The 55,041-nt window shown below is 62.9% G+C and carries 57 protein-coding genes and 1 pseudogene (1 of these 58 only partly in view); 23 read left to right on the top strand and 35 right to left on the bottom strand.

The window, feature by feature from the left end; genetic code table 11:
• A protein-coding gene (locus JXQ94_RS06125) for a trans-sulfuration enzyme family protein (protein ID WP_421922905.1) crosses the window boundary here: on the top strand, positions 1-527 show its 3' end. Its footprint begins 622 nt before the window's first position; the window shows 527 of its 1,149 coding nt (coding positions 623-1,149); its start codon lies off the left edge, out of view; the stop codon is at positions 525-527.
• Positions 528-680: 153 nt separating this feature from the next.
• Positions 681-1,169: a GNAT family N-acetyltransferase gene (locus JXQ94_RS06120; protein ID WP_421922904.1), complete on the top strand. Its 489-nt coding sequence runs from the start codon at positions 681-683 to the stop codon at positions 1,167-1,169.
• 79 nt (positions 1,170-1,248) lie between these two features.
• Here JXQ94_RS06120 and JXQ94_RS06115 read toward each other — a convergent pair whose 3' ends face one another.
• From JXQ94_RS06115 to JXQ94_RS06105, 3 genes are read right to left on the bottom strand one after another with little or no spacing between them, the layout of a single operon-like run.
• Complete coding sequence (locus tag JXQ94_RS06115) at positions 1,249-1,878, bottom strand: trimeric intracellular cation channel family protein (RefSeq protein ID WP_421922903.1); 630 nt, start codon at positions 1,876-1,878, stop codon at positions 1,249-1,251.
• The gene (locus tag JXQ94_RS06110) at positions 1,875-2,405 is read right to left on the bottom strand and encodes a hypothetical protein (RefSeq protein WP_421922902.1); all 531 of its coding nucleotides are present in this window, start codon (positions 2,403-2,405) and stop codon (positions 1,875-1,877) included. Before JXQ94_RS06110 ends, JXQ94_RS06115 begins: the two co-directional genes overlap by 4 nt.
• Positions 2,402-3,280 carry an NAD(P)-dependent oxidoreductase gene (locus tag JXQ94_RS06105; RefSeq protein WP_421922901.1) on the bottom strand — a complete coding sequence of 293 codons (879 nt, stop codon included), beginning with the start codon at positions 3,278-3,280 and terminating at the stop codon, positions 2,402-2,404. Before JXQ94_RS06105 ends, JXQ94_RS06110 begins: the two co-directional genes overlap by 4 nt.
• Positions 3,281-3,341: 61 nt before the next feature.
• Between JXQ94_RS06105 and JXQ94_RS06100 the strand changes: the two genes are divergently transcribed.
• A complete protein-coding gene (locus tag JXQ94_RS06100) occupies positions 3,342-5,666 on the top strand; it encodes a penicillin acylase family protein (RefSeq protein ID WP_421922900.1) in 2,325 nt (774 codons plus the stop codon).
• Here the strand turns inward: JXQ94_RS06100 and JXQ94_RS06095 are convergent.
• Positions 5,648-6,112, bottom strand: a complete 465-nt coding sequence (locus JXQ94_RS06095) for a flavin reductase family protein (RefSeq protein WP_421922899.1) — start codon at positions 6,110-6,112, stop codon at positions 5,648-5,650. The genes JXQ94_RS06100 and JXQ94_RS06095 overlap by 19 nt on opposite strands.
• Positions 6,113-6,211: 99 nt before the next feature.
• Between JXQ94_RS06095 and JXQ94_RS06090 the strand changes: the two genes are divergently transcribed.
• Positions 6,212-7,135, top strand: a complete 924-nt coding sequence (locus JXQ94_RS06090) for a flagellar motor protein MotB (protein ID WP_421922898.1) — start codon at positions 6,212-6,214, stop codon at positions 7,133-7,135.
• Here JXQ94_RS06090 and JXQ94_RS06085 read toward each other — a convergent pair.
• Together JXQ94_RS06085 and JXQ94_RS06080 are read right to left on the bottom strand one after the other, a co-directional pair.
• The gene (locus JXQ94_RS06085) at positions 7,132-7,617 is read right to left on the bottom strand and encodes an SRPBCC family protein (protein ID WP_421922897.1); all 486 of its coding nucleotides are present in this window, start codon (positions 7,615-7,617) and stop codon (positions 7,132-7,134) included. The two genes, JXQ94_RS06090 and JXQ94_RS06085, sit on opposite strands and share 4 nt — an antisense overlap.
• Complete coding sequence (locus JXQ94_RS06080) at positions 7,607-7,951, bottom strand: ArsR/SmtB family transcription factor (protein WP_421922896.1); 345 nt, start codon at positions 7,949-7,951, stop codon at positions 7,607-7,609. The genes JXQ94_RS06085 and JXQ94_RS06080 overlap by 11 nt, the downstream gene beginning before the upstream one ends.
• A gap of 221 nt (positions 7,952-8,172) precedes the next feature.
• On the opposite strand from JXQ94_RS06080, the gene JXQ94_RS06075 reads away from it, so the two are divergent.
• From JXQ94_RS06075 to JXQ94_RS06045, 7 genes are all read left to right on the top strand, one after another.
• Entirely contained in the window at positions 8,173-10,014 is a 1,842-nt protein-coding gene (locus JXQ94_RS06075) for an SLC13 family permease (protein ID WP_421922895.1), read from the top strand.
• A 43-nt stretch (positions 10,015-10,057) separates the two neighbouring features.
• Complete coding sequence (locus JXQ94_RS06070) at positions 10,058-10,822, top strand: arginyltransferase (protein ID WP_421922894.1); 765 nt, start codon at positions 10,058-10,060, stop codon at positions 10,820-10,822.
• Positions 10,823-10,855: 33 nt separating this feature from the next.
• On the top strand, positions 10,856-11,977 hold the full coding sequence (locus JXQ94_RS06065; RefSeq protein WP_421922893.1) for a TRAP transporter substrate-binding protein: 1,122 nt from the start codon (positions 10,856-10,858) through the stop codon (positions 11,975-11,977).
• A 2-nt stretch (positions 11,978-11,979) separates the two neighbouring features.
• Positions 11,980-12,759, top strand: coding sequence for a TRAP transporter small permease subunit (locus JXQ94_RS06060; protein ID WP_421922892.1), 780 nt, complete (start codon positions 11,980-11,982; stop codon positions 12,757-12,759).
• Positions 12,760-12,762: 3 nt separating this feature from the next.
• A complete protein-coding gene (locus tag JXQ94_RS06055) occupies positions 12,763-14,355 on the top strand; it encodes a TRAP transporter large permease (RefSeq protein ID WP_421922891.1) in 1,593 nt (530 codons plus the stop codon).
• 8 nt (positions 14,356-14,363) lie between these two features.
• Positions 14,364-15,560 (top strand): AI-2E family transporter, encoded by a 1,197-nt coding sequence (locus JXQ94_RS06050; RefSeq protein WP_421922890.1) that lies wholly within the window; start codon positions 14,364-14,366, stop codon positions 15,558-15,560.
• A gap of 109 nt (positions 15,561-15,669) precedes the next feature.
• A complete protein-coding gene (locus JXQ94_RS06045) occupies positions 15,670-16,692 on the top strand; it encodes a hypothetical protein (RefSeq protein ID WP_421922889.1) in 1,023 nt (340 codons plus the stop codon).
• Positions 16,693-16,697: 5 nt separating this feature from the next.
• Here the strand turns inward: JXQ94_RS06045 and JXQ94_RS06040 are convergent, their stop codons facing one another.
• Together JXQ94_RS06040 and JXQ94_RS06035 are read right to left on the bottom strand one after the other, a co-directional pair.
• Positions 16,698-17,516, bottom strand: a complete 819-nt coding sequence (locus JXQ94_RS06040) for a hypothetical protein (RefSeq protein WP_421922888.1) — start codon at positions 17,514-17,516, stop codon at positions 16,698-16,700.
• A 115-nt stretch (positions 17,517-17,631) separates the two neighbouring features.
• On the bottom strand, positions 17,632-18,366 hold the full coding sequence (locus tag JXQ94_RS06035) for a helix-turn-helix transcriptional regulator (RefSeq protein ID WP_421922887.1): 735 nt from the start codon (positions 18,364-18,366) through the stop codon (positions 17,632-17,634).
• An 86-nt stretch (positions 18,367-18,452) separates the two neighbouring features.
• Here JXQ94_RS06035 and JXQ94_RS06030 point away from each other — a divergent pair, with 86 nt between their 5' ends.
• On the top strand, positions 18,453-18,824 hold the full coding sequence (locus JXQ94_RS06030; protein WP_421922886.1) for a VOC family protein: 372 nt from the start codon (positions 18,453-18,455) through the stop codon (positions 18,822-18,824).
• On the opposite strand, the gene JXQ94_RS06025 is transcribed toward JXQ94_RS06030, so the two are convergent.
• From JXQ94_RS06025 to recO, 4 genes are all read right to left on the bottom strand, one after another.
• Positions 18,821-19,846, bottom strand: a complete 1,026-nt coding sequence (locus JXQ94_RS06025) for a M48 family metallopeptidase (RefSeq protein ID WP_421922885.1) — start codon at positions 19,844-19,846, stop codon at positions 18,821-18,823. The two genes, JXQ94_RS06030 and JXQ94_RS06025, sit on opposite strands and share 4 nt — an antisense overlap.
• A gap of 3 nt (positions 19,847-19,849) precedes the next feature.
• On the bottom strand, positions 19,850-20,401 hold the full coding sequence (locus tag JXQ94_RS06020) for a LemA family protein (protein WP_421922884.1): 552 nt from the start codon (positions 20,399-20,401) through the stop codon (positions 19,850-19,852).
• Positions 20,402-20,475: 74 nt separating this feature from the next.
• Entirely contained in the window at positions 20,476-22,752 is a 2,277-nt protein-coding gene (gene parC / locus JXQ94_RS06015) for a DNA topoisomerase IV subunit A (protein ID WP_421922883.1), read from the bottom strand.
• 101 nt (positions 22,753-22,853) lie between these two features.
• Positions 22,854-23,582, bottom strand: coding sequence for a DNA repair protein RecO (gene recO / locus JXQ94_RS06010; protein WP_421923167.1), 729 nt, complete (start codon positions 23,580-23,582; stop codon positions 22,854-22,856).
• A gap of 97 nt (positions 23,583-23,679) precedes the next feature.
• Between recO and JXQ94_RS06005 the strand changes: the two genes are divergently transcribed.
• Positions 23,680-24,189: a hypothetical protein gene (locus JXQ94_RS06005; protein ID WP_421922882.1), complete on the top strand. Its 510-nt coding sequence runs from the start codon at positions 23,680-23,682 to the stop codon at positions 24,187-24,189.
• Positions 24,190-24,388: 199 nt separating this feature from the next.
• On the opposite strand, the gene era is transcribed toward JXQ94_RS06005, so the two are convergent.
• From era to folK, 8 genes are read right to left on the bottom strand one after another with little or no spacing between them, the layout of a single operon-like run.
• Positions 24,389-25,333, bottom strand: coding sequence for a GTPase Era (gene era, locus JXQ94_RS06000; RefSeq protein ID WP_421922881.1), 945 nt, complete (start codon positions 25,331-25,333; stop codon positions 24,389-24,391).
• Positions 25,326-26,012, bottom strand: coding sequence for a ribonuclease III (rnc, locus tag JXQ94_RS05995; protein WP_421922880.1), 687 nt, complete (start codon positions 26,010-26,012; stop codon positions 25,326-25,328). Before rnc ends, era begins: the two co-directional genes overlap by 8 nt.
• The gene (gene acpS / locus JXQ94_RS05990) at positions 26,005-26,433 is read right to left on the bottom strand and encodes a holo-ACP synthase (RefSeq protein ID WP_421922879.1); all 429 of its coding nucleotides are present in this window, start codon (positions 26,431-26,433) and stop codon (positions 26,005-26,007) included. The genes rnc and acpS overlap by 8 nt, the downstream gene beginning before the upstream one ends.
• Entirely contained in the window at positions 26,430-27,167 is a 738-nt protein-coding gene (locus JXQ94_RS05985; RefSeq protein WP_421922878.1) for a pyridoxine 5'-phosphate synthase, read from the bottom strand. Before JXQ94_RS05985 ends, acpS begins: the two co-directional genes overlap by 4 nt.
• Complete coding sequence (gene pyrE / locus JXQ94_RS05980) at positions 27,164-27,748, bottom strand: orotate phosphoribosyltransferase (RefSeq protein ID WP_421922877.1); 585 nt, start codon at positions 27,746-27,748, stop codon at positions 27,164-27,166. The genes JXQ94_RS05985 and pyrE overlap by 4 nt, the downstream gene beginning before the upstream one ends.
• Positions 27,745-29,976 (bottom strand): RelA/SpoT family protein, encoded by a 2,232-nt coding sequence (locus JXQ94_RS05975; protein WP_421922876.1) that lies wholly within the window; start codon positions 29,974-29,976, stop codon positions 27,745-27,747. The genes pyrE and JXQ94_RS05975 overlap by 4 nt, the downstream gene beginning before the upstream one ends.
• Before the next feature lie 6 nt (positions 29,977-29,982).
• The gene (rpoZ, locus tag JXQ94_RS05970) at positions 29,983-30,354 is read right to left on the bottom strand and encodes a DNA-directed RNA polymerase subunit omega (protein WP_297734148.1); all 372 of its coding nucleotides are present in this window, start codon (positions 30,352-30,354) and stop codon (positions 29,983-29,985) included.
• A 48-nt stretch (positions 30,355-30,402) separates the two neighbouring features.
• Positions 30,403-30,963 (bottom strand): 2-amino-4-hydroxy-6-hydroxymethyldihydropteridine diphosphokinase, encoded by a 561-nt coding sequence (gene folK / locus JXQ94_RS05965; RefSeq protein ID WP_421922875.1) that lies wholly within the window; start codon positions 30,961-30,963, stop codon positions 30,403-30,405.
• A gap of 36 nt (positions 30,964-30,999) precedes the next feature.
• On the opposite strand from folK, the gene JXQ94_RS05960 reads away from it, so the two are divergent.
• Positions 31,000-31,539, top strand: a complete 540-nt coding sequence (locus JXQ94_RS05960) for an NYN domain-containing protein (protein WP_295693973.1) — start codon at positions 31,000-31,002, stop codon at positions 31,537-31,539.
• Positions 31,536-32,198, top strand: a complete 663-nt coding sequence (locus JXQ94_RS05955) for a uracil-DNA glycosylase (protein ID WP_421922874.1) — start codon at positions 31,536-31,538, stop codon at positions 32,196-32,198. Before JXQ94_RS05960 ends, JXQ94_RS05955 begins: the two co-directional genes overlap by 4 nt.
• 61 nt (positions 32,199-32,259) lie before the next feature.
• On the opposite strand, the gene JXQ94_RS05950 is transcribed toward JXQ94_RS05955, so the two are convergent.
• On the bottom strand, positions 32,260-32,472 hold the full coding sequence (locus JXQ94_RS05950) for a glutathione S-transferase (RefSeq protein WP_421922873.1): 213 nt from the start codon (positions 32,470-32,472) through the stop codon (positions 32,260-32,262).
• Between the two features lie 74 nt (positions 32,473-32,546).
• Here JXQ94_RS05950 and JXQ94_RS05945 point away from each other — a divergent pair, with 74 nt between their 5' ends.
• Complete coding sequence (locus JXQ94_RS05945) at positions 32,547-33,554, top strand: GlxA family transcriptional regulator (RefSeq protein WP_421922872.1); 1,008 nt, start codon at positions 32,547-32,549, stop codon at positions 33,552-33,554.
• Between the two features lie 4 nt (positions 33,555-33,558).
• Here the strand turns inward: JXQ94_RS05945 and smpB are convergent, their stop codons facing one another.
• Both smpB and dapA read right to left on the bottom strand, forming a co-directional pair.
• Complete coding sequence (gene smpB / locus JXQ94_RS05940; RefSeq protein ID WP_421922871.1) at positions 33,559-34,029, bottom strand: SsrA-binding protein SmpB; 471 nt, start codon at positions 34,027-34,029, stop codon at positions 33,559-33,561.
• Positions 34,030-34,040: 11 nt separating this feature from the next.
• Positions 34,041-34,922 carry a 4-hydroxy-tetrahydrodipicolinate synthase gene (gene dapA, locus JXQ94_RS05935; protein ID WP_421922870.1) on the bottom strand — a complete coding sequence of 294 codons (882 nt, stop codon included), beginning with the start codon at positions 34,920-34,922 and terminating at the stop codon, positions 34,041-34,043.
• A 145-nt stretch (positions 34,923-35,067) separates the two neighbouring features.
• On the opposite strand from dapA, the gene JXQ94_RS05930 reads away from it, so the two are divergent.
• The gene (locus JXQ94_RS05930) at positions 35,068-37,128 is read left to right on the top strand and encodes a lytic transglycosylase domain-containing protein (protein ID WP_421922869.1); all 2,061 of its coding nucleotides are present in this window, start codon (positions 35,068-35,070) and stop codon (positions 37,126-37,128) included.
• Between the two features lie 58 nt (positions 37,129-37,186).
• Here JXQ94_RS05930 and JXQ94_RS05925 read toward each other — a convergent pair whose 3' ends face one another.
• On the bottom strand, positions 37,187-37,633 hold the full coding sequence (locus tag JXQ94_RS05925; protein WP_421922868.1) for a helix-turn-helix domain-containing protein: 447 nt from the start codon (positions 37,631-37,633) through the stop codon (positions 37,187-37,189).
• 153 nt (positions 37,634-37,786) lie between these two features.
• On the bottom strand, positions 37,787-38,782 hold the full coding sequence (locus JXQ94_RS05920; RefSeq protein ID WP_421922867.1) for a threonine ammonia-lyase: 996 nt from the start codon (positions 38,780-38,782) through the stop codon (positions 37,787-37,789).
• 158 nt (positions 38,783-38,940) lie between these two features.
• Between JXQ94_RS05920 and JXQ94_RS05915 the strand changes: the two genes are divergently transcribed.
• The 3 genes from JXQ94_RS05915 (at position 38,941) to JXQ94_RS05905 (ending at position 43,038) form a co-directional block, all read left to right on the top strand.
• Positions 38,941-40,584 (top strand): long-chain-fatty-acid--CoA ligase, encoded by a 1,644-nt coding sequence (locus JXQ94_RS05915; protein ID WP_421922866.1) that lies wholly within the window; start codon positions 38,941-38,943, stop codon positions 40,582-40,584.
• A 184-nt stretch (positions 40,585-40,768) separates the two neighbouring features.
• A complete protein-coding gene (locus JXQ94_RS05910; protein ID WP_295694000.1) occupies positions 40,769-40,972 on the top strand; it encodes a superinfection immunity protein in 204 nt (67 codons plus the stop codon).
• A gap of 329 nt (positions 40,973-41,301) precedes the next feature.
• The gene (locus JXQ94_RS05905) at positions 41,302-43,038 is read left to right on the top strand and encodes an alpha/beta hydrolase family protein (protein ID WP_421922865.1); all 1,737 of its coding nucleotides are present in this window, start codon (positions 41,302-41,304) and stop codon (positions 43,036-43,038) included.
• 74 nt (positions 43,039-43,112) lie between these two features.
• Here JXQ94_RS05905 and JXQ94_RS05900 read toward each other — a convergent pair whose 3' ends face one another.
• Genes JXQ94_RS05900 through JXQ94_RS05885 form a run of 4 tightly spaced genes read right to left on the bottom strand, consistent with a single transcriptional unit; the run spans position 43,113 to position 46,838 of the window.
• Positions 43,113-43,781 (bottom strand): nitroreductase family protein, encoded by a 669-nt coding sequence (locus tag JXQ94_RS05900; RefSeq protein WP_421922864.1) that lies wholly within the window; start codon positions 43,779-43,781, stop codon positions 43,113-43,115.
• 39 nt (positions 43,782-43,820) lie between these two features.
• A complete protein-coding gene (gene tdh / locus JXQ94_RS05895; RefSeq protein ID WP_421922863.1) occupies positions 43,821-44,849 on the bottom strand; it encodes an L-threonine 3-dehydrogenase in 1,029 nt (342 codons plus the stop codon).
• Positions 44,846-45,685, bottom strand: a complete 840-nt coding sequence (locus tag JXQ94_RS05890) for a hypothetical protein (RefSeq protein ID WP_421922862.1) — start codon at positions 45,683-45,685, stop codon at positions 44,846-44,848. Before JXQ94_RS05890 ends, tdh begins: the two co-directional genes overlap by 4 nt.
• A 43-nt stretch (positions 45,686-45,728) precedes the next feature.
• Positions 45,729-46,838, bottom strand: coding sequence for an NAD(P)/FAD-dependent oxidoreductase (locus tag JXQ94_RS05885; RefSeq protein WP_421922861.1), 1,110 nt, complete (start codon positions 46,836-46,838; stop codon positions 45,729-45,731).
• 121 nt (positions 46,839-46,959) lie between these two features.
• Between JXQ94_RS05885 and JXQ94_RS05880 the strand changes: the two genes are divergently transcribed.
• Positions 46,960-48,141 carry a phage tail sheath family protein gene (locus JXQ94_RS05880; RefSeq protein WP_421922860.1) on the top strand — a complete coding sequence of 394 codons (1,182 nt, stop codon included), beginning with the start codon at positions 46,960-46,962 and terminating at the stop codon, positions 48,139-48,141.
• A gap of 73 nt (positions 48,142-48,214) precedes the next feature.
• Here the strand turns inward: JXQ94_RS05880 and JXQ94_RS05875 are convergent, their stop codons facing one another.
• From JXQ94_RS05875 to JXQ94_RS05860, 4 genes are all read right to left on the bottom strand, one after another.
• A complete protein-coding gene (locus JXQ94_RS05875) occupies positions 48,215-49,393 on the bottom strand; it encodes a hypothetical protein (RefSeq protein WP_421922859.1) in 1,179 nt (392 codons plus the stop codon).
• A gap of 191 nt (positions 49,394-49,584) precedes the next feature.
• Complete coding sequence (locus JXQ94_RS05870; RefSeq protein ID WP_421922858.1) at positions 49,585-49,971, bottom strand: membrane protease subunit; 387 nt, start codon at positions 49,969-49,971, stop codon at positions 49,585-49,587.
• 129 nt (positions 49,972-50,100) lie between these two features.
• The gene (locus JXQ94_RS05865) at positions 50,101-51,528 is read right to left on the bottom strand and encodes an amidohydrolase family protein (RefSeq protein WP_421922857.1); all 1,428 of its coding nucleotides are present in this window, start codon (positions 51,526-51,528) and stop codon (positions 50,101-50,103) included.
• A 98-nt stretch (positions 51,529-51,626) separates the two neighbouring features.
• Positions 51,627-52,829 (bottom strand): glycine C-acetyltransferase, encoded by a 1,203-nt coding sequence (locus JXQ94_RS05860; RefSeq protein WP_421922856.1) that lies wholly within the window; start codon positions 52,827-52,829, stop codon positions 51,627-51,629.
• Positions 52,830-53,318: 489 nt separating this feature from the next.
• On the opposite strand from JXQ94_RS05860, the gene JXQ94_RS05855 reads away from it, so the two are divergent.
• Entirely contained in the window at positions 53,319-53,966 is a 648-nt protein-coding gene (locus JXQ94_RS05855) for a hypothetical protein (protein ID WP_421922855.1), read from the top strand.
• 69 nt (positions 53,967-54,035) lie between these two features.
• Here the strand turns inward: JXQ94_RS05855 and JXQ94_RS05850 are convergent, their stop codons facing one another.
• Positions 54,036-54,281 (bottom strand): hypothetical protein, encoded by a 246-nt coding sequence (locus JXQ94_RS05850; protein ID WP_421922854.1) that lies wholly within the window; start codon positions 54,279-54,281, stop codon positions 54,036-54,038.
• Between the two features lie 163 nt (positions 54,282-54,444).
• On the opposite strand from JXQ94_RS05850, the gene JXQ94_RS05845 reads away from it, so the two are divergent.
• Positions 54,445-54,843 (top strand): hypothetical protein, encoded by a 399-nt coding sequence (locus JXQ94_RS05845; protein ID WP_421922853.1) that lies wholly within the window; start codon positions 54,445-54,447, stop codon positions 54,841-54,843.
• Here JXQ94_RS05845 and JXQ94_RS05840 read toward each other — a convergent pair.
• A pseudogene (locus JXQ94_RS05840) lies at positions 54,840-55,041 on the bottom strand (urocanate hydratase); the annotation flags it as partial. The gene JXQ94_RS05845 and the pseudogene JXQ94_RS05840 overlap by 4 nt on opposite strands.

Below are 55,041 nucleotides of genomic sequence, written 5' to 3'. Positions count from 1 at the left end.
TGGCCGGCGTTCTGGCGACGCGTGAGATCAATGAGCGCTGGGAGGAGATCGGCGAGATCCATTCCAGGACCGGCGCTGTCCCCGGCGCGTTCGAGACCTGGCTCCTGATGCGCGGCCTGCGCACCCTCTGGGTCCGCTTCGAGCGCCAGAGCGCCAGCGCGCTGGCCATCGCCGAGGCGCTGCAGGAAGAGTCCGGGCTAGACGCCGTGCTCTATCCGGGATTGCCGGAACATCCCGGTCATGCCGTCGCGGCACGTCAGATGACGAATGGTTTTGGCGGCATGCTCTCGCTGCATATTGCCGGCGGCCATGAAGCAGCGGCCCGATTTGCGGCCGCGACAAAACTCTTCACGCAAGCGACTTCGCTGGGCGGAGTGGAAAGCCTGGTCGAGCACCGCAAGCCGATCGAGGGGCCGGACAGTCCGGTGGCTGAGAATCTGGTGCGGCTGTCGGTGGGGCTGGAGGATCCGGCTGATCTGCTCGCTGACCTTCGCCAGGCGCTTGCGGCCGGTTCCAAAGCGGTCTAGCGACCTACGCTTCACCATCTGGAGCGTTTATGCGCCGCCTTTCTGATTCCTGATACGGCCAGCCCGTCCTTTGACCGGGCAGGCTGGCTTGATTGAAGACCGTTCGCGACCCGCGTTGCGAACGAACGGTATTTCTTTATCAGGAACAAGACATTGCAAGAACAATCCAACGTACGACTTCGGCCCGCCACCCGGGCCGATGCCGATCCGCTTGAAGCGCTTTCCGCGCGGACCATCCGGGTCAGATATCCCGACATCATTGGTGCCGATACCGTCGAGGCCTATATCGCCTCTGGCGCTATCGCGGCCTATTATCGCGACAATGTCGCGACCCTCACCATCGCTGAGTGTGAGGGAGTTCGGGTCGGGGCCTGCGCCACGAAACCGGGTCGGATCGATTTGATGATGGTCGACCTCGACTTTCATCGCGCGGGGATCGGGAAACGATTGCTCGATCACGGCGAGGCCAGACTGTTCGGCGAGAGCGACCAGATCGTGCTCGACTGTTTCCGGGACAATGATCAGGCGCGACGCTTCTATGCCAAGCATGGATGGCAAGAGGGTCGCCTGTTCACCGACCCGGAGAGCGGCATCGAGATGATCGAGCTTAACAAGGCCAGACCCGTCGACTTCACAGCCTGACCTGACAAACGGGGTGTCGCGCGGCGCGCAAATGCGCTGCGCGACATCCGTCCCCTCCGGATCGGCGGCACCTTGCCGGTCAATCGCCCAGCTTGATGGCCGGCAAAGACCATTTGAACTGGATCGCGCAGCCGCGCAGGACCAGCGCGAGAAGCGCGGAACCGAGCGTGACAAGGCTGGGATTGAGACCCAGCGTCATGCCGCCGACATAGGCGGCGGCACCGGCCAGGGCGGCGAGGGCATAAATGTCCTCACGCAGAACCAGCGGCACGTCATTGACGATAATGTCCCGCAGCAGACCGCCAAAGGCGGCACTCATCATTCCGGTCAGCAGCGCGATGGTCCAATGGGCCCCGGCCGCCAGACCGGCCTGGGCGCCCAGGACGCAAAAGACCGACAGCCCGATCGCGTCCGCCCAGATCAGGGCTGCACGCCGCGTCGCAAAGGCCTGCGCCCAGGGCGATGTGAAATAGCCCAGCAATGCGCCAGACACCGCAACGGCGAGATAGGTCGGCTCGGCGATCCAGTAGACCGGCAGGGAACCCAGAAGAATGTCGCGCAATGTTCCGCCGCCCATTCCGGTCACCGCGCCGATAATGGCTGCACCAAAGGGATCAAGCGCCTTGCGGGCCGCCAGCATGCCGCCGGAATAGGCGAAGAAGCCGATCCCTGCGTAGTCGAGAAGGATGAAGAGGAGTTCGATACTCACGCGGCGCTCGCGGCAGCTTTCCGGTGGTTACGCAAAGCCCGTCGGGCCTGTTCCAGTTTCAACAGGTCCGCCAGATCGCGCGCCCGCCAGGAGGCCGCCATCATGATTCCGCTGGCCACCATCCAGCCTCCGATAATGAAGATCAAAGTATCAAGCCGCTCGAATCCAAGCTGCTGCCAGATAGTCGGATCCAGCTCGGAAATACCGAATACGGCGGCAACAGGGATCGAAACGATCAGCAGGGCCGTCGATCGGAATATTCGCTCGGCCCGGTCAGCATTGAGCTGCGACCACGCCGCCATGAAATCGATTTGTGCGTCATCGAGCCCTCCGAGCAGGCCCAGACCGAGCTTCCAGTGCCGGGTCCGCATCAGGGTCGACATCTGGTCATTGGACAGTTGATAGACCATTCGCCGGGTGAAGCTTGCAAACACGATCAGACGCCAGACCGCGAACAATTTGGTCAGCCGTTTCCAAACGCCCATCACCACCGGATCGTTGGCGATATAGCCCTTCGGTTCGCTCATGCCTTGCTCCCGCCCCCCGGACGCTCAAGGCGGGCGATCAGCGAGGACGTATCCCAGCGATTGCCACCCATGGCCTGAACGTCGGCATAGAATTGGTCAACCTGGGCAGCGACCGGAAGGGTCGCGCCATTGCGGCGGGCCTCGTCCAGGGTGATGCGGAGGTCCTTGCGCATCCAGTCAATGGCGAAGCCATAGTCGAACTTGCCGGCGACCATGGTCTCCCAGCGATTCTCCATCTGCCAGGACTGGGCTGCGCCCTTCGAGATCGCGCCGATTACCAGAGCCGGATCAAGACCGGCACGCTGGGCAAAGTGCAGGCCTTCGGACAAGCCCTGGACAATACCGGCGATACAGATCTGGTTGACCATCTTGGCCAGCTGCCCGGACCCGGCCGGGCCGATCAGCGAGATCGCCTTGGCATAACTGTCCATCACCGGTTCTGCCGCGGCGAATGTGTCTGCCTCGCCGCCACACATGATGGTCAGCTGCCCGCTCTCGGCGCCGGCCTGCCCGCCGGATACGGGCGCGTCGACAAAGCCGATCCCGGCATCCCGTGCCTGGACGTCTAGCTCGCGCGCCAGTTCGGCGGAGGCGGTCGTGTGATCGATGAGGACTGCGCCCGGCTTCATGGCGGGTATGGCGTGCTCGGCCACACGACGTACATCCGGATCATCACCCAGGCACATGAGAACGAAATCCGCATCGCCGACAGCGGCCTCCACGGTCTCGGCGGACTTGCCGGGATGGCGCCCGGCCCAGTCGGCAGCCTTGCGGGCGGTGCGGTTCCAGACCGTCACCTCATGTCCCGCGCCGGCCAGATGGCCCGCCATCGGGAAACCCATCACACCGAGACCCAGAAATGTGCAGCGTGCCATTGCGCTCTCCCCAATCACCTGCCCCCTTGCTAGTCTCGACGCGAATGGGGAGCAAGTCATCATGATCAAACGTGTTCTGCGCTATCTCGGCTGGGCCGTGGGAGGACTGGTCTCGCTTGTGCTCGTCGCCGCCCTGATCATCGGCAATCGCCTGTACGCCTCCCTGCCGCAAACCAGCGGCGTGATCGAGATGGCCGGACTGGACGCCGAGGCCAGTATTGTGCGGGACGGCCACGGCGTGCCCCACATCTTCGCCGAAACGGATCATGACGGTTTCTACGCCATGGGGGTCGCCCATGCCCAGGACCGTCTCTGGCAGATGGAAATCACGCGGCGGGCCCTGCGCGGCCGGCTTGCCGAAATTCTCGGCGAGCCCGGTCTCGAGACAGATGTCTTCTTCCGGACAATGGGGCTGGGGAACGCCTCTGACACGGCGATTGCCAATCTGCCCGCCGACATACAGGCCGCGCTGGAGGCCTATACAGACGGCGTCAATGCTGTGATGAGCGCGCCGGGCTTCGTCCCGCCGCCGGAATTCCAGATCCTGATGTTCGAGCCCGAGCCCTGGCAGCCAGCCGACACGGTCGTGGTCTACAAGGCGATCGCGCTCGACCTGTTCGGCAATGCGTTCCAGGAACCGCGCATGGCCGCACTCATCGCCCAACTCGGCGAGCAGCGCACGGCTGAGTTCATCGGCCGCTATCCCGACGATGCTCCCCGATCCCTGACCATGGCCGATATCGGCATCGAGGCCACGAGCCTGCCCCCGGCCGACGAGCCAGCGCCGGTCATGGGGCCGGAGGACACCGGCCGTGACGGTTCGAACAACTGGGTCCTGGCGGGCTCACGCACCACAAGCGGACGGCCCATTCTCGGCAATGATCCGCATCTTGGGCTGGCCGCGCCGGCGATCTGGTATCTGGCCAGGCTGACAACACCGGATGGCTCCGTTGTCGGCGCCACCCTGCCCGGCACGCCTTTCGTGACGCTGGGGCGGACCGACGAAATCGCCTGGGGCTTCACTAATACCGGCCCGGATGTCGGCGATCTCCATGCGGTCACCGAGGCCGAGGTCACCGGTCAGCGCGAGGAGCATATCCGCGTGCGCTTCGGCGATGATGTCACCATCCTGCGTCGCGAGACCGCGACCGGGCCCGTCCTCGATCCGGCGCATTTCAGCTATCCTGTCCCCGAGGGCAGCGACTTCTTTGCTCTGCAATGGATGCTCGACGAGCCCGATGACGCCACGGCGGGCGTCGGCCTTCACATCATCGAAGCCGATGAATGGGATGATTTCGTGAATGCCATTCGTGGTTTCGTCGCCCCCCAGCAGAGCATGGTCTTTGCCGACCGGGACGGCGATATCGGCTTTTACGCCCCGGCGCGCATCCCGGTCCGCGACGAGGACGGCAATTGGGTCTCGACCATCCCCTTCGAGGACCTGCCGCATACTCTCAATCCGGACCGCGGCTTCGTCGCGACTGCCAATAACAAGATCGTTCCCGATGACTATCCGCACTATCTGACGTCGGAATGGTATGGCGTCTCGCGTATTCGCCGGATCTATGACGGGATCAACGCCCAGCCTGTCCATGATCTGGACAGCCTTCAGGCCCTGCAGGTCGATACGGTCAATGACACCGCCCTGAGGCTACTGCCCGTCCTGCTCGAGGCGGAACCGCAGACCGGCGCTGGACGGGCCGCGCTCGCCTTGCTGGCCGAATGGGATGCCGACATGGCCGTCGACCGGGCCGAACCGCTGATCTATTCCGCCTGGATGCGCGAGCTCAGTGCCGAGATTTACGCTGATGAACTCGGCGATCTGTTTTCCGGCTGGCATGGTGACCGCCGCATTTTCATGATGGACGTCCTGACCGGCGATCTGGGGCATTGGTGTGACGATACCACCGTCGACCAAACCGTCACCTGCCACGACCTCACCGGGCCGGCGCTGGACCAGGCCATGGCCGCCGCAATGGAGGCCTATGGGGATAACATTTACGCCTGGCGCTGGGGCGATGTGCACTATGCCCGCCACGCCCATCGACCCTTCTCGGATTTTCCCATCCTGGCGGACTGGTTCACCATCGAGACACCGGTTCCCGGCGATGGCTCAACGGTCAATGTAGCGCATTATTCCTACCGCACCCCCGGCTATGATGTCTTTCACGGCGCCTCCTATCGCGCGCTCTACGACATGGCCGAACCGGATAGCTCGCGCTTCATGATCACGACCGGACAGTCCGGCAATGTCATGTCACCGCATTACGACGATCTGGCGCCACTCTGGGGACGCGGGGAATATATCGAAATCCCGACCGGCTGGACCCTGGAGACCCGCCCGGAAGGCGTATCGGTTCTGACGCTTCAGCCCGGCTCGCAATAGCCCGACCGGTAGAAGACCAGGGCGGGGACATCGCGCGGCGTGTCGAGATCGATCACGCGGCCAAGAAGAATATCGTGGTCCCCGCCAGGATGTACCGCTTCGGCCCGGCAGGTGAAGCGCGCGACGGCGCCATCGATCAATGGCACGATCTCGCCTTGCCAGCCGGTGCGGCACTGCGCCAGATCGGCTTCCAGTGCACAGGCATGGGCAAGCTCCGCCTGGTCGGCGGCCAGCACATTCACGCCCCAATGAGTGGCATTTTCAAAAATGCCATAGCGCTCGCTCGAGCGTTCGATTGACCAGAGCACAAGCGGCGGGTCGAGCGAGACAGAGGCGAAGGAATTCACGGTCATGCCCAGCGCCTTCCCATCAAGGAAAGCGGTCACCACGGCGACGCCGGTGGGATAACGCCCGAGGGCGTCGCGAAATGATCGGCTATCGGCCAAGTGATATCCTTTGTACCCGGGAAGCGGTCCGCTTTCGAAACCGGACCTTAACGCTAACGGTCTACAAGACGCGAAGGTAAATAAACAAGGTGGGTGGACATGGCAGCCTCGGATCAGCCGATTGTCATCAAGAAAGTCATCAAGGGCGGCGGCGGCGGACACCATGGTGGCGCCTGGAAAGTGGCCTATGCCGACTTTGTCACCGCGATGATGGCCTTTTTCCTCCTCATGTGGCTCATCAATACCACCACACCCGAACAAAAGCGCGGCATTGCGGACTATTTCGCGCCGGCCAGCGTATCCCCGTCCAACTCCGGTTCCGGCGCTCCGCTTGCGGGTACATCCCCCGGCGATGACGGCGTTCAGGGATCAGGCGACAGCTCACAGCGCCAGCGCCTTGCGCCAACCGCGCCGCAGCTCAATGACCGGGACCGCCAGGAAACGCCGGAAGGGTCGCCGGAAGCTGTCGAGTCGGTCACCGAGATCACCGCTTCTGCCATGGCCGAGGCGCAACAGCGCCGCGATGCCGCCGAATTGCATTCAGCATCCATGTCCTTGCGTCAGGCCATGCAGGACATGCCGGAACTCGCCGAGCTCTCCAATCACGTCCTCATCGACGAGACGCCGGAAGGCCTGCGTATCCAGCTGGTCGACCAGGAAGGCCGTCCGATGTTCGATCCGGGTGCGGTTGTGCCCAATGAGCGTGCCGTGACCTTGCTGCGCGCCGTCGCCCGCATTGCCGAGCGCCTGCCGAACCGCCTGTCCATTGCCGGTCACACCGACAGCGCTCCGTCGGCGCCGGGGGCGGACTACACCAATTGGGAATTGTCCGCCGATCGTGCCAATGCTGCGCGGTCAGTCCTGCAGCGCGCCGGGATTTCCGACGACCGCGTTTATGAGGTGCGTGGCAAGGCCGGGTCCGAGCCGCTTTATCCGGACGACCCGTACATGCCGGGCAATCGCCGCATCTCGGTTGTGTTGCTGCGCGAAGCCCCGGTTATGCCGAACGGGCACGAACTCTAGGCGACAGAGAGCCTTCCAGCGAGTTTCTCGAAGGCTTGTGTCCAGCCGCCCTCGCCGGCACTGCCGGCCGGGACGCCAATATGGGTCATGACCATGACGGTGTTCCCGTCACGCTCGGCGAGATCGACAATCACCTCGGTAATGTCCGGCGTCCCCGCCGGCATGCCCATTGCGGCCGGCGACAGGATATTCCCATCCGGGTCGCACATGCTTTCCGTGTATCGAAGCCGGTGTGGCGCCGCCAATTCCTTGAAAACACCCGTGAACCACATCGTCATCGAGCGATCCGGTGCCTGCATCTGCATGCAGATCTTGCGGACGCCACCGACGCTCAGATCCATCTCGGCAGTCGGAACCGAGAAACCTTTCGGCCCATACCAGGCCCTGAAAAAGTCGGGATCAGTCCACATTCGCCATACCGTGTCGATCGGCGCCTCGAGCACACGCTCGATCCTCACCCAATTCTGATCATCATTCGTCATTGCTATTCCTTTCCTCCACCGCGCTGATCATGCCGGCCATTGTGTCAAATCGCGCCTGCCAGATCCGGCCGTATTGGGATGTCCAACTGGCAGCAGCCTCGAGCGGTTCGGCATTCAGCTGACAGGGTCGGAACTGCGCGCGCCGGCCACGCGTGATCAGGCCGGCCGCCTCAAGAACGCGCAGATGTTTTGAGATCGCGGGCAGGCTCATGGCAAACGGCTCCGCCAATTCGTTCACGGTCGCGTCCGCCTCGGCAAGCCGCTCGATCAATTGGCGGCGAACCGGATGAGCGAGGGCCGAGAAGACGCTGTCGAGATGCGCTGAGTCATTCATGCCGTCTTATTAAACCAATTGATTATTAAACCAAGTGGGAAAATACACTGCGTGCGCGCTCCGGCGGGGTATCCAACGTCCGGACCGTCCCCCGTCGGTGGCCAGGACCGTCGCCGGCACAACGTCTGCAGAAGCGTTCACGAAAGGCTTCGCAAGCGCCGGGAACGCATGCTAGCGTTTTGACATGGACATAGCGGGTCCATGGCTTCCAGAAATTCGCGATGATTGAATCAGCGTCACTCGATGTGTGGCAAATGTGGGCAATTCTCGGCGGTCTCGTGCTGGCGATTGTCTTCTACGTCTGGGACAGGGTTCCGATCGAGATCGTTTCGGCCTCGATCGTCGCCGTCCTCATGGCCTTTTTCCACATCTTCCCGCTCGCGACGGGAAATCCGAGTGCGGCCGATCTTCTGGCCGGCTTCGCCAATCCGGCCCTCTTCACGATCCTCTGCCTGCTGATTGTTGGTCAGGGCATATTCCAGACCGGCGCGATGGAAGGGCCAACCCAGCGCCTGCTGGATTCCTTTGACCAACACCCCAAGATCACCCTGCTCGGCATGTTCGCCTTTGTCTTCGTGATCTCGGCCTTCATCAATAATACGCCTGTCGTCGTGATGTTCGTGCCGATCCTTGTGGCGATCGCGAAACGGATGGAGAAAAGCCCGTCCAAACTCCTGATTCCGCTTAGCTATGTCTGCATCCTGGCCGGTATGACCACCCTGATCGGCTCCTCGACCAACCTTCTGGTGGCCGACACGCTCCTCAATGTGACCGGCGAGCAGCTGGCATTCTTCAGCCCGTCCATGCCCGGCCTCTTCCTGGCGGCTGTCGGCGTTGTCTACATCATCTTCGTCCTGCCCCACCTGCTGCCCGACCGCGCCTCCATGGAGAGCGAAATCGCTGGCGGTGCGGGCAAGCAATTCATCGCCCAGCTGGAAGTCACCGGAGATCATCCCCTGGTCGGCAAGAAGCCGGTTGCCGGCATGTTCGCTGACCTTCCCGACATGACGGTGCGCATGATCCAGCGGGGCGAGCACGCGCTCCTGCCGCCATTTGACCAGATCGAGCTCAAGTCCGGCGATTTGGTGATCGTCGCCGCTACGCGCCAGACCCTGACCAACCTGCTCGCCAAGCGGGCCGATTTCCTGCGCGGCATGCTGGAAGCCTCCGGGCCGGGCGACAATCCCAATCCTGGCGAAAACCTGGTTATGGCCGAAGCCGTCGTTGCGCCGGGTTCTCGGGTGATTGGCCGCACAATCCGGCAGATCGGCTTTCGCCACGCGACCGGCTGCATCGTCCTGGGCATTCAACGACGGTCCCGCATGATCCGCTCACGCATGGGTGAAATCCGCCTGGAAGCCGGCGACACGCTGCTTCTTTTCGGGGCCTCGTCCTCATTGCGTGGATTGCGGGCTGACCGCGACCTCCTGATCATGGAATGGGCGACCAAATCCATCGCTGATCCGCGCCGCGCCAATCTCGCCCGGGTGGTCTTTGGCGGCGTCGTGCTCACGGCCGCAACCGGCATCCTGCCCATTGTGCTGGCGTCCTTCCTCGGCGCCGTCGCGATGATACTCGCCGGGTGCCTCAATACCCGGCAGGCCGCGCGCGCCTTCGACATGCGGGTCTATTTGTTGATCGGCTCGGCGATCGCCCTCGGTACGGCGATGCAGGTCACCGGCGGCGCCGATCTCATGGCCACTGCGGTGGTGAGCGCCTTCGCCCCCTTTGGACCGGTGGTCCTGATGTCGGCGCTATTCCTGCTGATTGCTGTATTGACCAATGTCCTCTCGAACAGCGCCACGGCGATCCTGTTTACGCCGATTGCGGTCGGAGCGGCCCACCAGATGGGGGCCGACCCGACCCTCTTCGCCCTGACCGTCCTCTTCGCGGCAAACACGTGTTTTGCCACTCCAATCGGCTATCAGACCAACCTGCTTGTGATGGGGCCGGGACATTACCGCTTCGCGGACTATCTGCGGGCTGGCGCGCCGATGGTGGTTCTCTTCTGGATTGCCTTCACGGTCTATGTCAGCCTGCTCGACCTGTTCGGCATGGTCTGACCGGCCCGACCCGATCTCTCACCGCCAGCAAGAGGCGACAGGCGTGACACACCCGTTTGCGACCCGGCAAATACCGTTCTTCCTCACGGCCTCGGCGCCGTGCCCCTACCTTCCGGGGCGGTTTGAGCGCAAGGTCTTTACCCGTGTCGAGATCGGCGAGGGCCCGGCCCTAAATGACGCCCTGACCCACGCCGGCTTCCGGCGCTCCCAGGGCGTGCTCTACCGACCGGCTTGCGAGGCCTGCGATGCCTGCAAATCGGTCCGGGTTGATGCCGAGCGCTTTGAGTGGAAGCGGCGCTGGCGCAAAATCCTCAATCGCAATGACGAATTGCGTGTCTCAGTCGAGACCCAGACGGCGACAATGGAGCAGTTCGAGCTGCTCTCGCGCTATCTTGATAGCCGGCATGGCGATGGCGATATGGCCGGGATGTCCTTCGGCGAATACGTCATGATGGTCGAGGAAGGCGCCCAGCGGACACATGTCGCCGAATATCGCGACGCCGACGGCGTTCTGCGGGCCGCCGCGCTGACCGATGTACTCAAGGACGGCCTGTCGCTGATCTACAGCTATTTCGACCCGGATTGGGACCGTCGCAGCCTCGGGGCCTACATCATTCTCGACGCCATCCGCCAGGCTGAATTGGCTGGCCTGCCCTTCGTCTATCTGGGCTATTGGGTGCGCGAGAGCCCCAAAATGAGCTACAAGGCGCAATTCCAGCCGCTGCAAGTTTTAACGCCCTCGGGCTGGCAGCTGCATGCCGAACTCGCTAACCATGAGGACGAGGACGAGCACGACGGTTTCGACTGAGCGAGCGCGCAGCGAAACCCGGGGGAGACAAACATGGATCGACGCACATTCATCAGCGGCGGCGCCGTCGCTGCGGCCACGGTTGCAACCGCTTGCGGGGAAACCGGTCAGGAAACATCCACCGGGCCCGAGGCGCCCAACATCAATCGGGGTGTGACCCGCCTGCGCATGGTGACAACCTGGCCGGCCAATTTCCCCGGCCTTGGCACCGCCGCCAATAATGTCGCCGATTACATCAACCGCATGTCCGGCGGTTCGCTGGAAGTGCGTGTCTATGCGGCGGGTGAAATCGTCTCGGCATTCGAGGCCTTCGATGCGGTCTCCGAAGGCACGGCGGACATGTATCACGGCGCCGAATATTACTGGCAGGGCAAGTCGCCGGCCTTCAACTTCTTTACCGCCGTGCCAATGGGCATGACCGCCTATGAAATCATGGGCTGGGTCGAGGCTGGCGGCGGCCAGGCCTTGTGGGATGAATTGTCCGCACAATTCAACATCAAGCCTTTCCAGGCCGGCAATTCGGGCCATCAAATGGGAGGGTGGTTCAAGCGCGAAATCAATTCTCTGGAGGATTTTCGCGGTCTGCGCATGCGCATACCGGGGCTCGGCGGCAATGTGCTGCGCGAGCTGGGCGGCGCGGCGGTCACCCTGTCGGGCGGCGAAATCTATCCGGCGCTGCAATCCGGCGCGATTGACGGCACCGAATGGGTTGGTCCCTGGAATGATCTCGCTTTCGGATTCTATCGCGAAGCCCCCTTCTATTACGGCCCGGGTTTCCACGAGCCGGGCTCCTGCCTCGGCGTCGGCATCAACAAGACGGTCTGGGACGGCCTGGCCAGTGACCACCAGGCAATCATCGCCTCGGCCTGCCGCACTGCGAACAATATCTCGATCGCCGAATTCCAGTATCAAAACGGCCTCGCGCTTGATGTTCTGGTCAATGAACACGGTGTCGAGCTGCGCCAGTTCTCGGACGAGATCTGGACCCAGATCGGACAGATTTCAGAGCAGGTGGTGGCGGATACCGGCAATGCCGATGACATGACCCGCCGCGTCTATGAGAGCTATCTCGCCGCCCGCGACACGATGCGCAGCTGGGGCCGGATCTCCGAAATGCCCTATATGGTCCAGCGCGAACGCGTTCTGGGCGGCTGATCATGCGCGCGGGGGACAGGCTTCTACTGGTCCTGGTCGGGCTGTCACTTGTCCTGCTCGGCCTGGACATGGCGACCGGCGGCGGTGTGGGCAGCGTCGCCGGCACCCACCTGCCTGGCTTTGCCCAGGCCGTCGGCGGGTGGATTGGCCGTATCGGCGTGTGGCTCTCGCCTCTTCTCTTTCTCCCGCTGCTGAGCGGCATTCTCGGGCGCTTTGTCGGCCTTCCCACACCGGTCTGGTCCGTCCAGCGCCGCGCCGTCGCGGTCATCGACACGCTCACGCTGAGTATTGGTGGCGGCGCGCGCTGGTTCGCGCTCGGCCTTGTCCTTGCCACCGCGATCATCGTCATCCAGCGCTATGTCTTCGGCTATGCCTCGACCAAGCTGGCCGAGAGCGTGATCTACATGCATGCCGGACTCTTCCTCTTCGCTTCGGCCAGCACCCTGCTCCAGGGCGGCCATGTGCGGGTGGATGTCTTCTTCGCGAAGATGAGCGAGCGCGGCCGCGCCTGGGTCGACCTCCTGGGAACCTATCTCGCCCTCATCCCGATGAGCGCCCTCATCCTGTGGTCCTCGACAGGCTATCTCAATTCCACCTGGCGCATTCTGGAAAGCTCGCGCGAGAGCGACGGGCTGGCCTTCGTTTTTCTGCTGAAAACCGCCATTCCCGTTTTCGCGATCCTGATGATCCTGCAAGGCGCCTCCATGGCCGCCAGGGCCGCGATGACCCTGGCCAAACAACCATCGCCTGCCTTGCCTGAAGCGATTGACGGGGAGGTCTAGGCCATGAACCTCTTCATCGAACTTCTCCCTTTCCTGATGTTTTTCGCCGCCTTTGCAGCGCTTCTGCGCGGCTATCCGGTCGCCTTCACCCTTGCCGGTGTGGCCCTCGTCTTTGCGCTGATCGGGATGGCCATCGGCGAGTTCGACCCGATCCATTTTCGCGCCTTCCCGCAGCGCATCTACGGCAATCTGATGGAGATGGACCGCTCCATTCTGGTCGCGGTGCCGCTCTTCGTCTTCATGGGCGTGATGCTGGAGAAGTCCAAGATTGCCGAGGAGCTGCTCGAGGCCATGGGCGCGCTTTTCGGGACCATGCGCGGGGGGCTCGGCATCTCGGTGGTGATTGTCGGCGGTCTGCTCGCGGCCTCGACCGGGATTGTTGGCGCGACCGTGGTGACAATGGGTCTTCTCTCCCTGCCCACCATGCTCAAGCGTGGCTATGACCCGGCGCTCGCGACCGGCACCATTGCCGCCTCCGGCACGCTCGGGCAGATCATCCCGCCCTCTATCGTCCTGGTCCTGCTTGGCGACCAGATTTCCAACGCCTATCAGGAAGCGCAGCGCTCGCAGGGCATCTTCTCACCGGACATTGTCTCGGTCGGCGATCTCTTCGCTGGCGCGCTTGTCCCCGGCATCCTGCTCGTCGGTCTGTATATCGGCTACCAGATCGTCATGGCGATCTTCAAACCCGAGAGCGCACCGGCGGCGCCCGCGGGAAGCCAGGTCTCGATTGGCCAGTTGCTGCACGCCCTGGTCCCGCCACTGGCCCTGATTACCGGCGTTCTTGGCTCGATCCTGACCGGCCTGGCAACGCCGACTGAGGCCGCCGGCGTCGGCGCCGTTGGCGCGACCTTCATCGCCGGCGCCCGCAATGCGGGTTCCAAAACCAATCCGCGGCTCGGCCAGCTGGTGAGCTATCTTGGCCTGGCGGCGCTACTGGGGCTGATCGTCCTTGTCGTCATCGCCAATATCGGCGCCGAACGCCGTCTCTATGTGACGGATCTGGGCATGCTTGGTGGCGTGCTGACCGGTGCTCTGGTGGCCATCACTATTGTGGGAGCCGGCTGGAGCCTTGTCCGCCTCAAGCGCTCGGGCGTACTCGACGACGTGATGAGTTCCACAGGCATGATTTCGGCGATGGTCTTCGTGATCCTGATCGGCGCCTCGCTTTTCTCGCTGATCTTCCGCGAACTCGGCGGCGATGACACGGTCGCAGCCGCCCTGCAGGCTGTACCGGGCGGCGTGTTCGGGGCCGTCGCTGTGGTCATGCTGGTCATGTTCATTCTCGGCTTCTTCCTCGACTTCATCGAAATCACTTTTGTGGTGGTTCCGATCGTCGCACCGATCCTGCTCATGATGGGCGTCGACCCGGTCTGGCTGGGCGTGATGATGGCGATGAACCTGCAGACCAGCTTCCTCACCCCGCCCTTCGGCTTCGCGCTCTTCTATCTTCGCGGCGTCGCTCCAAAGACCGTGAAAACCACCGATATCTACCGGGGCGCCATACCCTTCGTCATCATCCAGATCCTGGCCATCATCGCCGTCGCGATCTTCCCCTGGCTGGCCACCGGTCTGCCGGAGTGGCTGTACGGATAGGAGGCGCCATGTCACCGCACCGCAAACTGGAGCTCCAGCGCGCCTTCATCGCCGCACTGGCGCTGATCATTTCCGGCATTTTCCTGTGGATGATCCGGGATTATCTGGCCGCCCTCTTCCTCGCAGGCGTGCTGACGCTTTTCCTCGCGCGACCGCATGACTGGTTATCGGGCAAGCTGGGGGACCGCCGCGGCCTCGCCGCCGGTCTGCTGGTCACCGGCGCCGTGCTCGCCTTCGTCATCCCGGCCACCATCCTGCTGGGCATCGTCGCGGAGCAGGCGATCGACGTCACCGGCATGGTCACACCCTGGGTGCAGGATCAGGTCAGCCAGATCCGGCAGGACGGGCTGGACGGACTTCCGGACTGGCTGCCCTTCCGGGAAGAGATGATCGAATACCAGGCCACGATCACCGCGCAGATCGGCAATCTGGCTGGCACGGTCGGTCGGGTCCTCGTCAATTCCATGCGCGCCGGCACGGGTGGCTTCCTGGTTGCGGCGCTGAACTTCTTCATCCTGGTCTATGCGCTGTTCTTTTTCCTGATGACCGGTCGCGATGCCGCCCGTTCCGCCGTGACCCTGCTGCCGATGACCGTGGACGCGCGCAACCTGTTGGCAGAACGCGCCATCTCAACCATTCGCGCCACGGTGAAGGGCTCCTTCCTGATCGCGCTCGTCCAGGGGGGGCTGACCGGTATCGGCCTGTTCGCAGCCGGCGTGCCGGGTTCGATTTTCTGGGCCGCCGTGGCCGCCCTGCTTTCCATCATCCCGATGATCGGACCGCCGCTGATCTGGGTACCTGCCGCAATCTGGCTGGCCGCCACCGGTCACCCGATCGCCGCCGGAGCGCTGACCGCCTGGGGGGCCATCGTGGTCTCGACATCGGACAATATCCTGCGGCCCATTCTGGTCGGCAAGGACGCCAAGATGTCCGATTTGATGGTGCTGATATCGACCCTGGGCGGGCTGACCCTGTTCGGCGCAGTCGGCATCATCATCGGCCCGGTCATCGCCGCCCTCTTCACCTCCGTCTGGTTCATTTTCCGCGACAGCTTTGCCGGGCTTCTGGAAGTCGATGAGACAGAGGAAATGAAAGACGAGGACGGCGCCGACGGTGAGACCGCCGCACCAAGGCCTGCGTCTGATGATGACGAGGCCGGCACGGGCACGGCCGGCTCGGACGATACCAACACCACCAAGCGCTGATCACCGCCAGACAGACCCGGCAAGGCATCACTCCGCGCCTCATTGACCAACCGGCTTGCATCCAATCCTTGTGCGTCGCGCATCGAAGACGGACAACAAGGAGGACGCCATGATTCAGCTAAACCCGGTGGTTCACAGCGCGCTCGCGGCAATCACGCTCGCGGCACTGCCCGCGCCCGCGCACGGACAGGTGCCGTCGATTCCCGGACCGGTCAGTTTCCATTATGACGATCTCAGCCGTTTCGAGACCCTGCTCGAGAACGTCGACAACGGCGCCGACCCGACGGAGGCCTTTTCCGTCTACATGGCGAACGCGTCGACGGGCTTCCGCGGCTGGATGGATCGGTACAATGTCTCGGCGGAAAATTTCGGCACGCTCTATGGAGAATATGGCCCCATCTTTCACGCCTTGCCCGATCTGACCGCGCCTCTCCTCGCGAAAGAAGACACGACCCGGGAAAACATTGAGCGCCTGCGCGCCCTCGCCGGATCGGACATCGCGATCCCGGTCTATTATTTCGTGTCCAGCCAGCACCGTTTCGCCGGAACGCCGGTTCGACTGGCCAACGACCCGGCCGGTGTCGGCGTCGGCGCGGCCCTCGGCGTCGCCGGCCAATACCGGCGGGAAGATGGACCGCCAGCGACTGACCGGATGGTCGATGCGCTGACCTATCTCGCCGTTCACGAAGCCAGTCATATCCTGCAACTCCACGCGCAGGGCGGACTGGAGAATTATCGCTCCATTTATGCACCCGGCGGCGGCACTATGCTCTCCATCGCCTTGCGCGAGGGGTGCGCGGAGTATCTGAGCTTCCTCACTTCGGGCGAGCGTTATGGCGATCGCCATCTCTATGTCGTCGAACATGAAGCCGAACTCTGGTCCGACTTTCTGGCGATTGCGGCGGAGCCCGCTTTCTCGGTGCCAGGCTGGTTCAGCGGGTCGGATTCCGAGCACCCGGACCGACCTTTCCAGATTGGCTACGCGGTCGGCTCGGAGATGTGCCGCGCCTATCACGAGGAAATGCCCTCGCCGGATGCTGGCGTCAGCGAACTCTTCTCGCTCTACGATGCCGACCAGGCTGAGGCCGCCGCTGCTGCCTATAGTCGCGCCGTCGCCACCCGCACTCGCTGACCGCTCTAGCTTTCACCGGGCCGGCCGAAGCCCGCTTCCACGTCACGCAGGAAGCGGCTGACATCGCGCATGCTCAGCGTACTGGCCAGTGCGTCGCATTCCAGTCGGGCGGTATTGGAATAATAATCCCGCATCTCGGTGATGGCGGTTTGATGAGCCGCGACATCACCGTCCGGCGCGTTCCGGATCAGGGTCTTGAAACGGGCGAACGCCTCCCGGTCACTGGCCGTGTGCATTTCCAGCGCGTCAAACAGGGCGTCGACATAGGCCAGATAGAGTTCCGGCCTGTTGGCCACAAGGTCCGGCGCATGGCCGTCAAAGAGATGGCCATAGGTTTCACCATAGGCGTTGCCGACCGGGTCGGTGTGGGCATAGCTGTCGCCCAGGGCATGAATCAGGAATCCGGTCTGCCAGCTGGCCTGGGCTTCCGACCGGTTTCGCTCTTCGATCATGGTCGCCAGGTCCAGCCTCCGCTGGGCCACATCGGCGCGATCGCCACCATGCAGGGAGTGCAGGACGGCATTGATCCTGTGACGATACCCCCAGGCGCCGAATGTCGCCCAGACGCTGACCTGTGGCGCCGCATAGCGCATCGCCAAATCGTCAGCCGCCTGGTTGAAGAAGGCGAGTCGCGCCGCGTCGTCGGATGAGTGCCCGGCCAGGCGTGCGACCGTATAGGTCGTGTCCTGGTGCCCGTCGCGCTGATATTTCGGCTGCACATGGGCCTCAAGGCAATTGGGATTGAGGCTGCGATAGCCTGGCGTGGAACAGGCCGCGAGCGCGGTCAACGAGACCAGTGCGGCCGTGCGAAGCAGGTTTTTCATGTCAGTCCCCCCGAAGCCGTCACGGCTCTTGCGCAAAACCCTAATGTGTTTGCGTGGTCAGCCAAAGCCCTCTTCGGCGGATATGGCATCCCGGCCCGGCCGGGCCGCAGCAGGGTTACAGCGCCAAGTCATCCGCCTGCAGCGATGGCGCAAAGAAGGCCTTCGGCAATAGTCGGAACGGCTTGTCGGCCCGACGGGCCGCCGACATGCGATCACATCGGAATATTCGCGGGGCATCGCGCAGCCGGTCGAAGGCGATGACGTACCAGACCGGATATTTGAGCAGGAGGTAGTGCGGCTCGATACGGCGTTCTGATCTGGCGCCATCCTCGCGCTGATAATGGATATCCAGCGTCTCTTGGTCGATGAAAGCCTGGTGCAAGGCCTGGACGAGCGGTTTTGCCGGCGATGCGATGCCCGCCTGGACGAAGGTGGATGCCGTGCCCCCGATCAGGATGCGTGATTTCAGCCTTTTTACCCGCGCGCGCTTCTCCGGCGAGAAGGAGGCGATCAGCTGACGTCTCACGGAGGCGAGATTGGCCAGGAAGAGCGGCGATCCCATCTTCTCGGCGACATCGATGCTGATGAGCAGGTCAACCGCGTCCCCATAGGCCAGATTGAGTCTCCCGACACCCCAATTCCGGTCCAGCCTTACCCCACCGCCGCGACCGCGATCGGCGTCAATTGGCAAGCCCTGCTCACGCATCACGAGCAAGTCACGCGAGACGGTTCTGGCGCTCACGCCGAGCTCGGATGCGAGGCCCCTGACCGTACATATCTCGTCCTGCTTGAGCTGGGCGGCCAGCAATTCCAGTCGGCGGATCCGGTCGATCGATTTGGTGCGAGCCATCAAACAAATACGCCATTATATGTCCCATTTGTCGATAGCCTGATCTTGCCCCCGGGAAAACGCCCGATCCGATCAGGAGAATACCCATGAAAATGAGCTATTTTGTTCTCGGCACGAACAATATCGAGGCCTCCACCCGGTTCTATGACGCCCTGTTCGCACAATCCGATGTCGCGCCAGCCATGCCGGCCGGGCGCATGACATACTGGATGGGCAAGGATTTCGCCTTTGCAATTGCGCGCCCCTTCAACGCGGAACCCGCCACACAGGGCAATGGCGCGATGTTGGGTCTCGACCTGGGGTCACAGGATGAGGTTCACCGCCTGCACAAGCTGGCGCTCGAACTGGGCGGATCTTGCGACGGCGAACCGGGCCAGCGTGGACCCTATTATTCCTGCTATGTCCGGGATCTGGACCGGAACAAGCTCTGCCTGTTCAGCCAGCAAACCGCGCCCTAGACTTCGGGCACGGCGCTCCCGCGCAGCCGGCGCTTGCCGCCGGCGTGCTCGACCAGCATGTCGATCCGCTTCTCGATCGGTGGATGGGTCGCGAAAACACCCATGAAGCCGGTCTTCGGGTTCTCGATGAACATTTCACGGATTTCTTCCGGCGAGTCCTCGACCTCGGCATTGCCGGAAATCTTCTCGAGGGCCGAGATCATGGCGTCAGGATTGCGGGTCAGCTCGACCGCACCGGCATCGGCCATGTATTCACGCCGGCGCGAAAGCGAGAAGCGAATCACGATGGCCAGCAGATAGGCGATGGCAATGATGGCCAGGCCGATCACAATGACCAGTCCGCCGCCGCGTCCGCCGGAACGCCGATCCCCGCCGGCTCGCAATCCAAGCCAGAAAATACGACGGAAAACGATCTCCGCAGCAAAGGAGATGATGCCGACAAAGATGATCGAGATGACCAGAAGACGGACATCACGATGCCGGATATGGGAGAGCTCGTGCGCCAGCACGGCTTCCAGCTCGGCCGTGTCCAGTCGCTGCATAAGACCACGCGTCACGGTGACGGTGGCCTGGCTCTCCGTCAGACCGGAGGCATAGGCATTGAGCGCTCCGCTCTCGATCACCGCCAGTTTAGGCATGGACAACCCACGAGAAATACACAGGTTTTCCAGAAGATTATAGAGTTCTGGCTCGTCCTTGCGGGTAACCGACCGGGCGCCGGTGGCCGCATTGATCATGGCCTGATGGCCAAACCAGGCGATGACGAACCAGACCGCCGCAATACCCAGCGACCAGGCGCCGATCATGGGCAGGCGTGCCAGCTCTCGGACCCAGGGCGCCGCATCGGCACCCGGTGGCTTGCCAAGTCCGTAGTCAGCCGACGTCGTGTCGAATCCGGTCATGAGGATGGTCAGCGCATAGCCAATGGCCACGAGCAATACCGGAAAGGCGGCCAGCAGGAAAACCGACCGCAGATTATTGTTCCAGATATGCGTGCGGAGCCCGGCCGTGCCCCAGACCATGACTTAGAACTGCACCTTCGGGGCACCGCGCTCGGCCTCGGCCACTTCGAAATACTCACGCATCTTGAAGCCCATCGAATTGGCAATCACCACGGCCGGGAATTGCTCGGTCGAGGTGTTGTATTCATTGACGGCGTTGTTGAAGAAGCGGCGGGCGGCGGCGATCTTGTTCTCCAGATCGGACAGCTCGGCCTGCAGCTGCATGAAGTTCTGGTTGGCCTTCAGGTCGGGATAGGCTTCCGACAGGGCAAAGAGCTGACGCAGGGCCCCGGAGAGCATGTTCTCGGCGCCGGCGAGATCCTTGACCGAGGTCGCATCGATCGCGGTCTGGCGCGCCTTGATGACGTTTTCCAGCGTCTCTTTCTCGTGGCTGGCATAGCCCTGGACCGTGCTGACCAGATTGGGCACGAGATCATGGCGCTGCTTCAGCTGGACATCGATATCGCCCCAGGCCTGGTTACAGGTCTGCCGCAGCGCGACCAGGCGGTTGTAGACCATGACCAGGAACACGCCGAGGGCGATGATCACGAGCAAGAGAATGATACCGGTATCCATGCCTGTCTCTCCTTGAGCGGCAAAACTGAAGATGTCACATCACCCTGACGGGCGATGCACGTTCAAATCACTACCTATTCCGCTTTCGCCTGTGAAGCGAGGAATTCCGAGCCCCGCGGCGAAAAGCGCAGGGAACGCGGGAAACCGCGCGGCGCCATCTTGCCGGCCTGGGCCCGCTTGGCAGTCCACAACAGCCAGTCATCGAGGTTGAAACGACGCCCGGCCCCGTCCAGCCAGGTCAGCCCGTCTTCGGCATTGAACACGGTGGCGTCCGCGAGTTTCGCCCCCTTGCCGCCCAGAAGCCTGACGCCCTTGCCACGGCTCATGACCGGGATTTCTTCCAGTTCGAAAACCAGAAGCTTCTTGTTCTCGCCGATCAGCGCGACGCGGTCGCCGGTGGCCGGGATGCACAGGAAGGCCTCATCGCCCTCGGCCAGGTTGAGGATCTGCTTGCCGCCCTTCTTCATGGCGACACAATCACTTTCCTTGATGCGGAACCCGGAATTGCCATCCGACGCCACCAGGAGTGTGCGCTCGGGGTCGAATTTGAACAGGCCGATCGGCGCCGCATCATCGGGCAGATCGACGTGCAGGCGAACCGGTTCACCATGGCCACGGCCGCCAGGCAGTTTGGACGCTTCCAGCGTATAGAATTTCCCGTCCGTGGCGAACATGAGGAGCTTGTCCGTGGTCTCGCACTTGACCGCGAAGGCGGACTTGTCGCCCTCCTTGAACTTGAGCTCGGTGACGTCGTTGATATGGCCCTTCAGCGCCCGCACCCAGCCGCGCTCCGACAGGACAGCCGTGATCGGTTCGCGAACAACAAAGGCCTCGATCGGCGCATCGCCGGAGATGTCGGGAGCCTTGTCGAACACCGTCCGGCGTTTGCCCAGCGGCGTTGTCTCGGCATAGATCGCGCCAAGACTGGTGACCTCGCCGCGGACCTTGTCCCATTGCAGGGCGGTGGAGCCGATCAGCGCCTGGAGGCTCTTGCGTTCAGCGCGCAAGCTCTTGTCTTCCTTGCGGATTTCAAGCTCTTCCAGCTTGCGCAAGGCGCGCAGGCGCATGTTGAGGATGGCTTCGGCCTGACGCTCGGTCAGCTCGAAATGCGCCATCAGCTTGGCCTTGGGCTCATCCTCGAAGCGGATGATGCGGATCACCTCGTCCAGATCGGCATAGACGATGAGATAGCCAGCCAGAACCTCAAGCCGGTCCTCGACCTTGGCCAGGCGCGTGGTCGCCCGCCGCACCGCGACTTCCCGGCGATGCTCAAGCCAGATCTGCAACACCTCGCGCAGGCTCATCACGCGCGGCACACCGCGGGGGTCGAGCACATTGAGGTTCAGCGACACGCGGGTTTCCAGATCGGTCAGCTTGAACAGGCTCTCCATCAGCATGGCCGGGTCGACCAGCTTGGATTTCGGTTCCAGCACCAGTCGGATATCCTCGGTACTCTCATCGAGCACGTCATCGAGCAGAGGCAGTTTCTTGGCATCCATCAGCTGGGCGATGCGTTCGACCAGCTTGGACTTCTGGACCAGATACGGGATCTCGGTGATCACGATGCGCCACATCCCGCGGGGCATGTCTTCCTTTTCCCACTTGGCCCGCACCCGGAACCCGCCACGCCCGGTCTCATAGGCCGAGCGGATCGCCTCTGGCGGCTCGACGATCGTGCCGCCGGTCGGCAGGTCCGGTCCCTTGATATGCTTCAGGAGGGCTTCGGTCTCGGTCTCCGGATTGTCGATCAGCGCCAGGGCGGCCGCGCAGATCTCGGCGACATTGTGCGGCGGGACCGAGGTTGCCATGCCGACGGCAATCCCGGTCGAGCCATTGGCCAGGAGATTGGGGAAAGCGCCAGGCAGGACCAGCGGCTCGCGCTCCGAGCCGTCATAGGTCTCCTCGAAATCGACCGTGCCCTGGTCGATATCCTGCAGCAGGAGTTCCGCGGCCTTGGTCAGACGGGCCTCGGTGTAACGCATGGCGGCGGCGCCATCACCGTCGATATTGCCGAAATTACCCTGCCCTTCGACCAACGGATAGCGCGAGGCGAAATCCTGGGCCAGACGGACCAGCGCCTCATAGACCGACTGGTCGCCATGCGGGTGGTATTTACCGATCACGTCACCAACGACACGGGCCGACTTCTTGAACGCCTGGTCCGGGTTCAGCTTCAGCTCGCGCATGGCGTAGAGCAGGCGCCGGTGGACCGGCTTCAGGCCGTCACGGGCATCGGGCAGCGCCCGCTGGGTGATCGTCGAGAGCGCATAGGCGAGATATCGCCGCGACAGCGCCTCGTTGAACGTCTCCTCGATGATATGCCCGCCGTCGGGATCAAAATGATCGCCCATGAAGCCCACCTGACTGATTCGCGTTTGGATCAGTATAGGCAGGGCTGACAGGGTAAGCAGGGGTGGGACGCAGGATTAGCTGTGGGGAATGGGGGCGAAACCTAAAGCCGCCCCACCCGTTCCAGCTCCGCCATCAAGCGCCGCCGCGCTTCCGGCAATTGCTTGTCGATCGGCCAGAGCACCCGGCGTTCCAGGAAATAGCCGGTCAACGCCAGACCGCGGGCGATATCGCCCTCTTCGATCTTGCCGGACCCCGCCATGAAGGGCGGGAGTTCGAGGAGTTTGGGGGCGTAGGGCGCGGCCTCCTCGCGGCAGACGGCGCGGCCGGTGCGCGGTGAGATATGGGTGAGGTCTTCGGTGACGCCGGTGACGGCGCAGGCCGACATGTCGAGGCCATAGCCGAGATCGGACAGAAGGCCAGCCTCCCAGCGTACATAAAGCGCCGGCCAGATGTCGGGAGTGTCGAAAGCGCCCAACAGGAGCTGGAAACCCTCATGCACGCGCGGATGGGCTTCACGTTCGGGCAGGCACATCACTGCAACGGCGCAGGCCGAATTGAGCCCGGCCAGGGCAGTGCGATCCTCCATCACCAGACCGGCGGTGAGGTCATCAGCCTCGATCTGGAACATGCCGAGATGTTCCGACAGGCGGGCGCGCCAACTGACCGTGATCTGGTTGCCCGGCTGCAGGATCGGCCGCATCGACCGCGACCGCCCCCCGCGCACCAGCCCGGCATGCCGACCCTGCTCACGGGTCAGCACCTCAGCAATCGCCGACGTCTCGCCATGCGGTCGCACGGCAAGGACTATGCCCTTGTCACGCCATTCCATGGGGTTGTTGTAGGTGAGTCTGGGAGCGCTGACACAGGATTGTTTCCACATCCATCGCATGCCAATACGGCTGGTAGGACCAACCTTAGGCTCGCCAATGACACTCAGCCTTTCACCCCTTGAGGCTTACGCCTTTGAGAAAGCCGGGCTCTTGTCGCCTGACGCCGCCAGGGGCCTCGCGCTCGGCTGGGTCGAACGTGGCTTGTCGTCAGACAGCCTGATCGAGCTAGCCGCTTCAACCGATCCGCACCCCACTTGGCGCGAAATTCAACCGGCCTTTTATCAAGCCATGCGTGAGCTTGACGTGCCTGAGTTCAGTGTCGACCAATGTTTGCGCCTTGTTCTGAAGCACCACCTCGAACAGTTCGTCGCGACGTCACCACCTTCATCATTCTGTCAGCATGCACTCGAAGAGTTTCTTGTCGAGCACTTCCACGACGGTCCTTGGCAGGACGAAGCGCAACACGTCGAGACACTCTACGTCATGCGCTACCAGCTCGAGGAAATCGAACATCTACCCGAGGCAGCAGGTCAACGCGACAATGAGAGAGCCCGATGCATTTCGGATGCGCAGGCCGCAGCGCGCAGCGTGTTGAGCCATCTCTAACGGCGACAGCACCGGCAAGCCTATGCCCTGATCATACCATTCAATGGGGTGGTTGTAGGTGCGTCTTGTCACCGGGGCACCGGGATTTACCCCTCACCCGGCCTGCGGCCACCCTCTCCCACGGGAGAGGGAACGCGCCTTCCTTCTCCCTTGGGAGAAGGTCCCTGCAAGGGGGGATGAGGGGGATCAGCGCTGCGCGTCAGACGTCGAAGTCCAGCCCGACATCCTTGTAGTGCGACCGCCGCGCCATCCATTTGGCGTCGACCTTCACATTGAGGAAGAGGTGGACCTTGCAGCCGAGCACCTCTTCCAGCTCCTTGCGGGAGGCTTCGCCGATCGATTTCACGGCACTGCCGCCCTTGCCCAGCACGATGGGTTTCTGGGTTTCGCGTTCGACGATGATCGATTGCTCGATGCGCAGCGAGCCGTCGCGCAGCTTTTTCCAGACCTCGGTCTCGACCATCGAGGCGTAAGGCAATTCCTCGTGCAGACGCAGATAGACTTTCTCGCGCGTGATCTCGGCGGCGAGGATGCGGGCCGGCAGGTCGGCGACCTGGTCGGCGGGGTAGTGCCAGACACCTTCCGGCATCAGACCGGCGATGAACTCTCGAAGCTGTGGCACGCCGGACCCGGTCTTGGCCGAAATCATGAAGACCTCGGAATAGACGCCGGTTTCGTAGAGCTCCTGCGACATGGCCAGCAGCTGGTCGCGCGGCATGAGGTCGACCTTGTTGAGGACCAGGATAGCCTTCTGCTCGGTCTTCTTCAGGCCTTCGGTGACGCGGTCATCATCCTCGACCATGCGGCTGTCGCCGCTCTTGGCGCCGCCATGGATCATCCGGGCACGGGCACCGGCGTCGACGACATGCATGATGGTGTCGGCCTCACCGGCGCCGGACCAGGCCGCCGCAACCATCGACTTGTCGAGCCGTGTCTTGGGCGCGAACACGCCGGGCGTGTCGACCAGAACGATCTGGGTGTCACCAGCCAGCGCCACGCCGCGCACGGCAAAGCGGGTCGTCTGCACCTTGTGGGTGACGATGGTGACCTTCTCGCCGACCAGGGCGTTGACGAGGGTGGATTTGCCAGCGTTCGGCGAACCGATGACCGCGGCAAAGCCGCAGCGTTTGGGAGTGTCAGACATGCTGTCCTTCGCGTTTCATGAGCGCTTCCGCGGCGGCCCGTTCGGCCGCCTGCTTGGAACCGCCCTCGCCCACAGCGGGCGTGAGAGATGAGAGTGTGACTTCAACCGTGAAGACCGGCTTGTGGTCCGGCCCGGACCGTTCGGTGAGGGTATAGCGCGGCGCGCCGAAGCCGACCCTTGCCGCCCATTCCTGCAGCGCGGATTTGGCGTCGGCCGGCTTGGTCTTGAGCGCGTCGATGCGCGGCCCCCAATGATGATCGAAAAAGACCTGCACAGCGGCCCGTCCACCATCGAGATAGATCGCCGCCATCAGGGATTCGCAGGCATCGCCAAGAATGGAATTCTTGTTGCGCCCGCCGCCCTTTTCCTCCGACTTGCCAATCCGCAGGGCCGCGCCGAGATCGACCGCGCGCGCCACATCGGCACAGGTTTCCTTGCGCACCATCGAATTGAGCCGCGGCGCCAGGGCGCCCTCATCGGCCTTGTCGAAGGACGTGAACAGGGCTTCCGCCGTCATCAGGCCAAGCACCCGGTCACCGAGGAATTCGAGACGTTCATAGGTCGGGATAGTCTTGCGACCCTCGGCAAAACTGCCATGGGTCAGGGCGCGTTCGATCAGGGTTTTGTCGCGGAACACATAGCCAATACGGGCTTCAAGCTGGGCGATCGGGTCAGCCATGAGCGAGCCCGTCAAGATGATGACCGATCGGCCGCGCTTCGAGCACGACAAAGGCCTGGGCCCAGGGATGGTCATCGGTGATGGTGATATGGGCGAAAGGTTCATGACCATGCGGGGTCAGCGCCAGCGCCCGCTCCAGCGCCCGCCCCTTGAATTCCAGCGTCGGCTTGCCGCCGGGCAGGTTGACGACCCCAATCTCTTTCCACGACACGCCGCGGGCGATCCCGGTCCCGAGGGCCTTCGCACCCGCCTCCTTGGCGGCAAAACGCTTGGCATAGCTGGCGGCGCGCATGCGGCGCCTGTCCGACTTGACCTGCTCGATCTCGGTGAAGACCCGCTGGATGAAGCGGTCACCAAAACGATCGATCGATTTCTCGATACGCCGGATATCCATCAGATCGGAGCCGAGGCCGATGATCATGCCCGCGCCTCTTCGATCAGCCCGCGCATCGTCCCCACCGCTTCGCGCAGACCACGGAAGATCGCCTCGCCGATCAGGAAATGGCCAATATTGAGCTCGATCACTTCAGGGATCGCGGCAATGGGTTTGACGGTGTCATAGGTCAGGCCGTGACCGGCATGGACTTCCAGACCGCGCTCGTGAGCGACCGTCGCGGCCGATTGCAGGCGCTTGAGATGACGCTCGACCTCGGCGGCGTTACCCGCCAGGAAAGCCTCGCAATAGGCGCCGGTATGAAGCTCCACGACAGCCGCGCCCATGGCTTCGGCGACCGCAATCTGGACCGGGTCCGGCTCGATGAAGAGCGAGACGCGGCTGCCCGCTTCGCGCAGCTGGCGGACATAGGGCGCAATTGTATTGTGCCCGGCGGCGACATCGAGGCCGCCCTCGGTGGTGCGTTCCTCACGCTTTTCCGGCACCAGGCAGACCGCATGCGGCTTGTGGCGCAGGGCGATGTCGAGCATTTCCGGCGTCGCCGCCATTTCCAGGTTCAGCGGCAGGTCGATCTCGGCCATCAGCCGGTCGATATCGCCGTCGGTGATGTGGCGACGATCTTCGCGCAAATGCGCTGTGATACCGTCCGCTCCGGCTTCCGACGCCTGGCGGGCCGCGCGGACCGGGTCAGGATGCTCGCCGCCGCGGGCATTCCGGATCGTGGCCACATGATCGATATTGACGCCGAGACGAATGCTCATGCCAGCCCCCGACTCCCCGGCTTCACGGCGGGAATGGCTTCCAGTTCCGCTGGCAATTGATCGGCGGGAAAGGCCGGCACCTTGTATTCGGTCAGGGCGATCAGCGGCACGCCGACATCAGCTTCACCACCGGAGCGGTCCACGAGGCAAGCCTCGGCAATCACCGTGGCGCCCGTCTTGTTGATCGCTTCAATGCATTCGCGCGAAGACAGGCCTGTCGAAACGATATCCTCGACGACAAGGACCTTGTCGTCCTCGGTCAGCTCGAACCCGCGACGCAGGGTGAATTCGCCATTCTCGCGCTCGACATAAAGTCCTTTGAGCCCCAGCTGACGGGCCATCTCATAGCCAGGAACGATGCCACCTGTGGCTGGCGAGACAATCACGGTCGGGGCATCGCCCAGCTGAGCGCGAACCTTTGCGGCCAGCGCCTTGCACAGCCGCTCAGTCCGCTCCGGCTCGGAGAAGACGCGGGCCTTTTGCAGGAAGACCGCGCTGCGCAAGCCCGATGACAGGATGAAATGGCCCTCGAGCAGGGCACCGGCGGCACGAAATTCGGCCAGGACTTCTTCGCGGGTCATTCTTCCTTGATCTCCTCGACTTCCGCGCGCGCGCGGTCGGCAGAGACAACCGTCTCGCACATGCGCACAGCGGCCAGAATATTTGCCAGATGGCGGGTATCGAACACTTCGACATCAAATTCCATATCGAAGAAGTCGGCCGCCCGGTTACGCGTGGTCACGCTGGCGATATTGCCGCGGTTTTCCGACACCGTCATGGCGATCTCGGCCAGGGCGCCAGGCTCATTGTGCATGACGGCATTGATCCGGGCCATCGAGACCGCATTGCCCTCGGCTTCCGCCGTCCAGGCGAGGTCCAGCCACTCATCCATCGCGCCTTCCTCGTGCTGGGCGAGGCGTTCGCAATCGATGGTGTGGATCTCGATACCCTTGTCCTTGCGCAGAAGGCCGATAATCCGGTCACCGGGCAGAGGCGAACAGCATTCCGCGAAATGCAGGGTCACACCCGGGGTCAGGCCCCGGCCGCGCACATAGAGGCGCGCCTTGGAATCCTGGATCAGGTCGCGACTGGTCGTGTCTTCGCGCTCGTCCAGCCGCCCCGGGAAAGCCGCATTGAGCAAGTCACCGGAGGTAATCCGACCGCGCCCGAGCGTCTCATACATCTCGTTGATGTCCTTGACTTCAAGCCGGGCCAACGCGTCCTTGAGCGCGCCTTCAATCAAGGTCCGGCCCTCACGGCGGAAGGCATGTTCGGCCATGATCTTGCCGATCCGATGGAACTCGTCGCGCTCGCTCTCGCGGATCAGGCGGCGGATCGCGGCCCGCGCGCGGCCGGTAACGGCGAGATTTTCCCAGCCGGCCGGCGGTTGGCGAACGCCGCCCTTCACGATCGCGACGACATCACCATTGTGCAGGCGGGTCCGCAGCGGGCGCTCGCGGCCATTGATCTTGGCGGCCACCGTGGTGTGACCCAGCTCGGTGTGGACCGCATAGGCGAAGTCCAGCGGTGTGGCCCCGACCGGCAGGGAGATAAGATCGCCCTTGGGCGTGAAGCAATAAACCTGGTCGGCAAACATTTCGAGCTTGGCATGCTCGAGGAATTCTTCCGGATCGCCACCCTGATTGAGGATTTCCACGAAGGGGCGCAGGCGTTCCAGCGGATCGCCGCCCGCCGCCTCGGCCGCTGCCGGGTCATAGGTGTAGGTGGAATTCTTGTAGCGCCAGTGGGCCGCCACGCCGCTTTCGGCGACGGCTTCCATCTCCTCGGTGCGGATCTGCAGCTCGACCCGCACATTCTTCGGCCCCATCACCGTGGTATGCAGGGAGCGGTAATTATTCGGCTTGGGCAGGGAGATGAAATCACGGAAACGCTCCGGAACGCAGCGCCAGGCCTGGTGGATGACCCCGAGCGCCCGATAACAATCATCAGGCGTGTCGACGATCAGGCGGAAGGCATAGATGTCGGCGATTTCCTCAAAGGTCAGCCCCTTGCGCTCCAGCTTGCGCCAGATCGAGTAAGGCCGCTTTTCGCGCCCGAAAATCCGCCCGTCAATGCCAGCCTGGGCGAGACTGTCCGTCATCGCGGCGGAAACTGACGAGACTTCGTCAGCATGCTGTTCGCGCAGGCGTTTCAGCCGCGTATTGATCGATTCATGGGCGGCAGAATTGAGATGTTCGAAGGCCAGGTCTTCCAGCTCGACACAGACCCGGTTGATCCCGATCCGACGGGCCAGCGGAGCATAGATTTCAAGCGTTTCGAGCGCGATCCGCTCGCGCTTGTCCTGTCGGGAGATGGCGTCCAGCGTGCGCATATTGTGCAGGCGGTCGCACAGTTTGACGATCAACACGCGGACATCGGCCGAAATGGCGACGACGAGCTTCTGGAGGTTCTCGGCCTGTTTGGTGCGCTTGGAGCGCAATTCCATCTGGCCAAGCTTCGTGACCCCGTCGACCAGGCCCGCAACTTCTTCGGAGAAGGCCTGTGTGAGGTCTTCCAGCGTCGCCGGCGTGTCCTCGACCGTGTCATGGAGCAGGCCGGTACAAACCGTCGCGACATCCATGCGCAATTCCGCCAGGATCATCGCGACCTGGGCGACATGCGCGAAATAGGGTTCACCCGACTGCCGGCGCTGTGGCCGGTGCGCTTCTTCCGCAAAGTCATAAGCCCGCCGAACGAAGTCGGCATCAACTTTGGGAAAATACCGGCGGATACGCGCTATCAGCTCGTCCGCGCTGGGTATGGCGGGCGGCGGCGATGCCAGTTCTGGTGACGTCGCGCCGGGGGTCAAGACGCGTTAGAGGCGGCCGTCAGGCGCGCCGTCCCGGTCGTTCTGGAGCGCCTTGAGCATTTCCGCTTCGTCGAGCTCGACCGGCGGGGCCGGCAGCGCTTCAAGCTGCGGAGAGCGTTCTTCGCGGGCAGCGTCTTCCTCGTCCTCGCTCGGCAGCACGCGCTGCAGACCATTGACCAGGCTGTCCTTGAGCGCGTCCATGTCGAGCGTCTCGTCCGCGATCTCGCGGAGGGCAACGACAGGGTTCTTGTCATTGTCGCGATCAATCGTCAGCTCGGAGCCGGCCGAGATGTTGCGGGCACGGTGTGCCGCCATCAGAACCAGACGGAAACGATTGGGAATTTTTTCAATGCAGTCTTCGACAGTGACGCGAGCCATGCGCGCGAACTCCTTGAACCAGCGCTAGAGGTTTTGGAACCGCGTTACCTAATCCCCTCGCCCTGCAAAAGCAAGGCTGTCGGGTGAGAGTTTCCCGCCCTCTTGCAGTGCATATGTTGCGCTGCAATCCGCCTCCGGCAGTGCCTTGATCAAATCAGCGATGCCGCGCCCGCTCAAAGGGTCCCGCCAATCCGGTGCGATCTCGGCCAATGGCAGCAGAACAAAAGCCCGACCTATCGCTCTGGGATGGGGAAGAACGAGCCCGCCCTCCCCTTCGATCTGCTCACCGCGGCAGTCGATCAGATCGAGGTCCAGCGGACGCGGCGCATTGCGCACACTCCGCTCACGGCCAAACTCTGTCTCGATGACGTGCAACCGGTCCAGGATCGCCCGGGCCGATTGCCCGGAGGCCACTTCCACGACGGCGTTCACATAGGGCGGGTCGCTCGGGTCCGGCCAGGCCGGGCTGTGCCAGTCCGAGGACGTCGCAACCAGCGCCAGCCCCGCATCGTCCAGAGCCCTGCGGGCCCGCGCCAGGGTCTCGCGCGGGCTACAGAGGCCCAGTGGAAGGTTGGCCCCGAGCGCGATATAGATCGGACCAGATTGCATCGACTTATTCCGCATCGCTATTTGAAGGTTATTGCCATGGCTTTTTATCCGGATGAACGTATCGGGCTCTTCATCGACGGGGCCAATCTCTTTTCCACCACCAAGGCGCTTGATTTCGATATCGACTTCAGACGCCTTCTCGAAGAATTCCGCAAGCGCGGCAAGCTGATCCGGGCCAATTACTACACCGCCCTGCTCGAGCATGAAGACTATAACCCGCTGCGCCCCTTGGTCGACTGGCTCGACTATAACGGCTTCTCGGTGATCACGAAGCCGGCCAAGGAATATACCGATGAACATGGTCGTCGCCGGATCAAGGGCGATATGGATATCGAACTGGCCGTCGACCTGCTTGAAGCCGCGACATATCTCGATCACATCATCGTCTTCTCCGGCGATGGCGATTTCCGCTATGCGCTCGCGGCAGCCCGAGCCAAGGGCGCGCGCATCTCCGTCGTCTCCTCGCTGAAGACCAACCCGTCCATGATCTCCGACGATCTGCGCCGCGAGGCCGATGCCTTCATTGAACTGGACGACCTCAAGGCGATGATCGGCCGTGGCGGAGGCAGCGCGTGAGCCAGGACATCCCGCCTGAAGCGCCACTGGATTGCCCCCTCTGCCCACGCCTCGTGGCCTTCCGGCAAGCGGTCGCGGTCGATCATCCCGACTGGCACAACGCACCTGTGGAATCATTCGGCACGGACCAGGCGCGTCTCCTCATCATCGGACTGGCGCCCGGCCTGCGCGGTGCCAACAGGACCGGCCGCCCTTTCACGGGCGACTGGGCCGGCGACCTGCTCTACGCGACGCTGAACCGTTTCGGGTTTTCCCGCGGCATGTATGCCAGCCACGCCGATGACGGTGTCGAGCTGGTTGATACCCTGATCACCAATGCGGTGCGCTGTGTCCCGCCGGAGAACAAGCCGGTCGGGGCTGAGGCCAATGCCTGCCGCCCCTTTCTGACCAGCCGGATCGCGGCCATGCCGAAGCTGGAAGCCGTGCTCTGCCTGGGCAAGATCTCGCACGACAATACATTGCGGGCGCTGGGCCTGCCGCTGAAGACCGCCAAATTCGGGCATGCCGCGACAGCTGACCTGCCCGGTCCCAATGGCCCGATCCGGCTCTTCGACAGCTATCATTGCTCGCGATACAACACGAATACCGGCCGCCTGACCGACGTCATGTTCGACGCTGTTTTTTCCGATATCCGGGACTGGCTCGCCACCCGACCCTGAAATCCTGCCGACTGTTTATAGGTCACGGCCACTCGCCTGTCAGGCGAGAATACGGGCCGCGTTACACCTCAGGAGATTGGACATCTGGCAGGTTTGGAGGGGCCTCGGCCAGGCAGGACTCAAACATGTCGACCGCCGCGTCAAACTTGTCCCGACAGCCCGGATTGCAAAAGCCGACCACCGCGTCGCGATAGCGTGTCAGGGACGTGGCGGCGACCGGCTTGCCGGACCAGGGACAAGTCTCATTGATGACATCTTCCAGCGCTAGTCTCATGGCGTTAACCCTGTTTCTGTGTTTTTCCGCGTTCCCGCTGGATATCCCGGCCCATCAATGGCATGAATGACCATATGCTCCCTTTTTCTGCCAAGACCGAACAAGTCGACCGCTGCGTCACCTTTGTCACCTTTCCGGATGTGAAACTGCTCGACATTACCGGCCCGCTCCAGGTGTTCGCGGATGCCAATATCTTTCTCGGGCGCACAGCCTATTCCACGCCGATCGCCTCCTATTATGGCGGCCCGGTCGAGACTGATGCCGGTGTTCTCCTGAACACGCGCCGGCTGGCGGGGATCGGACTGGACGAGGATGACACGCTGATGATCGCCGGTGGCCTGGGTGTCTTCCCGGCCTGCCGCGACCTGCGTCTCGTGCAGGCGATCCAGCGCGCCGCCAGCAAGGCCGGGCGCATCGCTTCAACCTGCACCGGCGCCTTCCTTTTGGGCGCGGCCGGCCTGCTGTCGGAAAAGCGTGCGGTAACGCATTGGCGCTATTGCGACCAGCTTGCCGACGCGTGCCCGGAAACCGAGGTCGATGCAGACCCCATCTTCATCGAGGATGGCCGTGTCTGGACATCCGCCGGCGTGACCGCAGGAATCGACCTCGCCCTGGCCATGGTCGAGCGGGATCACGGTCGTGACCTGGCTCTGGAACTGGCCCGCTCGCTCCTGGTCTATGTAAAGCGCCCGGGCGGACAGTCACAATTCTCCGAAGCCCTGAAACAGCAAAAGCGCTCGGCGACCGGTCGTTTCGACGCCCTGCACTTCTGGATGAAGGACAATCTGACCGCCGACCTGAAAGTCGAGGCGCTGGCTGAACGTTCGGGCATGAGCGCGCGAAACTTCGCGCGCCTCTACACAGACGATACCGGCCTGACCCCGGCCCGCGCGGTCGAGCAATTCCGGGTCGATGCCGCCCGCGCCATGCTGGAAAACCCCAATGTCTCGATCAAGACCGTCGCCGGGCAGACCGGTTTTGGCAATGACGAGCGCATGCGGCGCTCCTTCGCGCGGCTTCTCGGCGTGACACCGCAAGCTTATCGCGAACGCTTTGCGGTGGAGATGGCGGACAGCCTGTGAACGCCTAGCCGAAATTCTTCATCAGGCGCGACTTCTGCTTGTTCCACTCGCGATCCTTGATTGTCTGGCGCTTGTCGACCGTCTTCTTGCCCTTGGCCAGACCGATCTGGAGCTTGGCCAGGCCGCGCCCGTTGAAATAGAGGCGCAAGGCGACAATCGTTCGCCCCTGCTGGCTCGCCGCACCGGACAGTTTGGCGATTTCCTTCTTCTTCAGGAGCAATTTCCGGTGGCGCCGTGGCTCGTGATTGAAGCGATTGGCCGGGGCATAAAGCGGAATATCAGCATTGATCAGCCACAGGCCCTCATTTTCGGGACTGACATAGCTTTCTGCAATATTGGCACGCCCCTCGCGCAGGGATTTGACTTCCGAACCCATCAGCATCAGGCCGGCTTCGAACGTCTCCTCGATCTCGTAATCATACCGGGCGCGCCGGTTGACGGCGACGGCACCGAACTCTGTCTTGGGTTTACTCATGGCGCTTTCTATCAGGCCTGATCGAGCAGGCCGGCATGGACGAGTGCAGCCCGGACCGCAGCGTTGGAAGCCTCGTTCGGCTCGGTCAGCGGCAGGCGCATTTCGGTATTGGTGACACCCAGAACCGACATGGCGTATTTGGTCGGCCCGGGGCTGGACGAGGTAAACAGGGCATGGTGCAGCGGCATCAGACGATCATTCAGCTCCCGCGCCGTGTCCCAGTCTCCCGACAATGTGGCGTCCTGGAATTGTGCGCACAAGGCCGGCGCCACATTCGAGGTGACCGAGATTGCACCGATACCGCCGGTGGCATTGAAGCCGAGCGCTGACGGGTCATCGCCCGACAACTGGACGAAACTGCCGTCGATCAGGGCGCGGTGCTGGGACACACGCGCCATATCGCCCGTCGCGTCCTTGATCCCGACCACACGCTCCAGCGTCGCGATCCGGGCGACGGTCTCGGCGTCAATATCGATGACGGTTCGTCCCGGCACGTTGTAGACGATGATCGGCAGCTCGACAGCGTCATGGATCGCCTTGAAGTGCTGATAGAGGCCTTCCGGATTGGGCTTGTTGTAATAGGGCGCGACCACGAGGCCTGCATCAACACCCAAATCCCTTGCGCGCTGCTGGTTCTCGATCGCGACCGCCGTGCTGTTCGAGCCAGTACCGGCAATCACAGGCAGCTGTCCGCTGGCCACCTCGGTGACGATCTCGACCACACGCATGTGTTCGGCAAAGGTCAGGGTCGCGCTTTCACCCGTCGTTCCGCACGGCACAAGGCCATGCGTGCCAGCCGCGATCTGACGCTCTGTCAGGGCGATGACGGCCTTCTCGTCCACGGCCCCGTTCTTGAATGGGGTAACGAGTGCAGTGATGGACCCTTTGAACATGTTTCATTCCCGGATGCGGCCAAATCAGCGCGCGACCATATCGACCGCGCAGCACACGGCCAAGTGTTCTTGTCAAGTCTGGACAGGCCCGCGGATTTGCTGTGATGATGGCCATCCCAGTCGATCCAAGAGTGTTCCGTTTGCCATGATCGCACGTTGCTTCGCCGCGCTTGTGTTACTTGCCGTTTCCGTTCCCGCGGAGGCGCAAGTCCCGACGCCCCGCATCCGACCGGAGCCTCACAATTTTTCGCAATATCTCTCTGACGCTGATTTCGAGCGGTTTCGGGAAGGTCTTGACGCCGCCGATGATGAGGAATGGGACCGCGTACGCGCGCTCCGCCTCGAGCTGACGGACACCGCTGCCCGCGATATTTTGCTGTGGCGCATCGCGCTCAACGACGCCCGCGCCACCTTCCTGGAACTCGACCTTGCCCTGAGCGAGCTGGACAACTGGCCACGTGACAGTTTCATCCGCTCGGAAGCGCAGTCGAAGATCGATGGCTCCGGCCTCACCCCGCCCTTCATTGTCAGCTGGTTCGAGGAGAACCCGCCGACCACGGGACGTGGCCGGGTCAGCTTCGCCGAAGCGCTCATCGCGGTTGGCCGGAATGCCGAAGGCGAAGATTTGCTGCGCGAGACCTGGCGCTCCGGCCGCCTGCCCTCGACCGTCCAAAGCGACACCTATCAGCGCCATAGTGACCTCTTCACTGAAGAAGATCACATGGCCCGTATCGACTATCTGATCTGGTCCAACCAGCGCACGCTGGCACGCCGCGTGCTGCCGCTCTTGAGCGGCAATAATCGCGATCTCGCCGATGCGCGCCTGCGCCTTGCCGGGCGGCAGAGTGGTGTTGATCGCGCGGTCAATCGCATCCCGGCGAGCCTGTCGAATGATCCGGGCCTCGTCTTCGAGCGGGCGCGCTGGCGACGCCGCTCGGGTCTGCGCGACAGCACGCTGCCCCTGCTGCTTCAATTGCCGGACAGCCACACCGACGTGACAGCGCTGGAATTGATGTGGACCGAGCGCAAATTGATGATCCTCACCCTGATCCGCGATCAGGACTATGACACGGCTTATCAGCTCGCCCGCGCGCACGGCATGTCCAGCGGGGCAGACTTCGCTGATGCCGAATTCATGGCTGGCTGGCTGGCCCTGGTTCATCTCGATCGGGCAGAGGAGTCCCTCGCCCATTTCACGCGCTTGCACGCCAATGTCTCGACACCTGTAAGCCAGTCACGCGGCGCCTATTGGATGGCCCGCGCCCTGGACGCCCTGGGGCGCCCGGAAGAGGCCGCCATCAGCTATGCGGCAGCGGGCCAGCACTCCACCGCCTATTACGGTCAACTGGCCCTGACCCAGTTGCCGGACTCATCGGGACAGCTTGCGCTGGAACGCGATCCGGAACCGACCGAGGACGCCATCGTCCGCTTTGAAGCCCGCCCGCTCGTTCGCGCGATGCGCCTTCTCGCCGAGCAGGATGAGGAGTATTATTTCCGCCTGTTCAGCTACCGGCTCGACGATCAGCTGACCGACCCGCAAGAAGCCGTCCTGCTCTCGCGCCTGGCCAGCAATTATCTCTTCCTTCGCCAGTCCGTGCGGGCCGCAAAGGCCGCCCGGCTGCGCGGCATAATCCTGCCGCAGAGCGCGTACCCGACGATCACGCTGCCGCCGCAAACAAATGTCCGCGCGCAGCGCCCGGAAGACGCCCTGGTTCACTCCATCATTCGCCAGGAAACGGAATTCGGTCAGCATGCCGTGTCCGGTGCCGGTGCTCGCGGCATGATGCAGCTGATGCCGGCGACAGCCCGCGCGACGGCCCGTGATCTGGGTGAACAATATCGCTTCAACTGGCTAACGGATGATCTCGACTACAACCTGCTGCTGGCCATGCACCATCTGGCGGAAGTCGTGGATGATTATGACGGCTCCTATGTGATCGCGCTGGCGGCCTATAATGCCGGCGGTCACCGGGCCAATCGCTGGATCCAGGATTACGGCGATCCGCGTGACCCCGACGTTGATCCGATCGACTGGGTCGAAAGCATTCCCTTCTCGGAAACCCGCAATTACGTCCAGCGCGTGATGGAAAACCTCCAAGTCTATCGCTCGCGTCTGAATGATGACGCGGCTGTGCCGCTGCTGATCGAGGACGACATGCTGCGTGGTGCGGCCCCTGTCCGCATCATGGTCGATCCGGACGAGTAAGCCGCGGCAGTCGGTCGCCGGATCGATGGCGGGGCTCCAGAGCCCCGCCCAAAACCGGCTAGAGCTGCTCGGAGTAGTGTGTCACGACATGAATGATGGCGGTGGTCGCGCCATGCGCGACGATGCCGACTGTCCACCAGATAGCAGGCCATGCCATCTCACCGACATTGCCGATGCCAAGACCGATCCCGATGAAGACAACCATGCCGAGCACATAGCTGGCGAGGTGGATCCAGAAGGACAGGAGAATGCCGGCCCGCGCACGCCGGTTTTTCTCGCGTAGCCGATCCGTCGCCTCGGTCTCCGGATCGATGCACAGCGCCATGGTGTCGACATTGAACGCGGCGGCCAGGGCCATCAGCGAATCGCGCGATGCCGTCTCGCCATTCTCGATGCGCTGGATCGTGCGCAGTCCAATGCCGGCCAGATCTGCGAAATGTTCCTGCGACCACTGACGTTCCTCACGCCAACGTTTGATCTTTGCGGCGTCGACCTTGAAGCTCATTGTGTTCTCCTGTTTGCCTGATGCGTTGCAAGCCCGACCGATGAGGGGCAGACCGTTTGTTCGCCCCAGACACCCGATCACCGCTGCCAACGCCACGCCAGACGCCCGCCATCGGCACGCCAACACACCGCCACAAGACCGTCAGTCGCCTGTTCAGGCCCGTTCAAGCGCCCGCTGGAAAACGGCCGGATCGACATTGCCACCGGTCGCCAGGACACAGACAGTCTTGCCCGCCACATCGATCTTGCCGGAAAGAACCGCCGCCAGGGCTGCTGCCCCACCGGGCTCGACCACGACTTTGAGGTGACGCCAGGCATCAAGCATGGCGTCGAGCGCCTCATCATCACTCACCGCAGCTCCCCCCGTCAGCTGGGTTGCGTTGAGCGCCCAGGTGAGCGCTCCCGGCGTCGGCGTGATGATGGCGTCGCAGATTGACCCGGTCAGCCGATCATTCGTTTCGCGTTGACCGCTCGCCAGTGACCGGCGGTGATCGTCGAAACCTTCCGGTTCGGCGGCCCATATCCCGACCTCGTCAAAAACCTGCCGCATGGCCAGCCCGACACCCGCAATCAGGCCGCCACCGCCAGCACAGCACACAACCAGATCAGGGCGCTGACCGATCACCTGCATCTGTTCTGCGGCCTCAAGGCCCGCCGTCCCCTGACCGGCGATGACATGAGGGTCTTCATAAGGCGGGACCAGAATCCGGCCCTCCGCCGCGGCGATCGCCTCGCCCATCGCCTCCCGGCTTTCCGTTTCACGGTCATAGCTGACCACCTCGCCGCCCCAGAACTCTACCCCGGCGACCTTGGAGCGCGGAGCATCGGCCGGCATCAGGATCTTGGCGGTCGTGCCGTTGAGGCGCGCTGCTGCGGCTACGCCCTGGGCATGATTGCCGGATGAATAGGCCAGGATGCCGCGCGCCTTTTCCGCATCATCGAGGCGGGAGATCCGGTTGAAGGCGCCTCGAAACTTGAATGAACCCGTACGCTGAAGGCATTCCGCCTTGACGAAAATTCGGGCACCCGTGCGGGCATCGAGCTGATCATTGCGCAGAAGCGGCGTCCGCACCACATGGCCCTCCAACCGTCGGGCCGCATCCAGAATGTCCGCATGAGACGGCAGGGAGTCGGGGTGAGTCACGGGCATTGCTCCTTGGCTGAACAGGACACGGAAGGGCGCCGCACCTTGAAAAAACGCATAAGCAATTCAAATCGATTGAGCAAAGGGATTGCGCCGTCGAGCGATAGACCGTTTGATTGGCAAAACACAAACACGAAGCAACGGTTGATATTCAGGGGAAGAACATGACTTTGCGCGCACACATGATGGATTGTCCGTTGATGATTTCGGACATTCTGGTCCACGCGGCAAATTGCCATGGCGATCAGGAGATCGTGACGCGGCTGCCGGAAAGCGGTCAGATCCATCGACAGAATTACGCCCAGACCCACGAGCGCACCAAGCAGCTGGCCAATGCCCTGCAGAAAAAGCTCAAGGTCCGCGAAGGTGATCGGGTCGCCACGATCGCCTGGAATTCGCACCGCCATTTCGAGCTCTACTATGCCATCTCCGGCGTGGGCGGGGTCGTGCACACGGTCAATCCGCGGCTCGACCCGAAGCAATTGATCTGGATGCTCGATCACGCTCAGTCGAAGACGGTTTTCTTTGACAAGCAGTTCGCGCCGCTCATCGATGCCATCTCGAAGGCCTGCAAATCGGTCAAGAACTGGGTCTTGATGACGGACAAGACCCATCTCGACGGCGTCCAGACCAAGTGCAAAAGCTATGAAGAGCTGATCGCCGAGTATCCGGCCGAATTCGACTGGCCGGTTTTCGACGAGTATGCGGCAGCCGGACTTTGCTACACCTCCGGCACCACGGGCGACCCCAAAGGCGTGCTCTACTCACACCGGTCCAGCGTGCTTCACGCGATGGCCAGTGCGTCAGCCGACGTGATCGGTGTCGGTGCGCGCGGTACGCTGTTGCCGGTTGTGCCGATGTTCCACGTCAATGCCTGGGGCATTCCCTACGCCGCGCCGATGAATGGCGCCAAGCTTGTGATGCCGGGCGCCCAGATGGACGGTGCCAGCATTCACGAGCTCATCGAAAGCGAGACTGTCAGCTATGTCGCCGGTGTCCCGACTGTCTGGCTGGGCCTGCTCAACTATCTTGAAACCGAAGGCAAGCGGATCGACTCCGTCGAGCGCGTGCTGATCGGGGGCTCAGCCCTGCCGGAAGCCCTGCTACGCGCCTATGAGGACAAGTATGGCGTGACCATGCAGCAAGGCTGGGGCATGACCGAGATGAGCCCGCTGGGCACGGTCAATTCGCTGCTGCCGAAACATGACGGCCTCGACCGCGAGGAGATCATCAAGATCAAGCTGAAACAGGGCCGTCTGGTCTTCGGCGTCGGCATGCGCATTGTCGATGATGAAGGCAAGGAACTGCCCTGGGACGGGAAGTCCTCCGGCCATGTCCAGGTCCGCGGTCCGTGGATCGCTTCGGGTTATTATCGCGGCGCCGGTGCCGAGAGCTTCACCGAGGATGGATGGTTCCAGACCGGCGATGTCGCCCATATGGACGGCAATGGCTTCATGACCATCACCGACCGGTCCAAGGATGTCATCAAGACCGGTGGCGAATGGATCTCGTCAATCGATCTTGAAAACGCCGCCATGGGCCATCCCTCGGTCGCCATGGCCGCGGCCGTCGGAATGCCGCATCCGAAATGGCAGGAACGACCGCTCATGGTTGTCCAGCTCAGGGAAGGCGCCGAACCGGATGCGGCCTCGATCATCGAGTATCTGCGTGGTGAGGTGCCGAAATGGTGGCTGCCCGACGCCGTCGAGTTCATCGATGAGATGCCGATCGGTGCCACAGGCAAGATTCTCAAGACCAAGTTGCGGGAAATCTACAAGGATTACGAATTCCCGACGGTCGACGCCTAGGCGCTTGCAACCGCCCTGTTGATCAAGCCCCGGCTGCCTGGCCGGGGCTTTTTCATGTCCGACATCTGACACGGGACTTAAATCGACTTAATCCCCCCTCACCCTCCCTTGTACGGTTTCGCAACCCCTCCTACATTCATATCGAAATTCGATAAGCCCTGATGAGGGCGAAGGAGACAGGACAATGGAGGTTTACGTTATGGGTGGTGAAGTCGCGGTGATTGGCCTGCTGGCCTACTTCCTGCCGACCCTGATCGGCCTCCTGCGTGGCCATGACAATACGTTCGCGATCTTCCTGACCAATCTGTTGTTGGGCTGGACCTTCATCGGCTGGATCGTGGCATTCATCTGGTCCTTCACAGCAATCCGCCGGCGCGTGCGGGCCTAAGGGTTCCCCAGACCCTGCTTTCGGGCTGACCGCCCAAGCCTCACACCCCAACGGTCAGCCAGGCAAACGCGCCTACCCCAACCGGCCCCAAACCGGACAATGCTGCGCCTGGATCGCCCCCAACGATCCGGGCGCTTTTTGTTTGGGCAGAGCCAATCATTTAGACAAACGTCGAAATAACGCTTGACTACATTTCGACCATTAGCTAATTGTCGATGCGTAACCGGGCCTTCTCGTCCCCCCGACCGATGCGCCCACACATCCCCCACTGCCAGCCTGGCGCCCTGAACCGGCGAACACCCCCGGCTGGCCAAAACCCAGAGGGCAATATGCACGTTTTCCGACACATCTCCCCCTGGCTGACGGGCCTCTTGATCGCGCTCTTGATGCCGATCACCCAGGCCTCGGCCGACGACACCGCCACCCCATCCGGCGACTGGCTTGGCGTTCTGGCAACGCCCGGCGGCGAATTGCGCCTGCTGGTCACCGCAAGCGAGCAAGACGATGGCAGCTATCGCGGCGAACTGGAAAGCCTCGACCAGGCGCCCGGACAGAAGATACCGATGAGCGAATTTGCGATCGATGCCGACACGATGCGCTTCGCCATCGCCGCGATGGGCGCGTCCTATAGCGGGCATTGGAATGCGCAGACCCAAAGCTATGAAGGCGAGTTCAGCCAGGGCATGACATTTCCGCTTGCCTTCACCCGCCCCGAAGGCGTCGAGATTTCGGTTGTTGAGGGCATGGATGGCGTCTGGGAGGGCATGCTGACCCGCGGCGAGACCGAACTGGCTTTCACGCTCAATATCGAGACCGGCGAGACTGGCACGCAGGTCACGCTCGATTCGGTCACCCAGGCCGCCTATGGCATCCCGGTGACGGATTTGTCCCGCGATGGTGACGTGATCGGTTTTCGCGTTCCGGCAGCCAATGTAACCTATCGCGGCAGGCTGGAAGCCGACGGCGATGCAATGAGCGGTGAGTGGACCCGACCGGGATTCCCCGATGCCGAGGTCGGCTTTCAACGGACGGCCGAGGTCGTCACCGGGCCCAATCGACCACAAGAGCCAACCGGCCCCTTTCCCTACACCGTCGAGACGGTCCGCTTCGACAATTCCGAGGCCGAGGGCGTGACCCTCGCCGGCACGCTGACCATCCCGGCTGGAGAGGGCCCCTTCCCGGCCGCCATCCTGATTTCCGGGTCCGGCCCGCAGGATCGCGACGAGACCGTGTGGACCCATCGCCCATTCGCCGTGCTGGCTGATCATCTCACGCGCAATGGCATTGCCGTGCTGCGCTATGATGATCGCGGCTTCGCGGAATCGACCGGCGATTTCGCGTCCTCGACCTCGCTGGACTTCGCCTCAGACACCGAGGCCGCGCTGGCCTGGCTGCGGGATCGGCCGGAGGTCGACACATCCGCCATCGGCCTGATCGGGCATAGCGAGGGCGGACTGATCGCTCCCATTGTCGCCGCCGACAATGACGCGGTCGCCTTCCTGGTCCTGCTGGCCGGCCCGGGCACGACCGGCGAGCAGATCATTCTCGATCAGTCACTGGCGGCGGCCCGCGCCGGAGGTCGCAGCGAAGACGAGCTGGACGCCCTGGCGCGCCTGATCCCGCAAATCACCGGCTCGGTGAGCGCTGCGGCGAATGAAGCCGAAGCCCGTTCTGCGCTCACCGCGCTCCTGACCGATGACATACTGGCCCTGCTCGGAGCGGCACCAGCGCAACGCGAGCTCCTGATCAGCCAGAATGTCCGGGCCTGGCAACGCACCTTCCTGCAGCACGATCCGGCCAGCTATCTGTCACGTGTCGATCAGCCCGTCCTGGCCGTGAATGGTTCGCTCGACCTCCAGGTCATCCCCGATGCCAATCTGGCCGGGGTGGAAGCTGGCCTGTCCGGCAATCCCGACGTCACGGTGATGGAGCTTGAGGGTCTCAACCACATGTTCCAGACAGCGCAGACCGGCATGGTCGCGGAATACGCGGAGATCGAGGAAACCTTCGCGCCTCACGCGCTGGACCTGATCTCGGACTGGATCGCCGCGCGCTTCGTGGATTGAGTACGACGAAATGGGTGACGGGTATGATCAACGCGACAGCGCGACGTCATGCCTGTCGCCCGCTCGTCTCTGCCTCACAGCCAGGTCGTGATCTCGTCGAGGCTTTTCTTGACCAGGGCGTGTTCGGGAACGGTCGCGTCCTCGGCCGGATAGCCGCCAACGATCAGCATGTAGGGTTTTTCCCCGGCCGGACGCTCGCAGACCTCATTGAGGAAGCGCATCGGATTGGGCGTGTGGGTCAGGGTGACAAGACCCGCCTCGTGCAGCGCCGCCAGCAGGAAACCGCAGGCGATCCCGACACTCTCGTGGATGTAATAATTCTTCTTGTCCTGGCCGATTTCCTCGCCGCCCCGCTTCTGGGCGAAGACCGCGATCAGGACCGGCGCGTGCTCCAGGAAGGGCTTGGAGGCGTCCGTGCCCAGCGGCGCCAGCGCGTCGAGCCATTCCTGCGGCGCCTTGCCGTCGTAGAAGGCTGCTTCCTCGGCCTCAGCCGCCTCACGCAGGGCGCGGCGTTTCTCCGCATCATTCAGGACCACGAAATGCCAGGGCTGGTGATTGGCGCCGGATGGGGCCGAGCCGGCGGCGATGATGGCCTGCTCGATCACCGCCCGCTCAACAGGTTTGTCGGAGTAATCCCGCACCGTGCGGCGCCGGAGCAAATTCTGCGTGAAGCGACTGACCCGATCGCGCATCTCGGCTTCGGGGTATTGGATGTAGTTTTCAAGCGGTACGCGTTTTTCCATGCCCATCGGGCCCCTCCCCGAACAAGTGCGGTGAAACAATCAATCCCAGTCCAGCACCACTTTGCCCGACTTGCCGGCGCGCATGGCGTCAAAGCCCTTCTGGAACTCGTCGGCTTTATAGCGGTGGGTGATGATGCGCGACACGTCGAGACCGCTCTCGAGCATGGCGATCATCTTGTACCAGGTCTCGAACATCTCGCGGCCATAGATCCCCTTCAGCGTGATCGCCTTGAGCACCAACTGGCCGAAATCGACCTCGATCGGTTTTGACGGCAGACCGAGCATGGCGACCTTGCCGCCCATCACCATGTTCTGGAGCATCGAGCCGAAGGCTTGCGGCGCGCCGGACATTTCCAGGCCGACATCAAAGCCCTCGGTCATGCCGAGCTCCTTGGCCACATCCTCGATTTTCTCCTTCGAGACATCGACCGTGCGGATATTCGGCGCGACCTGGCTGGCCAGGTGGAGGCGATGGGTATTGATATCAGTCAGGACGACATGCCGGGCGCCGACATGACGGGCGATCGCGGCGGCCATGATCCCGATCGGCCCAGCGCCCGTGATCAGCACATCCTCGCCGATCATGTCGAATTGCAGGGCGGTGTGCACAGCATTGCCAAGCGGGTCGAGAATGGCCCCGATCTCGTCGGGAACATCGTCCGGCAGCGGGACGACATTGAAGGCCGGGAGTTTCATGTATTCGGCGAAAGCACCCGGGATATTGACCCCGACACCGCGGGTTTCAGGGTCCAGATGGAACCGACCGGCGCGCGCGGCGCGGCTTGTGACGCCCACCACATGCCCTTCGCCGGAGACGCGTTGGCCTACCTTCACCCGGGTCACATTGGCGCCGATATCGACGATCTCGCCGGCATATTCATGCCCGACGACCATGGGCGTGGGCACATTCTTGGCGGCCCAGTCATCCCAGTTATAAATATGAATATCGGTCCCGCAGATTGCGGTTCGCTTGACCTTGATGAGAACATCATCCGGACCGATCGTCGGCTCGGGCACGTCCTCCATCCAGATGCCTTCTTCCGGCTTGGCTTTCACCAGGGCTTTCATGCGCTTCCCTCACCTTGTGGCGTCCCCGTCTCGGCGGGTTTGTCGCGAAGATACATCACAGCCGCGATGGGGAAAGTGAGCATCATCGGAATGAGCAGTATCGACATCAGTTCCGCAACATGGCCGTTTGAGCCGCTAGCAAAAGTCGCCACCAAAGCCAGTGCCCCGACGCCTGCCGGGACAGCGAGAATACGGCGCCCATCCATCCACAACATGGCAGCCATCCAGGCCGCATAGGCCGCGATCAGTCCCCATTTGACCCAGGTATCGATGCGCAGCATTTCGATTCGCACAGGCAGGAAACTGTCCAGGGCGTATGAGACAAGTTCGGCTTCGCTACTGGCCTCGTCGAAATAGCCATCGGGCAGACAATCGCGCAGAACGACATCATCGCGACCGTCCGGTGGCTCGATATCGGGGCCGCAGACCGGGTTCTCGATCTCGGCGAGGATGCTGTTGATTGTCGCGTTTTCCTGCCAGTCGGCGGGGATGGTGGCGAGCGCCAGCCCGACCCCGATCACGGCCAGAAAACGTCCCCGCAGCGCCATGCCGAGGAAAAAGGCCGCGGCCATGCCGGCATAGGCCAGCGGGAAGAACCAGTCCAGGAATTGGACCTCAACCAGCCAGGCTCTCAATGCGGCGGCCTCCTCACCCTGAAGAAAGTCCAGGTCTTCAGTGTCTTCGGCGAATTCAAGTGCAAGGATGGGCGTTTTGAAGCCCTCCGCCATCGGTGCACTTCCCAGGTCAGGCGGCGAACCGAACAGCGCCAGCGGAAAGGCCAGTGTCGCCACGGTCAGCACCAGAGTGGCCAGAAAGGCCCAGCGTGATGTTGTCATGTGTCCCCCGATCGGCATCATTGTGCGCCTTCACCCGTCGCGATCAAGCGGTCAGACGTTCAGCGACCGTCTCACCGATCGCCAGCGAGGAGGTCAGGCCCGGGCTTTCAATGCCGAACAGCGCAACCAGCCCTTCAACGCCATGTGTATCGGCCCCGTCGATGCGGAAATCGGGCTGGGGCTCACCGGGGCCATGCAGTTTGGGCCGGATACCGGCATAATCCGGCATCAAAGCGCCGTCCGGCAGGCCCGGCCAGAAGCGTCGAGCGGTCGCATAGAAGGCCTCGCCCCGCTCCGGATCGACCGTGTAGTCCTCACCCTCGACGAAGGCGAGGTCCGGCCCGAAGCGTGCCTGCCCGCCGAGGTCGCGGCGATAGTGCGTCCCCAAAGCGCCGGGAATGGGCAATGGATAGACCAGGCGCGAGAATGGCGCCTTGCCCGACAAGGTGAAATAGACGCCCTTGCCATAGTGCAAAGGCGGGATGGAGGCTGCCGGGACCGTCTCGATCAGGCCGGCAGCAGACTGGGCGCCCAGGCCCGCCGCGATCACCAGAAAGCGTGTCGTCACCTCGGTCGCATGCTCGCCGCCCGTGCGGACCACAAACCCGCCGCCCTTGAGGGGGGTCGCGCCGGCAAACGGCGTATTGACCGCAATCGCTCCGCCATGCCCGGCAATCTCGCCGGCCAGGGCGTCCATATAGGCATGGGCATCCATGACGCCGCTTTCTTCCGACAGGAGCGCGGCTTCGACCCGCAAGTCCGGCTCCAGCGCCCGCGCCTCGGCGCCGCTGAGCCGCCGCATACCGCCAACATGATTGGCATTGGCCTGATCGAGGATGGCGTCCAGGCGCTCGATTTCGTGCGGTTCGGTGGCCACGACAAGCTTGCCGCACTTGTCGTGCGGCAGATGATGATGCTCCAGAAAGGCGTAGAGCATCAGGCGACCCGCGACGCAGAGCCGCGCTTTCAGGGAGCCGGTCGGATAATAGAGCCCGCCATGAATGACCTCGGAATTGCGGGAGGAAACACCCTGGCCGATCTTCGCCTGGGCTTCCAGCACAATGGTTTCATGCCCGCGCCGGGCGAAGGCGCGTCCGGTCGCCAGCCCGACCGCTCCGCCTCCGACAATGATCACATCCGTTTCAAACGCCATGACGGCAGGCCTCTCCCGGGCGACTTTCTCGACTCACCTCATGATTGTACCGCGACGCGTCGAGGTAAATGGGGCAGGTTGTGCAAACGCCATCCTGCCAAGACCTGTCGGAGTCGATGTCATGAATCGCCGCAAACTTCTGCTGTCCGCCGCCGCGACGGCGGCGAGCGCCTCGCTCCTTCCACCCGCCGGCGCCCAGCGCCGCATCACTCAACCAACCTACCCCGGTGTCTATGTCACCGAGCTGCCGGAGGCGTCAGTATTCATCGAGCGGCCACTGGACGTCGCCGTTTTCGTCGGGCCGCTCGCCTCAGGCCTGCCAACCGGGGAAATCATCGCCGTGTCGGCCGGCGATCCGCATCCGGCCGAATTTGATCGGGCCATGCCGACCCTCCAACCCTATTTCGATCAGGGCGGCCAGCACGCCGTCCTGGTCCACGCGGCAGCGGATTCAGGCGGCGTCGCCGATTACGACGCCGCCCTCGACGCCTTGGACAACCGGAGCGACCTCGCCTTCACGCTGCTCTATCTGGTCGACGCAACCGGCGCGCGCGATGATGCAAGCCCCGCCCTGACCGCCCTGTATGAACGCGCCTTGTCCTCGGCCCGCAACGGCTTTGCGACACTGATCATCGATGCGCCGGATAACGCCACCGACTATGCTGACTGGCGCACCAGGCTCGGCCTCAGCGATCCGGACATCGCGGCTTATGCGCCGTGGCTGACCAATTCCGCGGGCGAGACAGTTCCGCCGGGCCCCGTCGTGATGGGATCCATCATGGCGATAACGGCCGCGGACGGCGTGTGGAAAGCCCCGGCCGGCCTGCAAACCCGGATTTCCTACGGCACGACACGGACCCCCACCCAGGCGGAAATGGGCGCGATGACAAACGCCAACACCAATCCGATCTGGACCACGCCGCAGAACGGGACAGTTCTATGGGGGGCCCGGACTTTCTCCAGCTCGCCGGACACACGCTATCTGCCGGTTCGTCGCCTGCAGCGCTGGATCGAGGGCAGCCTGCCCGCGTCGCTCGCCTGGGCGGCCGTACGCGACAATGACGCCGCCTTGTGGCGCGAGGTTTCGGCGACGGTGGTGGATTTTCTCAACGGGATCTACCGCGCCGGCGCACTGATGGGCCAGACGCCCGCACAATCCTATTTTGTGCAATGCGGACTGGGCGAAACCATGACCCAGGCCGATATCGATGCCGGCAAGCTTGTCGTCTTGATCGGCGTCGCCCCCGTCCGGCCGGCGGAGTTCATTGTGATCGAATACGAGATGCGGATCGAGCCGAACTGAAGGCGGATCATCGAACACGGAAAAACGCCCGGCTCACAGGCCGGGCGTTTTCCATCCTGCTGACACAGGCGGACTAGCCTTCCGCTGCGCTCACTGGCGGAAAGATGCGCCCAAGGGGGCCGGCCTGCGGGATGGGGGCGAGCAGGATCCGGCGGACCGGGTTCCAGGCGGCGCCCAACAGGACCACTACAGCACCGAGCACCAGCAGGGTCACAGCGACAACAGCGCCAGCACCCAGGTCGGACGCATTGACGATCACCCCGATCGAGACGCCCGCCGTGACCAGGCCGGAGACGATCAGGGCGCGGCGATTGATCAGCAGCGAGACCAGGGCAAAGAGCCCGATCACCGTCAGCGCCGTAATGGCCAGGCGCATCGATTCCGCACTGTCCGTCGCCATGGCGGCAAACAGGTTGAGCGATTCCGGATTCGCAAAGTCGCTATCCTGGAAGGTCCAACCGGTCTGGGTGAGGTTCAAAACGGCACCCAGCAGGATCGGGGCGGCGAAGAAGTGGAGCCAGAAGGCCGTCCCGGCCAGGCGTGTCTCACGGCCCGGATCACGGGCATCAAAGAGAATACCGCCCAGCAACAAGGCACCACCAGCGGCGACATTGAGGGTCGGAGCCCAGACGATCACCGTGTAGGGATCGATCGCCAGCAGGGTCATCACGGCGGTCAACACGACGCCGACCCCCATCAGCCCGCCAGCGAAAGGCAGGCGGTAGCTGACATAATAGGCCGTGACCGGCAGCAGGAAGGCGAGACCGAGTACAATTGGCATGACGCGGATCGAGGCCGGCAGCTGCGACACCACCATCATCACGGCGTCCCGACCGAATTCCATATTCTCGGCGCCCTCGCCAGCGAGTTCGAAATTCCCTTCGGAGATACCGACGCCATGGATCAGGAATTGGGCATAGCCCCAGACCAGCACGACCATGGTGGCGACGCCAAACACGGCCGACAGCACGATGCCGGGCAGGATGCGGCGTTGCTTGCCGACAAGAAGGGCCGAGAGCAGCCAGGCGAAGATGCCAATCCCGCCAATCAGCGCCATAAGCGCATTCTGCCAGGCCTGTTCGCCCTCATCGAGGCCGAGCCCGACCATTACCTGACCGGCGCCGGCGCCAAGGCCGGCGAGCAGGATCAAGACCCCGATCGTCGTGAAGATGTCGTGGAAATTGTTCAGGAAAGGCAGCATTTCGTCCGATGGACGCGCACTGCTCGCACGCACTTCGCTAGTATCCGTCATATCAGTCCCCTGTGTCACGTTACCCGTGTGATGCCCCCAAGCGATCATTCGGATGCAGATTTCGCCAAAAAGGCGAGTTTGCAAGGGGCACACTACGCGTGTTTGGGGAAAAGGTCAGGGGGACTGGGTCCGGCGGCGTCCCGTGCCGCAAAGGCAGACCGGCGCCGTGATCACGGCGCCGGTCGCAAGCCCTATCGGGCGATAGGGCGGCTGGCCTCCAGGATGGGAAGTCCGGCCTCGGTCGGGATGTAGATCACGTCCTGGCCATTATCGCCAAGCGACTGGATCCACAGATAGCGCAGATAACCGTCCGGACCGCCCAGGCCTTCTGCGACGATGGCGTTGGCTTCCGCGACACCGCGGGCGCGGGCAACTTCCGCCTCGGCATTCAGCTCCTCGGCCTCAAGCCGGGCCTGCGCCTCGAGCACGGCGATGTGGCGGTTCTGCTCCGCGCGGACCAGTTCAGCCCGGCCGGCGAGCTCCTGCTGCCAGATCCCATATTGTGGCAGACCCCACATCAAGGCACCGATCGACACGACAAGAAACGCCGCAATGGCGATGAACAAACCAGGTCTCATAGCCCCTCTCCTTCTATAAAGCGGTTGAATGACAACAACTTATAACGAGGAGAGAGCCTTTATCAGAGGGAATGGCGCGTCCGGAATCCGGGAGGGATTGGGATGGGGCGAATCCGGGGTCAGATGAGCCTATCGGGCTTTCAGATCATCACGCGCAAGGGGCGCGCCGTGCAGTATGACGGTTTGGATCGTATCCCAGGCGCCAACATCAAGGCGGGGATTGGCCTCCAGCAATAGCAGGTTGGCAACCTTGCCCACCTCGACCGTGCCGTAGCGCGCCTCGAGTCCGAATTGCTGTGCCGGGTTGATGGTCCCCGCCCGGAAAACGGACTCTGGCGACACGCTGGATTGCGCCAGGCTCTCGATCTCGAGCCGTGTGCAAAGCCCCGGTTGATTGGCACTGGTCGGGCTGCCGGGACAATCGCTTGCCAGAAGCAGCGGATGCCCGATCTGCTCAAGAAAGGCCGTCGCCCGCTGAACGCGCCCGACGCCATAGCCAAAAATCGCCGCCATCTCGTCTCGCGGCATGCCCGGCGGGAAATCGGCGGCCAACTCATCAGCAAACCAATCCGCGCCGCCGGCGCGATACCAGTCGAGCAGGTCGGCGGGCACAATGTCAGCGTATTCCGGCGCATCCATCCGGGACGGTAGCAGATGCTCGCCCAAGCCCTCCATGACGCGATGGGTCGGCATGTAGCCGACACCTTGCTCGTGCAAGCGCTGCAGAATGTCTGCAACGGGCGGGTCGCCTTCTGGCCATTGCCAATTCCACAAGCCGTGCGCCATTACATCAACGTCAGCATCAAGCGCGATCTGATACATGTCGATCGCATTGGCGTGTGCGAGCAGGGGAAGCTCGTGCGCAAGCGCCGCGTCCCGGATTCGGCGCAGCGTTTCAGTATCATACAGAGGCCATTCCGATTCCGCGCCGAAACCGTCCTCCAGATAGATTTTCACACAGATGGCACCGTCCGCCGCGATCCGCTCGACCACCATTTCCGGCGTCTGGGTCGATGAAATGCGATACGGGTAGAGCGAAAGCATATCCGCATCATCGCGCTGATTGATCGGGTAACCGGCTTCCTCATTGGGGATTTCACCACAGCGGAAAAAGTCCGGTGCCGGGCTGTTCGCGGCAAAGTCGCGCCAAGCCAGAAGAGGCGCCGGATCGAGGATCTGGGTAACGCCATAATAAAGCAGGCTGCGGGGCTGTTGCGCCATAAAGGCGTCGACCAGCGCCTCATGATCACCTGCTGGTGCCACACCGATCGCGCCCATACCGGGCACGAAGGCAACATGGTGATGACTGTCCATCAGGCCCGGCGTCAGGAAGCGACCATTGCCTTCGATCCGCATGACCGATCGGTCGACCCTGATCGGCTCGACGGAGATTTCCGCAATGAGGCCGTCACGGATCAGGACATTCATGGCATCGGAGGCCGTCTCACGCTCGGCGGAGACGATCACGACGTTTTCGATCAGGAGATCATCGCTATCGGAGGCGCACCCGATGAGCGCCAGGCAAACGAGTATTGTCGTAAAAAGCGAAACCCTCACAGCCACACTTTCCTTTTCTCTGTCGTCTGTCGCCTGCAGGTCGGATGAAACACGCGAGAGGAACTTTTCGCCCAAACCGCCGCGTTGCCGCGTCGCGCCTAGATAACGCCCAATTCCTTGCCAACCTTCGTAAACGCCGCCACAGCCCGGTCGATCTGTTCCGGCGTGTGGGCTGCGCTCATCTGCGTGCGGATGCGCGCCTTGCCCTTGGGCACGACGGGGAAGAAGAAGCCGATTACATAGACGCCCTCACCCATCAGTTTTGACGCCATCTCCTGGGCCAGATTGGCATCGCCCAGCATGACCGGGATGATCGGGTGCTCGCCGGGCAGGAGGTCGAAGCCGGCGTCGCTCATGCCCGCGCGGAAGCGTTTCGCATTGTCGAACAGGCGGGCCCGCAGATCGCCCCCCTCGGCGACCATGTCGAGCGCCTTGAGCGACGCCCCCGCGATGGCCGGCGCCAGTGAGTTGGAAAACAGATAGGGCCGCGAGCGCTGGCGCAGCATGTCGATGATCTCCTTGCGCGCCGCGGTGAAACCGCCCATCGCGCCGCCCAATGCCTTGCCGAAGGTGCCGGTGATGATGTCGATCTCGCCCAGCACCCCGCAATGCTCCGGCGTGCCGCGGCCTTGTGAGCCCATGAAGCCGTGCGCATGGCAGTCATCGACCATGGTCAGCGCATCATACTGTTTGGCCAGGCCGACGATGGATTTCAGGTCGGCGATATAGCCATCCATCGAGAAGACGCCGTCGGTGACGATCAGGACATGCCGCGCGCCGTCCGCCCGGGCCTGTTTCAGCTGGGTCTCGAGATCCGCCATGTCGGAATTGGCGTAGCGATAGCGCTTGGCCTTGCAAAGACGAACGCCATCGATGATCGAGGCGTGGTTGAGTGCGTCCGAGATGATCGCATCCTCCGGCCCCAGAAGCGGCTCGAACACACCGCCATTGGCGTCGAAGGCGGCGGCATAGAGGATGGCATCCTCACAGCCGGCAAAGGCCGCGACCTTGGCTTCCAGCTGTTTGTGCAGGTCCTGCGTACCACAGATGAAGCGCACCGAAGCGACGCCGAAACCATGACTGTCGAGTGTGGTCTTGGCGGCCTCGATCAACTCCGGCCGGTTGGCCAGGCCGAGATAGTTATTGGCGCAGAAATTGATGACATGGCTGGACGCCCCGTCCGCCGTCACATCGATCTCGGAGAATTGCTGCGAGGTGATGATGCGTTCACGCTTGTAGAGACCATCGGCGTCGATCTGGGCGAGTTCGGCTTTGAGATCGGCAAAGAACGCGTCGGACATGAAGGGGCTCCGTGGATGAGTCTGTGTTGGCCCACCTTCTATTGCCCTGCCCCTTGCTTGTCATCCCGGCCGGACGCCTCGCGAAGGCGGGGCGCAGAGCCGGGACCCATCGACACGAAGCCCGGCAGGATGCCGGTGCGGCAGCATGACGGCGTATATTCGAACACGCACCCGGTGTCTGGGTCCCGGATCTTCGCCCGGCTCAAGGCCGGGCATCCGTCCGGGATGACAAAGGAGGAGCGGGATTGGGACATGCCGCACTCCGTTTTCCCGGCCCGAAACCGGCAAAAGCCGGTTGGAGCGCCGGGACCGACTGCGCGTCTTCACAAGCGATGAGTATCCCGGCGTTCCCGGACAGCGCTGTCGCGCCTTCGGAAAAAATGTATCGATAGCCCAACCTTCCCCAGACTGGTGACGCATCGTTTCGTTTCCATTTGACACTCACCGCCCACCCCCGCACGCTCCGGCGTCAGGCTCTGGGGGGGCGACATGGTGACAACGGCCGGGCGCGGTGAGCGCTTCTTCTTTTTCTACGCGCTGGCGCTCTTCGCCATCGTGGTGTCTGCATTTCCGCTGCATGCATTGATCAATGGCGATCACCTGGCTCCGATGCGCCCGCACCTCCACCTGCATGCCGTCTCGATGGGGCTCTGGTATGCATTGATGGTGGTGCAGACTGGCCTGATCGCGCGCGGCCGGGCCGGGCTGCACAAAACCCTCGGCTTCGCCAGCCTTGCCCTGGTCGCGATCATGCTGCCGACCGGGATCTGGGTGTCCTGGGAGAACATGCAGCGTACCGGTGAAAACACGATCCTGATCGCCAACAGCGCCAATGTGACCGTCTTCCTGGTGTTCTACGGGCTCGGTCTCCTCAACCGCACCACGGCCGAGCTGCACAAGCGCTTCATGCTCTTCGCCGGTCTCGCCCTGATGCTGCCGGCCTTCGCGCGGGTGACCTATGTCTTCCACCTCAATGAGTATCTCGTCCTGCCGATCTGGCTGTTCTTCCTGCTGGCTATCCCGGTCTATGACCTGATCAGCCAACGCAAGATCAAGACCGCCAGCCTGATCGGGATCGGGATCAATGTTCTCTATATTGGCGGGCTTCTGGTTACGACGGCCCCGCCGGAAGGGTGAGAGGGCTGGAACGCATCTCCACTTCCCGTTTGATTGTCAGCCCGACGCACGTCCGCGCAACGGGATCCCTCAGGACCCGGACCGTCGCAAACGGATGGCAAGGACGAGACCGCCCAAGGCAGAGATGATTGAGAGCACGGCCATCAAGAAATAGATGACGGTCACGTCGTGGTGCACGACGCCGTCGGCAAAACAGCGGCCATTCTCATCGAAACACCCGCGATTGCCCCAGTGAAGCGTCGCAAACAACCAACCGACCCAGACCGCCAACACGACAGACAACAGGGTCCATGCCAGGGCGAGCAGTCTGATCATGGCCGCCGTTACTCCCTGCTCCGTGCTCGGCAGCTCCAGCCTCTGCTCCCGCGCGCAATCCTTCGCGGGTCAAACCCTGCCACACCTTTGCACTCTAAGTCCTTGACCCCACCACTCCAATGCGGCCCACTCGCTGATGAGCTGATTGATAGAAGTCCCGAAAATGAAGTTCCGCACTTTGAAATCCATTGCCCACAATCTAGCGGATTCCTACGCATCCGGGATCAGCTTTTTGCTCGGCGAGTACGAAATCTATCTCTTTGACGAAGCCGCAAGCGCGCCCGAAGGGCAGATAACCGTGGACTTTCTGGCGGGGACTTCGACCGGATCACCAGTGACCGCAGGGCTCGCCCGTATCATCGCGCGCGGACCGCAAGGATTGAAGCGGCTCTGCGACAAACACGGGTGCTCGGTTGACGAGTTCAAGGAACTGACGGTTCGGTTCGGCACCGACCCAGTGCAGGGCAGGCATTTCACGGTCGCTGTGACCAGCTCATCAGGCAGAACGTCTCAAGACCTCTATCTCGGCTCTCCGGGACGGGCCCGAGTACGGTTTGCCTAATCCACGCTCGGCAGATCCAGCCCCTGCTCCCGAGCGCAATCCTTCGCAATCTCATACCCCGCATCCGCATGGCGCATCACGCCGGTACCCGGATCATTCCACAGCACGCGGCCGACGCGGGCGGCCGCCTCGTCGGTGCCGTCGGCGAGGACGACCTGGCCGGAATGCATCGAATAGCCCATGCCGACACCGCCACCA

The sequence above is a fragment of the Maricaulis maris genome, assembly GCF_049116555.1.
Lineage (GTDB): Bacteria > Pseudomonadota > Alphaproteobacteria > Caulobacterales > Maricaulaceae > Maricaulis > Maricaulis maris_C.
Note: the sequence above shows the minus strand (reverse complement) of the source record. Positions and strands in the feature narration are given on the sequence as shown.

Bases quoted from the DNA above. Each gene is read 5' to 3' on its own strand.
- JXQ94_RS05920 (WP_421922867.1), bottom strand. From the start codon at position 38,782: ATGCCCGTGACTCACCCCGACTCCCTGCCGTCTCATGCGGACATTCTG.
- JXQ94_RS06090 (WP_421922898.1), top strand. From the start codon at position 6,212: ATGGCAGCCTCGGATCAGCCGATTGTCATCAAGAAAGTCATCAAGGGC.
- JXQ94_RS06035 (WP_421922887.1), bottom strand. From the start codon at position 18,366: ATGGCTCGCACCAAATCGATCGACCGGATCCGCCGACTGGAATTGCTG.
- JXQ94_RS06110 (WP_421922902.1), bottom strand. From the start codon at position 2,405: ATGAGCGAACCGAAGGGCTATATCGCCAACGATCCGGTGGTGATGGGC.
- JXQ94_RS05890 (WP_421922862.1), bottom strand. From the start codon at position 45,685: ATGACAACATCACGCTGGGCCTTTCTGGCCACTCTGGTGCTGACCGTG.
- JXQ94_RS06040 (WP_421922888.1), bottom strand. From the start codon at position 17,516: ATGAAAAACCTGCTTCGCACGGCCGCACTGGTCTCGTTGACCGCGCTC.
- JXQ94_RS05945 (WP_421922872.1), top strand. From the start codon at position 32,547: ATGCTCCCTTTTTCTGCCAAGACCGAACAAGTCGACCGCTGCGTCACC.
- JXQ94_RS06100 (WP_421922900.1), top strand. From the start codon at position 3,342: ATGATCAAACGTGTTCTGCGCTATCTCGGCTGGGCCGTGGGAGGACTG.
- JXQ94_RS05870 (WP_421922858.1), bottom strand. From the start codon at position 49,971: ATGAGACCTGGTTTGTTCATCGCCATTGCGGCGTTTCTTGTCGTGTCG.
- JXQ94_RS05855 (WP_421922855.1), top strand. From the start codon at position 53,319: ATGGTGACAACGGCCGGGCGCGGTGAGCGCTTCTTCTTTTTCTACGCG.
- JXQ94_RS06065 (WP_421922893.1), top strand. From the start codon at position 10,856: ATGGATCGACGCACATTCATCAGCGGCGGCGCCGTCGCTGCGGCCACG.
- JXQ94_RS06030 (WP_421922886.1), top strand. From the start codon at position 18,453: ATGAAAATGAGCTATTTTGTTCTCGGCACGAACAATATCGAGGCCTCC.
- rnc (WP_421922880.1), bottom strand. From the start codon at position 26,012: ATGGCTGACCCGATCGCCCAGCTTGAAGCCCGTATTGGCTATGTGTTC.
- JXQ94_RS05930 (WP_421922869.1), top strand. From the start codon at position 35,068: ATGATCGCACGTTGCTTCGCCGCGCTTGTGTTACTTGCCGTTTCCGTT.
- JXQ94_RS05910 (WP_295694000.1), top strand. From the start codon at position 40,769: ATGGAGGTTTACGTTATGGGTGGTGAAGTCGCGGTGATTGGCCTGCTG.
- era (WP_421922881.1), bottom strand. From the start codon at position 25,333: ATGTCTGACACTCCCAAACGCTGCGGCTTTGCCGCGGTCATCGGTTCG.
- rpoZ (WP_297734148.1), bottom strand. From the start codon at position 30,354: ATGGCTCGCGTCACTGTCGAAGACTGCATTGAAAAAATTCCCAATCGT.
- JXQ94_RS05850 (WP_421922854.1), bottom strand. From the start codon at position 54,281: ATGATCAGACTGCTCGCCCTGGCATGGACCCTGTTGTCTGTCGTGTTG.
- JXQ94_RS06045 (WP_421922889.1), top strand. From the start codon at position 15,670: ATGATTCAGCTAAACCCGGTGGTTCACAGCGCGCTCGCGGCAATCACG.
- JXQ94_RS05915 (WP_421922866.1), top strand. From the start codon at position 38,941: ATGACTTTGCGCGCACACATGATGGATTGTCCGTTGATGATTTCGGAC.
- JXQ94_RS06105 (WP_421922901.1), bottom strand. From the start codon at position 3,280: ATGGCACGCTGCACATTTCTGGGTCTCGGTGTGATGGGTTTCCCGATG.
- pyrE (WP_421922877.1), bottom strand. From the start codon at position 27,748: ATGACCCGCGAAGAAGTCCTGGCCGAATTTCGTGCCGCCGGTGCCCTG.
- dapA (WP_421922870.1), bottom strand. From the start codon at position 34,922: ATGTTCAAAGGGTCCATCACTGCACTCGTTACCCCATTCAAGAACGGG.
- smpB (WP_421922871.1), bottom strand. From the start codon at position 34,029: ATGAGTAAACCCAAGACAGAGTTCGGTGCCGTCGCCGTCAACCGGCGC.
- JXQ94_RS05860 (WP_421922856.1), bottom strand. From the start codon at position 52,829: ATGTCCGACGCGTTCTTTGCCGATCTCAAAGCCGAACTCGCCCAGATC.
- JXQ94_RS05925 (WP_421922868.1), bottom strand. From the start codon at position 37,633: ATGAGCTTCAAGGTCGACGCCGCAAAGATCAAACGTTGGCGTGAGGAA.
- JXQ94_RS05900 (WP_421922864.1), bottom strand. From the start codon at position 43,781: ATGGAAAAACGCGTACCGCTTGAAAACTACATCCAATACCCCGAAGCC.
- JXQ94_RS06080 (WP_421922896.1), bottom strand. From the start codon at position 7,951: ATGAATGACTCAGCGCATCTCGACAGCGTCTTCTCGGCCCTCGCTCAT.
- JXQ94_RS06050 (WP_421922890.1), top strand. From the start codon at position 14,364: ATGTCACCGCACCGCAAACTGGAGCTCCAGCGCGCCTTCATCGCCGCA.
- recO (WP_421923167.1), bottom strand. From the start codon at position 23,582: ATGGAATGGCGTGACAAGGGCATAGTCCTTGCCGTGCGACCGCATGGC.
- JXQ94_RS05905 (WP_421922865.1), top strand. From the start codon at position 41,302: ATGCACGTTTTCCGACACATCTCCCCCTGGCTGACGGGCCTCTTGATC.
- JXQ94_RS06060 (WP_421922892.1), top strand. From the start codon at position 11,980: ATGCGCGCGGGGGACAGGCTTCTACTGGTCCTGGTCGGGCTGTCACTT.
- JXQ94_RS06025 (WP_421922885.1), bottom strand. From the start codon at position 19,846: ATGGTCTGGGGCACGGCCGGGCTCCGCACGCATATCTGGAACAATAAT.
- JXQ94_RS05880 (WP_421922860.1), top strand. From the start codon at position 46,960: ATGAATCGCCGCAAACTTCTGCTGTCCGCCGCCGCGACGGCGGCGAGC.
- JXQ94_RS06085 (WP_421922897.1), bottom strand. From the start codon at position 7,617: ATGACGAATGATGATCAGAATTGGGTGAGGATCGAGCGTGTGCTCGAG.
- JXQ94_RS05950 (WP_421922873.1), bottom strand. From the start codon at position 32,472: ATGAGACTAGCGCTGGAAGATGTCATCAATGAGACTTGTCCCTGGTCC.
- JXQ94_RS05885 (WP_421922861.1), bottom strand. From the start codon at position 46,838: ATGGCGTTTGAAACGGATGTGATCATTGTCGGAGGCGGAGCGGTCGGG.
- tdh (WP_421922863.1), bottom strand. From the start codon at position 44,849: ATGAAAGCCCTGGTGAAAGCCAAGCCGGAAGAAGGCATCTGGATGGAG.
- JXQ94_RS06020 (WP_421922884.1), bottom strand. From the start codon at position 20,401: ATGGATACCGGTATCATTCTCTTGCTCGTGATCATCGCCCTCGGCGTG.
- JXQ94_RS05960 (WP_295693973.1), top strand. From the start codon at position 31,000: ATGGCTTTTTATCCGGATGAACGTATCGGGCTCTTCATCGACGGGGCC.
- JXQ94_RS05875 (WP_421922859.1), bottom strand. From the start codon at position 49,393: ATGACGGATACTAGCGAAGTGCGTGCGAGCAGTGCGCGTCCATCGGAC.
- JXQ94_RS05845 (WP_421922853.1), top strand. From the start codon at position 54,445: ATGAAGTTCCGCACTTTGAAATCCATTGCCCACAATCTAGCGGATTCC.
- JXQ94_RS05985 (WP_421922878.1), bottom strand. From the start codon at position 27,167: ATGAGCATTCGTCTCGGCGTCAATATCGATCATGTGGCCACGATCCGG.
- JXQ94_RS06005 (WP_421922882.1), top strand. From the start codon at position 23,680: ATGACACTCAGCCTTTCACCCCTTGAGGCTTACGCCTTTGAGAAAGCC.
- acpS (WP_421922879.1), bottom strand. From the start codon at position 26,433: ATGATCATCGGCCTCGGCTCCGATCTGATGGATATCCGGCGTATCGAG.
- JXQ94_RS06055 (WP_421922891.1), top strand. From the start codon at position 12,763: ATGAACCTCTTCATCGAACTTCTCCCTTTCCTGATGTTTTTCGCCGCC.
- parC (WP_421922883.1), bottom strand. From the start codon at position 22,752: ATGGGCGATCATTTTGATCCCGACGGCGGGCATATCATCGAGGAGACG.
- JXQ94_RS06075 (WP_421922895.1), top strand. From the start codon at position 8,173: ATGATTGAATCAGCGTCACTCGATGTGTGGCAAATGTGGGCAATTCTC.
- folK (WP_421922875.1), bottom strand. From the start codon at position 30,963: ATGCAATCTGGTCCGATCTATATCGCGCTCGGGGCCAACCTTCCACTG.